Below are 55,470 nucleotides of genomic sequence, written 5' to 3'. Positions count from 1 at the left end.
GAACATCACCGTCACCGAGCAGCGCAAGGAGAAGTACGACTTCGCGTCGTACCGTCAGGACAACCTCGCGTTCCAGGTGCTCGAGTCGGCCTCGTGGACGTTCGACGGTGACCCGTCCGTCCTCGCCGGGAAGACCGTCGCGGTGAGCTCCGGCACCAACCAGGAGAAGATCCTGCTCGAGTGGCAGAAGCAGCTCCAGGCCGAGGGCAAGGACTTCACCGTCAAGTACTACCCCGACGGCAACGCGATCAAGCTCGCGCTCGACTCGGGGAAGATCGACGCGTACTTCGGTCCGAACCCGACCATCGCGTACCAGAACAAGCAGAGCACGGGCGGCGCGAAGCCGACGAAGACCGCGGGCACGTTCTCCGGCGCGGGCTCGTCGTTGCAGGGTCTGATCGCCGCGACCACGAAGAAGGACAGCGGGCTCGCGAAGCCCGTGGCCGCCGCCATCGACGAGCTGATCGCGGACGGCACCTACGCGAAGTGGCTGCAGGCGTACAACCTCTCGAACGAAGCCGTGAAGAACTCGGACGTGAACCCGGAGGGCCTTCCGCTCGCCAACAGCTGACCCGTGCTCCGTCCGACACCCCCGTGGCCGATCCGGCCGCGGGGGTGTCGTCGTGCGTGGCCCACGGATGCGGCACGGACGCGGCCCCGGAACGACAAGGTCGACGTCGTACGACAGCGACTCCGTCGCCCGTTGCGCACGCGCACATCCGCGGACGCGGGTCAGCGACATGGTCGATGTCGGACGATGACGACGACGTCGCATCGAGTCGGTGGCCCCGCTCATCCGACGCCCCCGCGCGCGACGACCCCCGTCCGGAACACCCGGTGGGACAGCAGCTCGAGAGCGAGGTCCGGGCCGTGCGACGGGAAGAACGGTTCTCCCTCGCCGAGGACCACCGGGAACCGCACCAGGTCGAGTTCGTCGACCAGCTCGTGCTCGAGACCAGGTCCTCCGGCTTCGAGCTGATGGCGTCGCCGGACCCGCCGTCACCGACCTGCGCACCCCATCACGGAGCGAACACGTCGTACGTCTTCCAGCCGTGGAGGGTGCGCTGCGTCACACCCTCCTCACGCCTCGGCCTCCATGGTGCTCGCCCGGCGACCCGAAGGGCCCGCCTGCACCGCACGCGTCGAGACGCGCACGCACGGCGGACGGGAGGCGCGGTGCCAGCCGACACCGCGCCTCCCGTTCGTCGATCAGTCGTGTCTCAGGCCGCGACGGCCGGCGCAGGCGCGCTCGAACCGCATCAACGCGCCGCCGCGGCCGGCACGGCGGCCGACACCGCCTGCCCGGCACGTCGCGCCCACTCCGCCGCGAGCAGCTCGTAGGAGCGCACCCGCGCGGCGTGGTCGTGCGTGATCGTCGTGACGAGGAGCTCGTCCGCTCCCGTCACCCGGCGCAGCGTCTCCAGCTGGTCCGCCACCGACGCTGCGTCGCCGACGAACCGGGTGGCGAGGCGGTCGGCGACCGATGCCGCCCGCGCGTCGTCCAGGGGGTGCTCCCGTGCCCAGGCCGGGGTCGGGTACGCGATCGCCCCGACGCCCGAGCGGATCGAGTGCACCCACTGGGCGTAGCCGAGGGCGAGCTCGGACGCCTCGGCGGTGTCCCGGCCCACGACGACGTCGGCCGACACGATGACGTGCGGGGTGTCGAGGACGCCGGGGCGGAACGCGGCGCGGTACGCCTCGACCGACGCCAGGACGGTGCCCGGCGACGTGTGGTAGTTCGCGCCGTAGGGCAGGCCGAGCGCTCCGGCGGCCCGCGCGCTCGCGCCGCCGGTCGAGCCGTGGATCCAGAGCTCGACGGGGGCGCCGGTGGCGGGCGGTGCCTCGACGACCGCGCCGTCACTCGACCAGGTGCCGGCGAACAGCGCCCGGATCAGGTCGAGCTCGCCCTCGAACCGGTCGACGTCCCCGGGGACCCGGCCGAGCAGCTCCCCCTGCAGCGCGAACCGGCTCCGCGGGGCGATCCGGAAGTCGAACGGTGCCGGGACGAGGAGCCCGTCCACGACCTCGTCCCGGCGCGGCGCGAGGGACGGCGGCTTCGGCGCACCGGGCGCGGGGGCACCGGAGCGGCCGAGCCCGAGGTCGATCCGCGGGCCGTGCAGCGCGGCGAGCGTGCCGAATGTCTCGGCGATCTGCAGCCCCCGGACGTTGCCGACGAGGGTCGCGGCGCTGCCGACCCGGATGGTCGAGGTCGCTGCGGCCACCGCACCGATCACGATCGTCGGCGCACTGCCGGCGACCCCGGGGTTGAGGTGGTGCTCGGCGAGCCAGTACCGGGCGTAGCCGGCGCGCTCGGCGTGCTGCGCGAGGTCGATGGTGCGGTGGAGGGCCTCGGCGGGCGTCGACCCGGCGCTGACCGGGACGAGGTCGAGGACCGACAGGGGGACGGTCGTCATGCGAGCACCCCCGACCGCTCGCCAGACCGGACCGTCCCGGGCAGGCCGAGTGTCTCGCGGAGGGTCGCACCGTCCTCGTAGGACTGCCGGTACACCCCGCGCTCCTGCAGCAGCGGGACGACCGTGTCGACGAACTCGTCGAGGCCGTACGGGTTGGTGTGCGGGACCACGACGAAGCCGTCCGTCGCACGTTCCTGGACGTACCGGTCGATCTCGGCGGCGATGTGGGACGGCGTCCCGACGAACCCACCGCGCGTCGACACCGCGATGACGAGCTCGCGGATGGAGAGGTGCTCGGCCTCGGCGCGGTCGCGCCACGACCGCACGAGTGCCGGCACGTCCCGGGTGTGCCGTGCGCGGCCGCGGGTGATCGCGGCGCCCTCGAGGTCCGGCTCGACGTCGGGCAGCGGACCGTCGACGTCGTAGGCGGACAGGTCGCGGTTCCAGACCTGCTCGAGGAACGCGATGGCCGTGGCCGGGCTGACCTGGGCGCGTCGGACGGCCCGTGCCCGCTCGTCCGCCTCGGCCGGGGTGGCTCCGATGACGAAGGTGGCGCCCGGCATGACGAGCAGCTCGTCCTCCGACCGACCGACCCGCTCGAGTCGTCCGGTGACGTCGCGGTAGAAGCCCTGGGCGTCGTGGAACTCGGTGTGCAGCGAGAAGATCACCTCGGCGTGCGCCGCGGCGAGGTCGCGCCCCTCGTCGGAGTCCCCGGCCTGCACGACCACCGGCCGCCCCTGCGGGCTCCGGGGCACCGGGAACGTCCCGGTCACGTCGAACTGCGGCCCGTGGTGGTCGACGTCGCGGATCCGGGAGCGGTCGGCGAACACGGCCGAGGCCACGACGGCGTCGGACTCCCACGAGTCCCAGAGCTCGCGGGACAGCTCGATGAACTCCGCCGCCCGCGTGTACCGGTCGGCGCGGTCCAGGAACCCGCCACGACGGAAGTTCGCGCCGTGGAACGCGTCCGAGCTGGTCACGACGTTCCACCCCGCGCGCCCGTCCGTGAGGTGGTCGAGCGTTGCGAGCTGCTTCGCGAGCTCGACGGGTTCGTTGAACGTGGTCTGCAGCGTGCCGACGAGCCCGATGTGCTCGGTGACCCCGGCGAGGGCGGCGAGGATCGCGAGCGTGTTCGGGCGCCCGACGACGTCGAGGTCGTGGATGCGGCCCTTCTGCTCGCGGAGCCGCAGCCCCTCGGCGAGGAACAGGTAGTCGAACAACCCGCGCTCGACGTTCCGGGCGAAGTGCTCGAAGGACGAGAACGCGATCTGGCTCTCGGCGCGGTCGTCGCTCCAGATCGTGGTGTTGTTGACGCCCGGGAAGTGGGCGGCGAGGTGGACCTGACGCTTGGCGCTCATGCTGAGACCCCCTGGGCAGTCGTCGTGCGGGTGTACCGGCTGACGGCCGGTGCGATGCCGAGCCTCGTGCGGAGGTCGGCGGTCGGGCGGGAGGCGACGTCCGCGCGGAGGCCCGCGGTGACCAACGCCGGCACGAGCTGCCGGGCGATCGCGGTGCTGTCGACCGGGATGCGCAGCGGACGGAGCCGGGCGCCCGCGTACCCGAGCGTGCCCAGGTCAGCGATGAGGGCGACGAGGTCGGCGACCGTCGTCGCGAGGACCGAGGTGTCCGAGCCGGTACCGATCGCGTACGGCGCGCCGGCGGCCGCGTCGAGTGCGGCGAGCTCGTCCTCGGCCTCGGCCGTCGACGACCCGATGAGCACCGCGAGGTCTGCGAGGACCGGACGGCGGACGTCCGACCCTGCCGCCTGCTCGAGGTGACGGACCTCGTCGATCAGGTCCCGCGCCTCCCGGCCGGCGAAGCCGGGGGTGACCAGGACGACGTCCGCGACGTCGACGGCGAAGGCGGCCGCGTCCGCGCGGTGTGCCAGCGAGAAGACCGGCGGACGGCCCTGCGGCGACCGCGGCACGATCGACGCGCCGTGGACCGAGACGAAGGACCCCTCGAACTCGGCGTTGTGGATGCGGTCGCGGTCGATGAAGCGGCCGGTGGTGACGTCGCGGATGATGGCGTCGTCGTCCCAGCTGTCCCAGAGGCGGGAGACGACCTCGGCGACCTCGCGTGCCTCGGCGAAGAGGACGGACGCGTCGTCGCCGCCGGGACGTCGCCCGAAGAGCGCTGCTTCGCGGGGCGTCGGGCTCACCTGGATCCGCCACCCGGCTCGCCCCTGCGAGACGTGGTCGAGGGTCTGGAGGCCCGTGGCGACGTGGAACGGTTCGGTGTGCGTCACCGAGACGGTCGGCACCAACCCGAGGGCGCGGGTCGCTGGTGCGACCGCGTTCGCGACGAGGAGGGCGTCGAGGCGGCCGACGACCGTGCTCGTGTCGAGCTCGCCGGCCGCGTCCACCGGACCGGCGGTGAAGGAGTCCTCGATCGTCACGGCGTCGATGCCGAGCCGGTCCTGCTCGACGACGACGTCGCGCCAGTGCCGGAGGCTGGTGAGTCGCTTGGCAGCCGGACCGGCGGTGCGCCAGGCGGCGGGGTGCCAGCCGGCGCCCTGCAGGGCGGTGACGAGGGTGGTGCGGTCGGGCATGGAGTGCGCTTCCTAGTGAGAGTGGGATTCCGAGGGAGCCGCGGCGTCGGCGCCGAACTTGAAGCCGAGGCGGCCGTGGGCGAACCCGCCGCCGGCGCGGATGGCCGTGGCGACCCAGGCGGCCTCGGCGAGCTCGGCCTCGTTCGCGCCGGCCGTGACCGCGCGCTGGCTGTGGCCGTCGATGCAGTAGACGCACTGCGTGGTGATGCTGACCGCCAGTGCGATGAGCTCCCGGTACTTCAGCGGGATCTCGCGCCCCTCGGCCCGGAACACCGACTCGTCGAACTGCACGAAGGCCGAGAGGATGTCCGGGGTCTGCTGCTTGTAGACCTTCGTGAAGGTCTTGTCGTGCTCGCGGTCGAGGTAGTCGGTCATGTCGGCGACGCTACGTCCGACCGTGCTCCGGGGCGACGGGTGTTGCGGAGCGTGACCGGGCGTTGCCCCGTGTGACGTGGTGTCTGCGAGGTCGGCGCCGCGTGGCGTCACCGGGCGTCATGCGCGGGGTGGGGTGGGGTGGGTGGTGCGGGGGCGGGCGGGGTGGGGAGTGCGGGCAGGCGGGGTGGGGCGGCGGGCCGGAGCGGCGGGCAGGGGTCTGGACGCCGCGCCGCACGGTGCGACCTCCGCCACCCCGTGCGAGCTTGCACGCTGGGTGCGCCGCTACAAGCCAGCACCGAGCGATCAGCCTCGCACCCAGTGAACGAGCCCGCACGGTGCGAACCGCCCCACCGCCGCGCCGCACGGTGCGACGCCCGCCACTCCGTGCGAGCTTGCCCGCCCCGTGCCCCGCTACAACCCCGCACCGAGCGATCAGCCTCGCACCCGGTGAACGAGCACGCACCGTGCGAACCGCCACACCGCCTCGCCGCACGGTGCGACGTCCGCCACTCCGTGCGAGCTTGCCCGCCCCGTGCGCCGCTACAAGCTCGCACCAAGCGGGCAACCCCGCACCCACGGAACAAACTCGCACCGTGCGAGGCACACCCGCGTACGAGCAGCCCGGGGTCACCACACGATGCGGGCGAACTCCTCGCGCAGACGCCGGGCGCGCCCCGGGTGCACCTGCTCGACCCAGCCGATCCGTCCGAGCAGGTGTGCCCGGAAGTCGGGGTGCCCGGCACGGTCCTGCGACGCCGGGCCGTGCTCGGCGGCGTTGTGCAGGATCGCGTGCAGCCGGTCCACCTCGCGCCGACCGGGAGACGTCCGCTCGTTGACGACGACCCCGGTGACCGACTGTCGCGAGCCCCGTCGCCGCACCCGGGTCTTCGACGGGTTCAGCCGGAGTCCCTGCTCGGTGACGATCCGGTCGACGCCGCGCAGGAAGGCGTCCGGTCGTGCAGCGAGTCGGTCGTCCCCGCTGAACGTCAGGTCGTCGGCGTACCGCGTGTAGACCGCGCCGACCGAAGCCGCCCACCCGGCGAGGCGGGCGTCGAGGTGTCGCAGCGCGGTGTTGGCCAGGGCGGGTGAGGTCGGTGCGCCCTGGGGCAGGTGCGCCTCGCGGAGCATGCTGCGGAGCACCTGGCGCTCCTCGGGCGTCCCGCCGTCCGGCATCGCGCTGAGCACGTGCACGGGCACCCGGTTCGTGCAGACCCCGGTGAGCACGTGCGCGAGCGGCTCCGCGAAGCCCGCGGTGCGGAAGACGCCGTACACGGTGGGAGCGGTGACGCTCGCGAAGAACGACGTCAGGTCGGCGGTGACGACGACCTGCTGTCCGGTGTGCAGCGCGGCCCCGGTGACGACGCTGCGACCGCCGACGAAGCCGTGCGCCGCGTCGTGCACGGGCAGGGCGGTGAGGAGCTCGTCGAGGATCGTCCGCTGCGTGCGCCGGAGCAAGTCCATCGGCTTCTCGAGCAGGCGGGGCGTCCGACCCGGGCGACGAACCCACTCGTGCCGGTGGTGGTGCAGCGGGCTCGAGGCACCCGCCCGGCGGTTCCATCCGCGGGTGTCCGCGAGCCAGAGCAGCCTGCCGACGGTCAGGTCGAGCTCCCGTGCCAGCTCCGGGAGGGTGTCGACGAGCAGTCGGCTCGTGGTCTCCGGCCGGGCCCGGACCGCGGTCGCCCGACGCACGAGGACCCGCACCGGACGACGGGCCTCGCGGGCGCGGTGCAGCTCGGCGAGGCGCGGCGACGCCTCGAGCACCGCCGCGAGCTGCCGGGGTGCGTCGACCGGTGGCCGCGGGTAGGCGGCGAAGGCCGCGGCGACAGCGAGTCCGACGTAGGCGCGCTCGACGCCGACCACGGCCCAGCCGGCGGCGGTCAGGTCGTCCGGTCGCCAGTGTTCGGCGGCGAGGAACGCGTCGGCGAGGGCGCCGGCGACGACGGTGAGGGGCGTGGGGTTCCCGGAGGACCCGTCGGTGCCTCCGTGCGGCGTCGCGCGCGGAGCGCGCCGTCCCGCTCGGGGCGTGTCGTCCTGCTGGTCCTGCGTGCCCCGGGGTGACCCCGGAGAGGTCGACGCGTCACGCGCGTCGGCCGCCTCCCCCGGGAACTCCACGCGCTCACCCTACGGCGACCCGCTGACGGACGGGAGGCGCGGGTCGGGCCCGCCCCGCGCCTCCCGTCCGCACGCCGCGGGTGCGTAGGGTCGGGACGTGCCCTCGTTCTTCCTGACCCACGCCGAGGTGGTCGTCGACCCGGCGCGTCCGATCGAGTCGTGGGGGCTGTCCGCCGCGGGTCGGGAGCGCGCCGCCTGTGCCGCCGCGGTGGCCTGGGCCCCGGGGGTCGGTCGCATCGTGTTGAGCACCGAGCAGAAGGCGATCGACACGGCCGGGATCCTCGCGGCGGCGGTGGGGGTCGTCCCCTCGACGGACGCCGCCCTCGGCGAGATCGACCGGAGCGCCACCGGTCACCTGCCGTTCGACGAGTTCGAGGGTGTCGTCGACGCGTTCTTCGCCGCGCCGGAGGTGTCGGTCCGCGGGTGGGAGCGTGCCGTCGACGCCCGGGCGCGCATCGTCCGTGCCGTCCGGGCGCTGGCAGACGACGGCGACGTGACGATCGTGTCGCACGGTGCGGTCGGAGCGCTGCTGCTGGCGGATCTGCGGGGCGTCCCGGTCTCCCGTGCGCTCGACCAGCCGGGCATGGGCAGCGTGTTCTCGTTCGACCCGGTTACGTGGCGTGCCACGAGCGGGTGGGTTCGGGTCGAGGCGCCCTGACGGGTCCGGGGGTCCGGGGGTCCGGGGGCCGGGGGCCGGGGGTCCGCTGCCGCCGACGCGCGTGCTGACGCCGAACGACAACGTCGACGTCGTACGACAGCGGGCTCGTCGCAACCTGGCGTGCGCAACACCCCGCGCACGCAATCAACGACCGCACCGACGTCGTACGACAGCGGGCTCGTCGCAACCTGGCGTGCGCAACACCCCGCGCACGCAATCAACGACTGCACCGACGTCGTACGACACCGACGATGTCGTACGGAGTCCGCGCCCCCGCGCCCCGCGTCAGGCCGGCAGGCGCTCCCCGGCCTCGACGGCGACGTCGAGCCGGTTCTCCGCGGGAGGCAGCGGGCACGTCGCGTGCGGGGTGTAGGCGCACGGCAGGTTCGTCGCCCGGTTGAAGTCGATCGTCGTGCGGCCGGTGGCGTCCGGTGCCGGTACGTCGAGGCTCCGCGTCGCGGCGTACGTCGTCACGCCCGAGGTCCGGTCGGTGAACAGCACGAGCAGCCCGTCGCCGTACCCGTTGAACGCCGTGAGCGCGCGCGGCCCGTCGAGCTCGAACCGCAGCACACCCGGCACGGTGTACACGTGCTGGAGCCCGTCGACGACCGATCCCACCGTGACCTCGCGCGGCTCGTCGAACGGCTCGAACCGTGCCTCGACGGCGAACGCGGGGTCTGGCGCGTACGCCGGTGTGCCCCGGTAGGACACGCGGAGCGGCGCCGAGGGACGCCGCGGCCGGACGATGTCGCTGCCGCCGCGCCGCGCGACCTCGATGACGACGGACTCGTCACCGTCGTGCCACACCACGTCGACGCCGGACCGCTCGGCGAGCGACCCGAACCGGTGGGTGCCGGTCACGACCTGTCCGTCGACCTCGATCGACTGCCCCGGGTCGAGCGCCACCACCGGCCCGTCCTCGGAGGTCGACCAGGCGCCGGGTGCGTCCTCGAACCGTTCGGGCTCGGCCTGCAGCCACCGGATGCTCGTGATCGCGAGGAACCCGTGCTCGCTGGCCCGGGCTGCCTCGTGGGCGTCGTGCCAGGTCGTCCAGGCGGTGGCGAAGTCGGGAGCGGTCGTCGCGGTCGTCATGCAGCGAACCTACGGCGTCCTGGTCGCCGCCGCGACGCGGCCCGTGACGACAGTGCCGTCCTGGAGGCACGCCCCGCCTGCCCGACGCACGTCGCTCACCAGGGATGGCTGATGCTGCGGGCCTGCACCGAGCCTCCCGTCCGCTGCCGCGCCGTCGGGACCGGAGCCGCTGTCGTGAGGCTCCGCGCGATCGCGGAGCACGCCGCGCCGCGTGCGACGGCCACGACGCCGGCGGTGGAGAACGCGACCTCGGCGAACGGCCCACGTGGCAATCGGTCGCGGAGTCGTGAGCGGACCGCGTCGAGGAACCGCTCACCACCGAGGACCGCTGCGCTGCCGCCGATCGTGACCCGCGGCACGTCGAGGAGCTCGACCACGTGTGCGAGCGCCGAGCCGAGCGCCGACCCGCCCTCGGCGACGAGGCCGGCAGCGGCTGGCTCCCGACACATCCGGGCGTAGGCGGCGCGGACGGCCGCGGCGTCGTCGGACGCGACCTCGGCGTCGAGGACCCCCGCGGACACGGCGCGCCGGACCTGCTGCAGCGGTTGGCACGCCTCACACACCGCGGTCCACCGACCGTGGGCGAACACCGGCATGCCGCCGAACTCCCCCGCGTTCCCGGTCGAGCCCCGGACGACCTCGCCCGAGGCCACCGCGGCAGCACTGACCCCGCTGCCGAGGTGCACCGCCACCAGGTCCTCGGGCTCCGGCGTCGTCCAGGCCTCACCGAACGCCCCGGCGATGGCGTCCTTCTCGAGGTGGACCGCGGCGCCCGTGCGTTCGACGAGCTCGAGGGCGAGCGGGTACTCGGACCACGGGCGCAGCTGGGCGGGCGTCCCGAGCCGTTCGGAGACGGTGTCGATCGGACCGGGAACGGCCACCGTGACCCCGTCCACGGTCCGCCCCGGAGCCTCGGCCCGGAGGCGTCCGATCGCGGCGGCCATCGCGTCGACCACCGCTGCAGGAGCCGTGTGCGCCGCGATGTCGTGGTGCTCGGCCGCGAGCACGGTCCCCGTGAGGTCGACGAGCACGACCTCGAACGCGGCGGGATCGAGGTGCACGCCGATCCCCGTCCGCGCCGACGGCACCACGGCGAGCGCCCGCTCCCCGTCCTCGCGCACGAGTCCCTCGGCCACGAGCCGCGCGGCGATGTTCGAGACGGTCTGGGCGCTGAGTCCGGTGCTGCGGGCGAGGGCGACGCGGTGGAGCGGGCCGGAGCGGCGGACGAGGTCGAGCACGAGGGCGCGGTTGCGCGTCCCGACGTCGGCGATGTTCGTCCCGCCGTGGGGCGTTCCACCATGCAGCACGGTGTGCCGAGATGGTTGACGGGGCTGCTCCATGCTCCCTAGCATCCTTGCCCGAGAGGTTTTGTCAATCGATTGGATTGAACCGATCCCGTCGGGCGGACCTCGAGTTCGACCGAGGCCACGACGAGGTGGCCCGGGATCCGAGAGGACGCTCGTGACGACGACGACACGAACTGGGACCGCAGCACCTCCGAGGCCGACGACCCGCAGCATCACCACCGCGGGTTCCGGCCGACGCCACCGCGAGAAGCGCCCGTGGACCGCTGCCGAGAAGCGCCGTCTGCGGATCGGGCTCGCGTTCGTGTCCCCGTGGATCGTCGGCGTGCTCGTGTTCATCGGGTACCCGCTCGTGTACTCGTTCGCGATCAGCCTCACCCGGTACTCGGGCATGCAGGGCGCGACCTGGGTCGGGTTGGGCAACTACGTCGCAGCGTTCATCGACCCGCTGGTCCACACCGCGGTGGGCAACACGGTGTTCTACGCGGTGATCGCGGTGCCGGTCGGCATCGTGGTGGCGATCATCATCGCGATCGCCATGAACCAGGACGTCCGCGAGATCAGCTGGTACCGGACGGCGCTGTACATTCCGTCGCTCATCCCGACGTTCGCGCTCGCGTTCATCTTCGTCGTGCTGGTGAACCCGCAGACCGGGCTCGTGAACCAGGCGCTCAAGCTCGTGGGCGTGCCGGCGACGAACCTGCTCGGCGACCCGACGACGGCGAAGCTCGTCATCATCGCCCTCGCCCAGATGGGTGCCGGCAACGCGGCGCTGATCTTCCTCGCCGGCATGCGGGGCATCCCGAAGACGCTCTACGAGGCCGCGCGCGTGGACGGCGCGGGTCCGGTGCGGCAGTTCTTCGCGCTGACGCTGCCGCTGCTCTCCCCCGTGATCTTGTTCAACCTCATCACCGGGATCAGCAACGGCCTGCAGGTCTTCACCGAGGCGTACGTGATCTCGTCCGGGACGGGAGGCCTCGGGTCGCCGGACAACGGGACGTTGTTCTACATGCTGTACCTCTACAAGAACGCGTTCAGCTACGCGCAGCTCGGGTTCGCGAGCGCGATGGCCGTCCTGCTGTTCCTCGCCGGGATGCTCCTGTCGGGGCTCGTCTACTGGCTGTCCAAGCGGTTCGTGAACTACGACGTGACCGGGGAGTGACGCCATGACCACCGAAGTGACGAAGTCCATCACCACCGCCGCTGCGAAGGGTGACCGCGGGGCGTCCCGCAACGCAGACGGGTCCGTCCGCTCCGTCTGGTCGTCGGTCACGGCGCGCATCGTGCTCATCGCCATGAGCGTGCTGTTCCTCATCCCGATCTACTGGATGGTCATCTCGGCGCTCAAGGGCAACGCCGAGCTCGGCGCCTTCCCCGCGACGTGGTTCCCGCACTGGCTCGACTGGGGCAACTTCGCCCAAGCGGTGCAGGCGATGCCGTTCTTCACGTTCTTCCGGAACACGCTCGTCATCACGGTCCTCGTGACGATGTTCTCGGTCGTGTCGAACCTCGTCATCGCGTACGGGTTCGCGTGCATCGAGTGGCGCGGCCGCGACCGGCTGTTCTACGTCGTGCTCGCGACGCTGTTCATCCCCTTCCCGGTGACCCTCATCCCGATGTTCGACCTGTACGCGCGGCTCGGCTGGATCAACACCTTCCTGCCGCTCGTGGTGCCGGCGCTGTTCGGGTCCGCGTTCTACACCCTCCTGCTCCGACAGTTCCTGCTGCAGATCCCGAAGGACCTCCTCGACGCCGCCCGCATGGACGGGGCGTCCGAGTGGCGCATCCTCTGGACGATCGTGTTCCCGCAGGCGCGTGCGGCCCTCGTGACGGTCGGCATCTTCGCCGCGGTCGGCGCGTGGAACGACTTCCTCGGACCGCTCATCTACCTGCAGGACCAGAGTGTGCAGACGCTGTCGATCGGTCTGCAGGTGTTCCGCCTCAACAACTCGCAGGACTTCCAGTTCAACCAGCTGATGGCGGCCTCGGTGCTCATCATCCTGCCGCTCGTGATCCTGTTCTTCGTGTTCCAGCGGACGTTCCTCAAGGGCGTCCAGATCGGGAGCTTCAAATGACCTCCGCGTTCAGCCGCCGATCCTTCCTGCGGGGGGCGACCGCCACGGCCGGTGCCGGTGCCCTCGCACTGCTCGCCGCGGGGTGCGCGACCGGATCCCGGTCGTCGAACCCGAACCAGGTGTCGCTCTGGGGTGTCACGGGCACGTTCGTCCCGTTCCAGACGAAGGTGATCGACCAGTTCAAGCAGCTGCACCCCGAAGTGGATGTCCGGGTGGACGTCGTCCCGTCACAGGGCACCGGGGACGCGACGAGCATCATCACGGCGGTCCGCGGCGGGAGGGCTCCGGACCTCTGGCTGCTCGACCGGTTCAGTGCCGCGCAGTACGCGGCGATCGGACTCATCGAACCCATCGACGACCTCATCGCCGAGTACGAGGACCAGTCGAAGGAGGAGTTCCTGTCGCAGTGGCTCGGCTTCGCGGTCGGCGAGGTCTCCTACGAGGGCAAGACGTACGGCCTCCCGCACGACACCGATGCCCGCGGCATGTTCGTCAACCGCACGATGCTCAAGGACGCCGGGGTGGACCTCGACGAGTTCGACTGGGAGCAGAACGGCCCCGTGACGATGGACCGGATGTGGGAGGTCAGCCAGCAGGTCACGAAGAAGTCGGCGGGCGACTACACGCACATGGGGCTCTTGCCGTGGTACGGCGAGGGTTGGCCGTTCACCTGGGGCCTCGGACTCGGGGCGTCGTACTACGACCAACAGGACTCCCGGATGACGATGGACTCCGCGAGCGTCCGCGGCATCTACGACTTCTACGCCGAGTGGGCGAAGCGCTACGGGTACCGTGACGCCGACACCTTCATCGCGACCTACGAACCGACCGGCCACCCGCCGGGGCAGACCGCGTTCCTCGCGAACCGCATGGCCTTCATGGTCAGCGTGCCGTCGACCATCCAGACGTTCGACAACTACGGTCCGAAGGACCTCGACTGGACGACCGCGTACCTGCCCGTGCAGCAGGAGGGCGACCCGAAGTACACCTGGTCGGGCGGCTTCGCGCTCTGCCTGCCGAAGGGGTCGAAGAAGACCAAGGCGGTGTGGGAGCTCATGAAGTACTTCACGGGCAAGCGCGGCCAGGAGACCTACATGGTCCCCGCGACGAGCGTCCCGACGAACATCGCCGCGCTCGAGGACCCGAACGGCTCCGCGAAGTCGATCCGGTACTTCGTCGAGTCGATCACCGCGAGCACCTGTCGCCCGCCGCTGCCCGTCGGCGGCGCGTGGTGGGACTCCCTCGCCGACGCGCGCTCCAGCGTGCTCCTCGGCACCGCCACTCCGGAGCAGGCCGTCGAGCGGGCACAGAACCGCGTCGACCCGATGATGCAGACCTACGCACCGTTCGCGCTGCCGAAGGACTACGACAAGGTCCGCGTCTAGCGGACCACGACCCGACCAGCCGGCACACCCTGTGCCTCCAGGACGGACCCACCGACCACCGCGAACCGACAAGGACCCTCCCCATGCCCACCGCCCCGATCCGTGTCGCCGTCCTCGGCTTCTGGCACGTCCACGCCGGCGACTACGCCCAGCAGGCCGTCGACCACCTCGACACTGAACTCGTCGCCGTCTGGGACGACGACGAGCCCCGCGGCCGCGAGGGCGCTGAGCGTTTCGGCGTGCCGTACACCGACGACCTCGACGCGCTCCTCGCCCGGGACGACGTCGACGCCGTGACGATCACCACCTCGACCGACGTGCACCACGACGTCATCACCCGCGCGGCCCGTGCCGGAAAGCACGTCTTCACCGAGAAGCTGCTCGCACCGACCGTCGAGGAGAGCGAGGCGATCGTGCGCGCCTGCGACGACGCCGGCGTCGCTCTCGTCGTGTCGCTCCCCCGGCTGTACCACGGGTACACGCGGGCGATCACGGACGAGATCGCGAGCGGCCGCCTCGGCGAGCTCACCTCGGCCCGAGTGCGGCTGTCGCACGACGGCGCGATCGCCCCGTGGCTGCCCGAGCGGTTCTTCGACCCGGCGACGGCGATCGGCGGAGCCCTGACCGACCTCGGCTGCCACCCGGTGTACCTGACGCAGCTGTTCCTCGGCGCCGCACCGGAGACGGTGGAGGCCGTGTACCGCTCGGTCACCGGCCGCGCGGTCGAGGACCACGCGGTCGTCACGGTCGGCTACGCCTCGCAGGCGATCGGCGTCATCGAGGCCGGTTTCGTCGCCGCGACGCCGTTCACGATCGACCTGTGCGGCACCACCGGACGGGTGTCGTACACCGACGACGGCAACCGCCTCACCGCCGGTGGACCCGCGTACGGCGGCGAGACCGTCGAACTGCCGGTACCGGACGACGCCCCCGACGCCTTCGCACGATGGGTGGCGCACGCCCAGGACGGCACCCGGGCTGACGACAACCTCGCGCGCGCGATCGAACTCACCCGGCTCGTCGCCGCAGCCAACGCCGCGGCCGCGACACCCGTGCCCGCCTGACCCGCACGACACCACCAACCGGAGAACACGCATGACCACGACCCTGCCCACCCCGATCCGCGTCGGCCTCATCGGCGGCGGCGGCATCGCCACGTTCCACATCAACGGCTACCGCGAGCACGCCGAGACCATCACGATCGGCGCCGTCGCCGACGCCGTCCCCGCGACCGCCGAGGCCCGCGGCACCGAACTCGGCGTGCCGTCGTTCACCGACTACCGCGAGATGCTCGACCTGGCGGACATCGACGCCGTGGACATCTGCCTGCCGCACCACCTGCACCGCGACGCGATCGTCGCCGCTGCCCGGGCCGGCAAGCACGTCCTCTGCGAGAAGCCACTCTGCCTCACGCCCGAGGAGGCCGCCGACGTCGAAGCCGCCGTCCGCGAGGCCGGTGTCACACTCATGTGCGCCCACAACCAGCTCTTCATGCCCGCGGTCGCGAAGGCGAAGGAGCTCATCGACGGCGGCGCACTCGGCACCGTGTACGAGGTCCGCACGACCGACTCGTTCCGGAACGAGTTCGACCCGTCGAACATGGGTTGGCGCGCACATGCTTCGACGAGCGGCGGCGGCGAGCTCATCGACACCGGCTACCACCCGAGCTACCTGCTCATGCACCTCGCGGGCGGCGTCCCGGTGTCGGCGACCGCGATGCTCTCCACCCACCGTCTGGCCTTCATGGAGGGCGAGGACTCCGCGCAGTGCCTCTTCCGCTTCGACAACGGCGCGGTCGGACAGCTCGTCACGAGCTGGGCGTACGAACCGGCCGCCGGGACGGAGCGGTTCAGCGTCGTCGGCGAGGCCGGGTCGTTGACCAGCGACGGGACGACGCTCCGGTGGGACCTCCGCGACGGCACCAGCGAGACCGTGACGTTCGACGAGGTCGACACGTTCTCGGCCGAGATCGCCGCGTTCGGCGCGTGCCTCCGCGACGGCACACGTCCGATCCACACCGAGCGTGAGGGGCTCGCCGTGCTCGGCATGATCCTCGCCGCCTACGAGGGCGCTCGCTCCGGCACGATCGAGCCGGTGCGGACGGCCGACCGCCCGGTGTCGGTGTGATCGTCAGCGACGGCGTCTCCGCGCTCGTCCGGGCCGCGGCCGACGCCGTCCGGTCGAGCGTGGGAGAACGCGCCGGGGACGTGGTCGAGGACGCCCTCCACCGGACGCTCGAGCACACCATCACGATCGAGGACGACGGCACCGCGTTCGTCATCACCGGCGACATCCCGGCGATGTGGATGCGTGACTCGACGACGCAGATGCTCCCGTACCTGCGACTCGTCCAGGCGGCAGGCCCGTCGGCGACCGCGCCGCTCGCCACCGGTGCCCGAGAGCTCGCCGACGTCCTCGTCGCGGTGGCCCGTCGGCAGTTCGCCAGCATCGCGCACGACCCGTACGCCAACGCGTTCAACCGTGGTCCGACCGGAGCGCACTACGACGACCGCGACCTCTGCGACGACCCCAGCGTGTGGGAGCAGAAGTACGAGGTCGACAGCCTCGCCTACCCGGTGCAGTTCGCCGCGGCCGTCCACCGCGCCTCCGGCCGCACCGACCACCTCGGCCCCGAGGCCCACGCGGTCGCCCGGACGATCGTCGACCAGCTCCGACTCGAGACCGACCACGAGCGCTCGCCGTACCGGTTCGTCCGGGACGTGCCCGAGCCGACCGAGACGCTCGTCCGCGATGGCCGCGGCACCCCGTCGCGGTGACCGGCATGACATGGTGCGGCTTCCGCCCCTCGGACGATGCCTGCACGTACGGGTACAACGTGCCGGAGAACCTCCACGCCGCGTCGGCGCTGGGCGACCTGGCAACGCTCGCCGCTGACGTCTGGTCGGACGACGCACTGGCTGCGGACGCGACCGCGCTCCGCGAGGGCATCCTCCGCGGGGTGTCGGAGCACGGCGTCGTGCCGCACCCGCGTGACCCCGACGCCCGCATCTACGCATACGAGGTCGACGGCCTCGGCGGCGTGGTCCTGATGGACGACGCGAACACCCCGTCGCTGCTGTCCCTGCCGCTCGACGCGCCGGACGTCCTCGACCCGTCGGTCGCCGCCGCGACCCGGGCGTTCGCACTCGGGCCGGACAACCCCTACTGGTTCAGCGGTGCGGTCGCCGCGGGCATCGGGAGCCCGCACACGGAACCGCACCGGGTGTGGCCGATCGCGCTCGCGGTCGAGGGCCTCACCGGCACGCCGTCACGGAGCCTGGAGCTGCTCGACGTGCTGCTGGGGACGGACGCCGGCACGGGACGCATGCACGAGTCCTTCGACGTGGACGACCCGTCGGCGTTCTCGCGGCCGTGGTTCTCGTGGGCGGACGCGATGTTCTGTGAGCTCGCGTTCGCCGCGGTCGCGGACGCCGGCGCGTCGATCACGAGCGCCCCGTCCGTCGCCAAGGTGACCACCTGACGGACGGGAGGCGCGGGTCGGACCCGCCCCGCGCCTCCCGTCCGTGACGTCGTCGCGCCCGGGGACCGGCTCCCCCGGTCTACCGTCGCGCGCGACCCAGGGCGACGGTCGCGACCGCGGCCACCGCTCCGAGCACGAGGAGGGGGCGGGTGACGCGACGCCGCTTCGCGACCCAGCCGCCGTCCGTCGCGTTGCCGGCGTCCGCCGGGGTCCAGAGGTTGCCGTCGGTCGGCGCGCCGGTCCCGCGGAGCGCGAACAGCTCGACCATCGGCTTCGTGATCTTGTGGAACAGCCCGGGGAAGACGTACTGCAGCGGCACGAGCGAGGCCTGGACCCGCCCGACGTACCGGTAGCGCTTCGGGTGCGCCGCCGCCCGGACGACCGCGCGACCGGCGCGGTCCACCGAGACGGTCGGCGGCAGCGGGTGCGAGTTCTTCCCGGTGTAGTTGGCGCCGTTCTGGTAGATCGGGGTGTCGATCGTGGACGGGAGCAGCGTCGTGAACCGGATGCCGGTGTGCGCGAACTCGTCGCCGAGGACGTCGATCAGGCCGAGCGCGGCGTGCTTGCTCGTGACGTACGCCGACTGGTACGGCGCGGAGAGCAACGACTGGATCGAACCGACGAGCACGTACGTGCCGGAGCCGCGCTGCCGCCAGTGCGGGAGCAGGTGCGTGATCGCGTTGAGGTGGCCGTAGAGGTTCGTGTCGACGACGCGCTTGAACGCCGCCGTCGGGGTCTGCTCGAAGAGGCCGTAGACGAACAGCGCGGCGTTGCCGACGAACACGTCGATGCGGCCGAACCGCGACGTGACCGTGGCGACGAGGTCGGCGACCTGGTGCTCGTCGGCGACGTCGGTCGGGATCGCGACCGCCTCGGCGCCGAGCGCGCGGCACTCCGCGGCCGCAGCCTCGAGCGAGTCGTGGCTCCGGGCGGCGAGGACGAGCGTGGCACCCTGCCGGGCGAAGGCGTGTGCCGCCGACCTCCCGATCCCGCTCGATGCACCGGTGATGACGACGATCTTCCCGCGGAACCGTTGTGACATGGGGTCAGTGCTACGCGGTGGCGGCTCCGTCCCCGTCCAGGGCCGGGTAGCCGTGCGGCGCGACCACGTGCGCTGACCCGGGGCAGCTGTCACGATGGGCGCATGCGCAAGGACGACCTCACCGTCGACGAGGCGACCGTCATCGCCCAGCACGCCCGCGACGGCGTGCTGGAGCTGGACGACCCCGAGGTGCGGAAGGTCGTCGAGCAGGCGAACCGCGTCCTCGTCCGGGCGCAGATGTGGGGCGACGAACCGAGTCCCCGACTCCGGCGGCGGCGGAAGGTCATCGCGATCGGGGCGCTCGTGATGGTGATCGTCTGGGTCGCCGGACTGCTCGTGCCGCTCGCCGTCCGGATCGGGTGACCGCGGCGCGCCGGAGTGTCGAGACTTGCTCCGCTCAGCTGCACCCGGTTGACTCGACACGATGACCAGCACGGCGGGCCCCACCGCGACCCCCAGGACCTGGACCGTCTCCGCGCGTGAGGACACCGGTCCGATCGTGCTCGTCGGACTCCGCTCGTCGTGGGCACCCCTCGCGAAGCAGACCGTCGTCGCCGCGCTCGTCGTCGTCGCCGCGGTCCTGAGCGTGACCACCCCGTGGCTGACGGTCACCGACGCGCCACGGATGTGGACCGGCGTCGCGCTCGCCGTGGGCGGCCTGCTGCTCGCGGGCGTCATGGCGCGCTGGCCCGGCGTGGCACGGGCGGAACTCGTCGTGCCCGCGATCGACTTCGTGGCGATCGGTCTGCTCCGGTACGGCACGGGCGACTCGCGGTCGGTCTTCCTCGCCGTCGTGGTCCTGCCGGTGATCTGGATGGCGGCGCGCCCAGGGCGTCGACACGTGCTCTACCCGCTCCTCGGGACCTGCGCCACGCTGCTGCTGCCGTTCCTGCTGGAGATGACCGAGCCGCGCGCGAGCGAACTCGTCCGACTGGCCTTCGCGGTCATCGTCTACGGGGCGACCGCGGCCGTCACCAACGAGCTGTCCCGGCAGGCGGACCGCCGGCTCAGCACCGCACAGCGTCGGCGACGCGTGGCGGAGGGCGAGATCGACCGGGCCGCGCTCGTGCAACAGTCGCTCCTGCCCGCGTCCACCGACGGGCTGCCGCCGGAGCTCCGTGCGATCGGGGTGTGCATCCCGGCGAAGACCGTCGGCGGCGACTTCTACGACTGGTTCCCGACCCCCGACGGCGCCGCGTTCACGCTCGGTGACGTCATGGGCAAGGGCGTCGGCGCCGGCATGATCGCCGCCGCCGTCCGCTCCCTCGTCCGCAGCACCGTCGACGAGACGGACGCGGCCACCGCGATCCGCCGTGCCGCTGCCGGACTCGCCACCGGCACGTCGGACGTCGAGAGCGCGCAGTTCACGACCTGCTTCCACGTGCGGATCGACCGCGACGGACACGCACGCTGGGTGGACGCCGGGCACGGGCTGACCCTGCTCCGCCGTGCCGACGGGTCCGTCCGGTCACTCCGCTCCGGACACCTGCCGATCGGGGTCGGGACGTCGTGGTCGAGCGAGACGACCGACCTCGCCCCCGGTGACCTCATCGTGAGCGTGAGCGACGGCGTGCTCGACCTCTTCGGTGGCGACCTCGACGCGCTCGACCGCTTCGAGGCGTGGGTCGCGGAGCGGTCGCACCCACAGCAGCTCGTCGACGGGATCGCCGAGCTCGCGCACCGCGGTGAGCACCCGGACGACGTCACGGTGCTCTGCGTCGCCTACCGTCCCTGACACCTCCGACTCGGCGCGGACCGGACGGATCGACCGCGAGGGGTGGCGGCGCCCGCGCAGATGGGGCATGATCCGACGACCGCACACCCACCGCGCCCAGGGAGCACGACATGGACGACACGGTCGACCGTCGCCGGTTCATGACCTCCGGCGTCGCCGTCACGGCCGCCGCGGTGCTCGGCGCGAGCATCCTCGGACGGTCGGCCCCCGCCGCAGCGGCCGCCGGGACGCTGCTCGCCGCAGACGAGTTCGACGGCCCGGCCGGCAGTGCCCCGAACAGCGCCGTCTGGCGGTTCGACCTCGGCGCCGGCGGTTGGGGCAACGGCGAGCTCCAGACGTACACGGACTCGCGGCGCAACGCGGCCCTCGACGGAGCGGGCAACCTCGTGATCACGGCCCGGCGCGAGGCGGACGGCTCGTACACCTCGGCACGGCTCAAGACCGAGGGCACCACGACGGCGCAGTACGGCCGGATCGAGGCACGCATCCGGATCCCCCGCGGACAGGGGATCTGGCCGGCGTTCTGGATGCTCGGCGCCGACATCGGGTCGGTCGGTTGGCCGGCCTGCGGTGAGATCGACGTGATGGAGAACGTCGGGTACGAACCGGCGGTGGTGCACGGCACGGTGCACGGACCGGGGTACTCCGGCGCGCAGGGCGTGTCGGCCGCCTACCGGAACCCGACGGGAGCCGCGTTCGCCGACGGCTTCCACGTGTTCGGTGTCGACTGGCGCCCCGACGCCGTCACCTGGACGGTCGACGGCGCCGCCTACCGGACGGTGACCCGACAGGACGTCGGGGCGAACCCGTGGGTGTTCGACAAGCCGTTCTTCGTCGTGCTGAACGTCGCCGTCGGTGGGTCGTGGCCCGGCTCGCCCGATGCGTCGACCCGCTTCCCGCAGCAGATGACCGTCGACTGGGTGCGGGTTTCCAGCAACGCCTGAGCGCCGTCCGAGGCCGATGGGACCGGGCCACCGCTGGGCGCGTCGCGCGTCAGGGTCGGCCGCGCCCGTTCCGCGCGATGAGCCACAGGTACGTGCTGTGCCCGATCAGCGCGAGGCCGAAGAACACCGCGGCGACGGCGTAGACACGGTCGAGCTTGCCCTGGCCGATCACGAGCATCACGATGCAGAACACGACGGCCACCGCGAGCACGCCGACCTGCACCGTCGACCAGATCCGTCGGAAGCGCGGCATGCCCGTCTCGTTCACGACTCCATGGTGCCAGACGCGGTCAGTGCTGCCGGAGCGCCTCGATGAGCTCGGCCTTCCGCTTCGACGAGTACCCGGTGAGTCCGAGCTCCTTGGCCCGGCGCTCCAGGTCCGCCACGGTCCAGTCGTCGTAGGAGCCGGACTCCCCGCCCTTCTTCGCGACCGCGTGCTCGCCCCGCGCCGCTGCGGCGTTGCTGATCCGCGCCGCCTTCTCCTTCGAGGCGCCCTCCTTGCGGAGCTCCTCGTACATGTCCGGCTTCTTGAGTTGGTTCGGCATGGCGCACACCGTACGCCCGGGCGTCTCAGTGCTTCTCGGGGTCGTTGCCCCAGTTCATGAGCGAGTACCGCCACGGGGTGTCGTGCACGTCGCCCTCGGGCCGCTGCTCGGCGTGCCGGGCGACGTACCCGACGACCTTCCGCATGTGCGCGTAGTCGTCCTTCGTGTAGTCCGCCTGGTGCTTCTCGAGGATCCGGATGATGTGCCGACCGCTGGCGTGCCCGGTCGACTCGCCGCCACCCGGCGGCTTCTGCCCGACGTGCTTCGACTCGTCCGTGTCGAGCCACTTCCGGAGCTCGGACGCCGTCATGTTCACGGCATCGGCGAAGTCCGCGCGGGTCTGCTGGTCGTCATCACTCATCCGACCACCGAACACCGCACTCCTGGAAACGGTTCCAGAGGCCGTCCGGTTCGCTGGGTGGGAACCGATGAGAGGAACCGCACCATGCCCACCGACCAGTACGAGCCCGCCGACCCGCGCACCCGCTACCCCGACGTCCGACCGGAGCCGCAGACGCAAGCCGAGCCGGGCCTCCAGAGCCGCATGGACCCGGTGCCGGACCTCGGCGAGTCGACCTACCGCGGGACCGGCCGGCTCGCCGGCCGGAAGGCGCTCATCACCGGCGCGGACTCGGGGATCGGCGGCGCGGTCGCCATCGCCTTCGCCCGTGAGGGCGCGGACGTCGCACTCGCCTACCTGCCCGAGGAGCAGTCGGACGCGGACCACGTCATCGAGCAGATCCGTGCCGCCGGCCGGACCGCCGTGCCGGTGCCGGGCGACCTGCGCGACCGGGACTACGCCTCAACGCTCGTCGAGCAGGCCGTCGCCGGACTCGGTGGGCTCGACGCCCTCGTCAGCGTCGCCGGCAAGCAGCGGTGGCAGCCGGTCGTGGAGGACCTGACCGACGAGCAGTTCGAGGCGACGTTCGACGTCAACGTCTTCGGGCTGTTCCGCGTCGTCCGCGCGGCGCTCCCCCACCTGCACCCCGGATCGACGATCACCACGACCGCGTCGATGGAGGCCTACAAGCCCGCTCCCGACCGGCTCGACTACGCCGCATCGAAGGGGGCGATCAACAACCTGTCGAAGGGGCTGTCCCAGGCACTCGTCGAGCGCGGCATCCGCGTCAACATCGTGGCACCCGGGCCGACTTGGACGGTCCTGCAGCCGAGCGGTGGCGTGGACCCGGAGTCGCTGCCCGACTTCGGCTCGAGCGAGTCGCCGATGGGCCGCGCCGCACAGCCGGCGGAGCTCGCACCCGCCTACGTCTTCCTCGCCTCGCACGAGTCGAGCTACGTCGCGGGCGAGACCCTCAACGTCAACGGCGGCATGGTCACCCCGTGACGAGACCATCCGGAACCCGCCGGGACCGACACGACCGGGAATGGAACACGTGTCCCCGGCGTACCACCCAGCACCGAACGCGAAGGAGCACCCCATGAGCCACGACCTCCACGAGAGCACGGCCGTCGACGTCCAGCGGACCTGCCTGCCGGCCACGACGCTGTCCGCGCTGCACGACGAGCGCACGCCGTCCTTCGGGCGCTGGCTGGGCCAGATCAACCACCAGGACTGAGCGTCACACCCCCGGAGCGACCGGCGGCCGAGCGGATCCCGACGACGGGGCCTGCTCGGCCGCGCTCGTCCGGGGCGCCCCGTCGGACAGCCCGCCCCCGGCCGCGGTCGCGTCGGCCACCCCGTCGGCCGGTACCCCGGCCGACGGGGACGCTTCCGTCGCGGACGCCGCCACCGCGACCGCGAGGGCGACGGCCGCCGTGGCGTCGCGGGACGGTCGCGCCGAGGACGGTCCGAGCTCACGGATCCGCCGAGCCGGCACCCCCGCGTACACCCCGCGCGCGGTGAGGCGACCCCGCACCACCGCGCCGGCCGCGACGACCACGTCGTCCTCGATGACGGTGCCCGGCAGGACGACGGCCCGCCCGCCGATCCAGACCCGCTCGCCGATGTCGACCGGCCGTCCCGTGGCCTCGTCGCTCCACGTACCGTCCTCGCCGATCTCGTGGTGGCTCGTCATCACGAGCACCTGCATCCCGATCGCGGAGTGCGCGCCGATCCGGACCGGGGCGACCGCCTCGATCGTGACGTTCCGGTTGAAGTAGACGCCGCGGCCGACCGTGAGGTTCCGCGGATCGCCCGTGAGCGCGCACAGCGGCCCCGGGCTCGACCCGAGGTGCGCACCACCGAGGATCCCGATGACCCGCCGCAGGGCCCGGGGCAGGAACGGCGACCCGAGCAGCAGCGTGAAGAGCGTGTACTCGCGTGCGTGGATGACGTCGTCCCGCAGTCGTGAGCCGAACGTGGACGGAGCCTCGCTGTGTGCGGCCATGCCGCCTCCAGGTCTCGCGGGTGGACGTGTGCGTCCTCGCACACAGCCGGAACGCTAGGTCGCGCCCGGCACGACGGACAACGCGGCAGCCGCGGCGTTGCGCGATTCTTGCGGTGTCCGACCGCCGGTTCCCGCACTGCTACCGTGCTCGCATGTCCTGGGGCCGACGCTACTTCGCGGTCCAGTCGATCGCGGGAGCCGCCTGGTGGATCGCGGTGCCGACCGTCGACGGGGTGCGCACCGCGACGCTCGGCTCGCTCGACCCGGCCCTCGTCGCCGTCGTCGACGTGCCGCTCTTCGTCGTCGCGTCCGCCCTCGCGGCCCTCGGTGTCCGTGCGGCAGCCCTCGTCGCCACCGTCTGGACGGCGCTCGTCGCGGTCGCGCTCGCCGCCTGGGCGACCTGGACGACCGAGGCCGGCGTCGGCGTGCTCGTCATGCTCGGCGCGACGGTGGGGTCGGCGCTCGCGCTGGCGCTCGTCACGCTCAGCCGGATCCCCACCGAGTGGTCGACGACCGGTCCGCTCCGGTTCCGCACCGCCGACCCCCGGGCCGGGCGGCGTCGACACGTCCTCGGCACCGTCCTGCAGATCACCGTGTTCTGGGGCCTGTTCCTCGGGGTGCTGCCACTCGTCATCGCCGCAGCGGAGCACCGGTGGCTACTCCACCCGGCGCTCCCCGGCGGGGTCGTGATCGCCGCGGTCGTCACCGGAGCGGTCGTCCTCGTCGCCGCGAGCGCGCTCGGCATCGCGTCCGCCGCGGCCATGTCCACGCAGGGCGCCGGGACCCCGCTGCCGTCCGCGATGCCGAACCGGCTCGTGATCGCCGGCCCCTACCGTTCCGTGCGGAACCCCATGGCGCTCGCCGGCATCGCCCAGGGCGTCGCCGTCGGCCTCCTGCTCACCTCGTGGATGGTCGTCGCGTACGCGCTCGCCGGCGCCGTCGTCTGGAACTGGGTCGTCCGGCCGCTCGAGGAGGCCGACCTCGAGCACCGGTTCGGTGACGACTTCCGTCGCTACGCCGCGCGCGTTCGGTGCTGGGTGCCGCGCCGCCCGGTCCCGGCGAGTGCCCCCGCGGACGCGATCAGCCCGCCGCGCCGCTGATGTTCACGAGCCAGGTGACCCCGAAGCGGTCGGTCACCATGCCGAACGTGTCGCCCCACGGGGCCTTCGTGAGGGGGCTCGATGTCGGTCCGCGCACCGTCGGCGAGACCGTTCCAGTAGCGGGTCAGGGCTTCCTCGTCGTCGCCGCTGAGGGACACCGAGATGTTGCTGACGTCCGGGCCCTCCATGCCGGTCGGAGTGTCGGAGGCCATGAGCAGCAGGCCATTCTCGCCCTCGAGCTGCCCGTGCATGACCTTGTCGGCGTCGGCGGGGTCCTGCGCCATGCCGGCCTCGCCGAACGTCGAGACGGTGAGTTCGCCGCCGAAGACCCCGTGGTAGTAGTCGAGCGCGTCGCGGGCCTGGTCGCGGAGGCCGATGTACGGGTTGAGCCGGACGGACATGGTGGACTCCTCGCAGGTGGTGCACGGGCGCCGTCGTCCGTGTCGCGTCGATCGTCCCAGACCGGCCGTCCGCACGGAACCCCACGGGCGGGTCGTGCAGGATGGTCGGGTGGACGGAGCCGACGCGTACGACGAGCACCTCTCCGCCGAGATGCCGTGGACCGAGGTCGTCACCACGCTCGAGGCCCTCGGTTGGACGCCGTGCGGCACCGGGGACTAGGCGTACGCGTTCCGATCCCCCTCGGGCCGACTCGCGGCGCGGATCAGCCCGTTCGACCCCGCCGGGCCGTACTCGGCGATGCTGTACCGAGCCGCGGCGCACACCCGCCAGGTCCCGGTGCTGGTCGACCACCGCGTGCTCGAGGGCGGCTCCGACCTCACCGTGATGGAGTACCTGCGGCCGGTGTCCGTGGCCGAGGGCGCCGCGTTCCACCGATCGATCGCCGGGCGGGAACCCGCCGTCGCCGCGCTCGCCGCGCACATCGACACCGTCCACGCCCGTGGCGCTCGGGAGCAGCCGTGGTGGGGTCCGCTCGACGACAACCCGGCGAACGTGCTGCGCGGAGCGGACGGTCGCCTCGTCGTCGCGGACCTGTTCTTCGCCGACGGACCGGCGCTGTACGCGACGGTCCGGGACGACCCGGACCGGATCGTACGGGACTACCCGGAGCACCTCCGGCGACACATGACGGAGCTGCCGCTGGGGAGTTCCGGCGGGTGGCCCGACGGCGACGCCGAGCGCATGCGGCACGGGCTCGCAGCGGCCGACCGTCGCCTGCGGGGCTGACACAGCACCCAGCCGCACCCGCCTAGCATCGTGAGGATGCCCGACCCCCGCCCCGACGAGTTCATCCGCGTCCGCGGCGCCCGCGAGCACAACCTGCGGGACGTGGACGTCGACATCCCCCGCGACCGCATCGTCGCCTTCACCGGCGTCTCCGGCTCCGGCAAGTCGAGCCTCGCGTTCGGCACCGTGTTCGCCGAGGCACAGCGCCGCTTCCTCGAGTCCGTCGCCCCGTACGCCCGACGCCTCATCGCGCAGGGCTCCACCCCGCACGTCGAGTCGATCACGGGGCTGCCCCCGGCCGTGGCCCTGCAGCAGCGCCGCGGTGCCCCCAGCGCCCGCTCCACCGTCGGCACGCTCACCACGCTGTCGAACTCGGTGCGCATGCTGTTCTCCCGCGCCGGCACGTACCCGGCGGGTGCCGACCGGCTCGAGTCGGACTCGTTCTCACCGAACACCGCCGCCGGAGCCTGTCCCCGCTGCCACGGCCTCGGCACCGCGCACGAGGTCACCGAGGCGTCCGCCGTGCACGACGACTCGCTCAGCATCCGCGACGGCGCGATCACCGCGTGGCCGGGCGCCTGGCAGGGCAAGAACCTCCGCGACGTGACGGCCGTGCTCGGCTACGACATCGACCGGCCGTGGCGGGAACTCCCCCGCGCCGACCGCGACTGGCTGCTCTTCACCGAGGAGCAGCCGGTGGTCGAGGTGCACCCGAAGCGGGACCGGGTCGCCAAGCCCTACCGCGGCCGGTTCTGGAGCGCGCGGCAGTTCGTGCTGCACACCCTCGCCGACTCGCAGAGCGAGACCCAGCGCACGAAGGCCCTGCAGTACGTCGAGTCCGGGCCCTGCGGCCTGTGCGGCGGCACCGGCCTCACCCGGGCCGCGCTCGCCGTCACGATCGGCGGGCACAGCATCGCCGAGCTGGGCGCGCTGCCGATCACCGCGCTCGCCGACGTGCTGCGTCCGATCGCGGCGATCACGGACCCGTCGGCGGCGACGTCGCGGGCGACGTCGGGCGAGCACTCCGAGGTGGCCGTCGCCATCGCCGGGGACCTCGTCAGGCGTCTCGACGTCCTCGTCGGTCTCGGCCTCGGGTACCTCGCGCTCGCCCGGTCGACGCCGACGCTGTCCCCGGGCGAGACGCAGCGGCTCCGGATCGCAACGCAGCTCCGTTCCGGGCTGTTCGGTGTCGTGTACGTGCTCGACGAACCGAGCGCCGGGCTGCACCCCGCCGACGCCGAGTCCCTCGTGCAGGTGCTCGACGACCTGCGGGCCGGGGGCAACAGCGTCTTCGTGGTCGAGCACGACATGAGCATCGTCCGTCGCGCCGACTGGATCGTCGACGTCGGGCCGGGCGCGGGCTCCGGCGGCGGCACCGTCCTGTACAGCGGCCCCGTGGACGGTCTCCAGCACGTCGACGAGTCGGTGACCAGGCGGTTCCTCCACCCGGCCGGCCCACCTGCGGTCCGCACACCGCGGGAATCGATTGCCACGCTGGCCCTCCGGGACGTGACGCTGCACAACCTGCACGGTCTCGACGTCGACGTCCCGCTCGGGGTCCTCACCGCGGTCACGGGGGTGAGCGGTTCCGGGAAGTCCTCGCTGGTCGGCGGCGTGCTCGCCACGCACGGCGCGGACCACCCGCTCGTGACCCGGGTCGTCCAGGTCGACCAGAAGCCGATCGGCCGCACACCCCGCTCCAACCTCGCCACCTACACGGGCCTGTTCGACGCCGTCCGCCAGGCCTTCGCCGCCACCGATGCCGCACGTGAGCGCGGCTGGGGCGCCGGACGGTTCTCGTTCAACGTCGCCGGTGGTCGCTGCGAGGTGTGCCAGGGCGAGGGCTCCGTCTCGGTCGAGCTGCTCTTCCTGCCCGGCAGCTGGGCGCCGTGCCCGGAGTGCCACGGCGCCCGGTACAACGCCGAGACGCTCGAGGTCCGCTGGGACGGCGCGAGCATCGCCGACGTCCTCGGGATGACGGTCGACGACGCGGCCGACTTCCTCGCGGCGATCCCCGCGGCGTCACGCGGACTCGAGACCCTCCGGCAGGTCGGTCTCGGCTACCTCCGCATCGGGCAGCCCGCGCCGGAGCTCTCCGGCGGCGAGGCGCAGCGCATCAAGCTCGCCACCGAGCTGCAGCGTGCCCGGTCCGGCCACACGCTCTACCTGCTCGACGAACCCACGACCGGGCTGCACCCGGCCGACGTCGAACTGCTGTCCGAGCAGCTGTCCCGGCTCACCGACGCCGGCAACACCGTGGTCGTCGTCGAGCACAGCATGGACGTCGTCGCGGCGGCCGACCACGTCATCGACATGGGTCCCGACGGTGGGGACGCGGGCGGCCTGGTGGTCGCCGCGGGGACGCCGGCGACCGTCGCGGCGTCCGCCGCGAGCCGGACCGCTCCCTACCTGCGGGCGCAGCTGGGGCTCTGAACCGGGCCTGCTCACGGACGGGAGGCGCGGTGCGGGCCTGCACCGAGCCTCCCGTCCGACCCGGTGCGGGTCTCGCACCCCGCACCGGCCACTGAGTGGCCATCAGCTTTTCATCCCTCAGGAGGATGCACCGGCGGCCGGACCGGAGCATGCTGAGCGGTGTGTGGGGAGTCCGGTCGTCCGCGACCGCGGTCGTGGGGGCCGCGGTCGCGACGCGCCGGACCGTCTGATCCGACCCGGTCGGGGCCGATCCGTCCTCAGCGACGCAGCCCGCGCAGCCCGCTGCGGAGCTCGTCGACGAGGAGCTCGGGCTGCTCGAGTGCCGCGAAGTGCCCACCACGCGGCGCCTCGCCGTAGTGGACGAGGTCCGGGTAGGCGGCCTCGATCCACGTGCGCGGCAGGAGCGGGATGTCCCGCGGGAACACGGTCACGGCGACGGGGAGGTGCAGCACCGGTGCCGCCATCGTGACGCTGCGGTTCTCCCAGTAGATCCGGGCGGACGACGCGCCGGAGTTCGTGAACCAGTACAGCGAGATCGTGTCGAGGATGTCGTCGACGTCGATGGCCTGCTCGGCGAGGCCCTGGTTGTCCGTCTTCGACTGGAACTTCTCGTAGATCCACGCTGCTTGCCCCACCGGTGAGTCCGCGAGGGCGAACCCCGGCGTCTGCGGCTTCGTGCCCTGCAGGTGGTTCGACCCGCCGAGCGGTCCCGCATAGCGCGCGAGGGTGTCGACCGCGTGCTGCTCCTCGGGCGTCCGCTCGTCCGGGATCGTCTCGGGGACGGCGTACGGGGTGTTCAGGTGGATGCCCGCCAGCCCCTCCGGGCGCGCCGCCGCGAGTGCGGTCGTCACCACGGATCCCCAGTCCCCGCCGTGTGCCACCCACCGGGTGTACCCGAGTCGCCGCATCAGCTCGGCCCACGCCGTGGCCGTGCGATCGGCGTCCCACCCCGTGGTCGTCGGCTTGCCGGAGAACCCGAACCCGGGCAGCGACGGCACGACCACGTCGAAGGCGTCCGCAGGGTCACCACCGTGTGCGGCCGGGTCGGTCAGCGGACCGATGACGTCGACGAAGTCCAGGACCGACCCCGGCCAGCCGTGGCTGAGGAGGAGCGGCATCGCTCCGGGTTCGGCGGACCGGACGTGCAGGAAGTGGATGTCGATTCCGTCGATCTCGGTACGGAACTGCGGGGTGCGGTTCAGCCGTTCCTGGAACCGCACGGGGTCGTGGTCGTGCAGCCAGTGGTGCACGAGGGCCCGCAGGTTCTCCGACCGGACGCCCTGCGACCAGTCCGGCACGGTCTCCGGGTCGGGCCACCGGGTCCTGGCGAGACGGGCGCGGAGGTCGTCGACATCCGCCTGCGGGACGTCGACGCGGAACGGGCGGACGGCGGTGGATGCGGTCATGGTCTGCGGTCCTCACGATGGGTGTGCGGCAGATCGTTGCACACGGTTGTGCAACGAACAACGGAACCGTAACCCATTGCACAGCAGTGTGCAATGATCGGTGCATGGCTTCCGGATCCGCACGCGACCTCGCGATGGACGAGACACGGAACCGGATCCTCGACGTCGCCCGCGAACTCCTCGGCCGGCGACCGGATGCCGGCATGGGCGAGATCGCACAGGCCGCCGGAGTGGTCCGCCGCACCGTATACGGGCACTTCCCGGCCCGCACCGACCTCGTCCGCACGTTGGCCGAGCGAGCGGGAGCGGAGATCGGTGCCATCCTCGAGCGCGCCGACGTCGACGGATCGCCCGCCGACGCCGCGTGGGCGCAGTTCGTCACCGACCTCTGGCCGCTCGCTCACCGGTACCGGGTGCTGTTGGCGCTCCGCCGCGGGCAGCAGGGCGACGAGATCCACGCCCTGCTCGGGGCGGTGGACCGGCGTCTCGCCGTGCTCGTCCAGCGGGGTCAGGACGACGCGGTCTTCGGGCGGCACCTCCCGGCGATCTCCCTCGGGCAGATCGCCTCCGCGACCGTCTTCGCCATCGCCGACGACAGCCGCTCGACGGCACCGGACGCGCCGGATGCCGGCGACGGAGCGGACGACGGCGATGCAGCGGGTGCCGCCGATGCAGCGGGTGCCGCAGATGCACTCGATCTGCGGGCCGCGCTCACCACCAGCCTCCTCGTCCTCGGCGTCCCGGCAGCACGGGCGCAGGAACTCGCTCCCGCGTCGGACTGACGGGGTCGATCGGGACCACCGTCGCCGCGCAGCACCGCCGCCAGCGACTCCGCCGCGCCCACGCCCCCACGCCCGCGCCAGCGCGCGTTCCCACGTGCACGTCCGGGCCCCGGGCCCTGGGCCCGTTCCCGGCCGGGTCCCGGCCTGGTCAGGACACCGACAGCCCCACCGCGGCGCGCACTGCACGCAGCCCCTCCGGCGTACCCGGCCAGTGCCGATCCAACGCCACCGCACCGGCCCGCCGCGTGACGAACCGGAGCACGAGCGCGACGACGATCGCGTCGTCGAGGTACCCGATGACCGGCAGGAAGTCCGGCACGAGGTCGATCGGCAGCAGCAGGTACCCGAGGAGCGCGACGAGGGCGATGCGCACAGCCCTCGGCACCGTCGGGTCGGCGACGAGCCGCCGGACCAGTCGCACGACGTCGGGGACGAGCCGGAGCGGCTCGACCAGCCGGAGGCCGTCGCCCGATCGACGCGCGGCGACCACCAGGGCGATCACCACGACGCCCCACACGATCACGAACCCGCCCACGATCGCGACGACGACCGACCACCACTCCATGCCCCGAGCATGGCGGACACGGTGTCGCGGGAGCTGAGCGCACGGACAGGTCGCGCTGCGAAGCCGGTGTCGAGCCGGAACGGTGCCGCCCACCCCGGTACTGTTCCCGTTCGTGAGTGTTCGTCGTCGCGCGTCCCGTGTCGTTTCGATCGGGGTCGTCGCAGCCCTCGCCGCGTCGTTGACCGGCTGCGGGGAGGGGTCCGGGGTCGACAGCGACTACGCGAAGATCTGCCGCGACAACTCAACGCAGAAACGTCTGCCGGACGACGACTGCAACAACCACGGCGGGCACGCCGGCTGGTACTACCTCCCGCTCAGCGGCAGCCGCACGACGAAGGTCCCGGCCGTCGGCGACGCCGTGTCCGGCGGCACCGCCAGCCTTCCGTCGGGCAAGACCGCGAAGTCGGGCATCTCGTCCCGCGGCAGCTCGGTGACGAAGGGCGGCTTCGGCGGGTCCGGCGAGCACGGCGGGTTCGGCGGCTGATGGAGCGCGTCGAGTTCACCGAGCGCCCGGACTGGCAGCGACGGATCCAGCAGACCGGCCTCATCTACTCGCGGTCGGTGCGCGAGGACGGCACCGCGGTCGACTACTGGAACGACGGCGCGGCGTACGTGTTCACGCTGCCCGAGGTCGAGGCGCTCGAACGGCAGACCGAGGAGTTGCACCGCATGTGCCTCGAGGCCGCCCGCTACCTCGCCTCCGGCGAACTCGGCACCCTCGGGCTCACCCGCGAGGGGTTCGACCTCGCCGCGTGGTCGCTCGAGCAGGACGAACCGGACGTGTACGCCCGCTTCGACCTGGCGTACGCGGGCGACGGCTCCCCCGCCAAGATGCTCGAGTACAACGGCGACACCTCCACCGGGCTCATCGAGGCCTCGGTCACGCAGTGGCACTGGCTGCAGGACCGCATCGCCGACGGAACGCTCCCCGCGGACATCGACCAGTGGAACGGCATCCACGAGGCGATGGTCGCGCGCTGGCGCACCCTGCTCCACGCATCGCTCCGCGCCGAGGAGGGCGGTCGGCTCTTCGTCGCCCACTCCGACCTCGACACCGCGGGCGAGGACTGGAACACCGTCGCGTACATGCGCGACCTCGCCGGGGGAGGCCGGATGGGAGCACACCGGCATCGAGATGAAGGACATCGGGTGGCACGCGGTCGCCCGGCAGTTCGTGGGCAACGCCGAGCCCGCCGGCTCGTCCCGGAGCGTCTTCACGCTGCCCGGCGACGAGGACGGCACGCAGTACCCGGTCATCCGGAACCTGTTCAAGCTGTACCCGTGGGAGGACCTCGTCTCCGGGGACGACCGCGCCGAGGGCGATCAGGAGTTCGGCGCGTTCCTCGTCAGCGACCGCGGCCGCCTCGGCCGGTGGTACGAGCCCGCGTGGAAGATGTTCCTGTCGAACAAGCTGCTGCTGGTCGCGCTCTGGCGGCTGTTCCCGGGCCACGAGAACCTGCTGCCGGCGTTCGCCGACGGGCCGAACGGCATGACGGACTTCGTCGTGAAGCCGGTGTTCGGGCGCGAGGGCGACGGGATCGCCGTGCACCGCCAGGACGGCTCGGTGACGACGAACGGCTCGGAGTACCGCCGTGCCGGCACCGGCGGCGAACGGGTCTGGCAGCAGTACCACGAGCTGCCGGACTTCCCCGGGTCGCGCGGCCACAACCACCCGGTGCTCGGCTCGTGGGTGGTGGACGGCGAGTCGTTCGGCGTCGGCATCCGCGAGTCGGACGGCCCCATCACCGACTACTGGTGCCGCTTCGCGCCGAACGTGATCACCGCGTCCTGAGCCACGGGGCCGCACGTCCTGCCACGATGGACGGCATGACCTACACCGCCAGCGGCGACCGCTACGACACCATGACCTACCGCCGCACCGGGAACTCCGGCCTCGACCTGCCGCTGCTCTCGCTCGGCTACTGGCACAACTTCGGCGACGACGTCCCCTTCGAGACGCAGCGCGCGATCAGCCGCCGCGCCTTCGACCTCGGCATCACGCACCACGACCTCGCGAACAACTACGGCCCGCCGTACGGTGCCGCCGAGCTCAACTTCGGCCGGCTCATGCGCGAGGACTTCCGTCCGTACCGCGACGAGATGATCGTGTCGACCAAGGCCGGCTGGGACATGTGGCCCGGCCCGTACGGCCAGGGCGGCGGCTCCCGCAAGTACGTGCTCGCCTCGCTCGACCAGTCGCTGCAGCGCACCGGCCTCGACTACGTGGACGTCTTCTACTCGCACCGCCTCGACGCCTCCACCCCGCTCGAGGAGACCATGGGCGCGCTGCACACCGCCGTCCAGCAGGGCAAGGCGCTCTACGTCGGCATCTCCTCGTACGACGCCGAGCGCAGCCGCCAGGCCGCCGCGATCCTGCGCGACCTCGGCACGCCGCTGCTCATCCACCAGCCCTCGTACTCGATGCTGAACCGCTGGATCGAGACCGAGGGGCTGCTCGACGCCGCGAGCGAGCTCGGCTTCGGCGTCATCGGGTTCACCGCACTCGCGCAGGGGCTCCTGACGGGCAAGTACCTCGACGGCGTGCCCGAGGACTCGCGCGCCGCCGCCGGCAAGTCCCTCGACGCGTCGAGCATCACACCGGAGGTCGTCGGCCACCTCCGCGCCCTGAACGACGTCGCCGCCGCCCGCGGCCAGTCCCTCGCGCAGCTCGCGCTCGCCTGGGCGCTCCGCGACGAGCGGGTCACGTCGCTCGTGATCGGCGCCTCGCGCGTGTCCCAGATCGAGGACAACGTCGCGGCGCTGGCGAACACGTCCTTCACCGAGGAGGAGCTCCGCACCATCGACGAGCACTCCGTCGGCATCACCGACGTCGACCTGTGGGCCGGTGCGCGCGCCGGTCAGGTCTCCTGACCCGCGACCGTCACCAGGTGGCGGACGGGAGGCGCGGTGCGGGCCCGCACCGCGCCTCCCGTCCCGTCCCGCAGACGGTCGCGTCCACGATCCGGTGGGCCCTGCCGGGATCGAACCGACGACATCCACGGTGTAAACGTGGCGCTCTACCAGCTGAGCTAAAGGCCCTCGCGTCGAGTCTACGGTGTCGACCAGCCCGACCGATGTTCAGCCACAGCCTTACTTTCGGCGATATGAAGTCGTATCCTTAACACGTGCACGCCGACCCCGTCATCGCGGTGATCGTCGACCTCGTCGACTCCCGCACCCTCGACGACCGCTCTGCGGCCCAGCGCGACGTCGAGCGAGCCTTCGACGGTACCCCAGCGGTCGAAGCGGTCGATCCGCTGCGCGCAACCGTCGGGGACGAGTTCCAGGTGATCTACGCAACGCTGGCCGACGCGCTCGTCGCGACCACCGCGGCGATCCTCGCGCTCCCACCGACCGTGCAGATCCGGTTCGGGATCGGCCGCGGCACGGTGCGGGCGATCGGCACGGGTGCGGTCGGCCCCCTGCAGGACGGCCCCGGGTGGTGGTCCGCGCGCGACGCAATCAACGAGACCCACCGCCGCGAGGACGGCCGGACCGCGTTCCTCCGGGCCTGGTACCACGACGCCGAAGATCGGCACGGAGCGACGGAGCGACTCGTGAACGCCTACTTCCTGAGCCGCGACCACGTCGTCTCGCGCCTGACCCCGCGTGCGCGGCGGATCGCCCTCGGACTGGTCCAGGGCCGGACCCAGGCGCAGATCGCCGCCGACGAGGGCATCACCCCGTCGGCCGTGTCGCAGTCCGTGCAGAAGTCGGGCGTCGCCGCACTCGTCGAGGGCCTCCGGGTCCTCGGGGACGGGGGCCGCTGATGCTCGCCGGGATCCTGCTCGCCCTCATCGGGACGGCCGACGTGGTGCGCGCCCGGACCGGCACCGATGCCGCACCACGCCGCGTCCTGGCGACGGTCGTGGTCGTGCTGCTGTGGATCGGTGTGGCGGTCGTCGCCGTGCTCGGCCTCGGGCTCACGCTCGGGTCGGTGGCCATCGCGATCGTGCTCGCCGCCCTCTGGATCGCCACGACGACGCCCGTGCGACCCGCTGACACCCGGGCGTCCGCCACGCCGCGACCGGTCTGGTGGCGTCGGTCGGGTTCGTGGCCGTCGGTCCTGCTCGCGGTCGCCCTCGCGGTGCTGCTGCTGTCGACCCCGTCCGCCGATCCGTCGGGGTTCGTCGTCGAGTGGCAGCGCGGGTCCGCCCCGGGGTTCGTCGCCGCCGTCCCGCTCGCCGCGATGGTCGGTGGCGTCGGAGCGGCGCTGTTCCTGGTCGACTCGGCGAACGTGGTCGTCGCCCAGGCCCTGCCGCCCGGGCTCTCCCCCGACACCGTCGGCCGGACGGTCGCGGACGACGGCGGGCGACGGCTGTTCGGACGACGTCCCAGACGAGATGCCCCTGCGGCCGAGCGCGCCGGCGACGACGACGGCACCGTGCTGCTCAAGGGCGGCCGGATGATCGGTCCGATCGAGCGCCTGCTGCTGGCCGGCTTCTCGCTGGTCGGGGCCTTCCCCGTCGTCGCGGCCCTGATCGCCGCCAAGGGCATCGTCCGCTTCCCGGAGATCCGCCGCGAGACGACCGGGTACCAGGCGGAGTACTTCCTCATCGGCAGCCTGGTGAGCTGGGCGATGGCGTTCGCCGCGGCCGGCATGTGCTGGCTGCTCGCACAGGGCTGACACGCAGCGCCCAGGTGACGCACGGTGAGCGCACCGTCGTCGCCGGGTACCGTCGTCCCCGTGAACGGAGTCGGAGTCCTCGACGAGGCCGGCCGCCTGCGGCTGCTCGGTGCCGGTGCGACCGGTGCCGCGTTCGCGGTCGTGCTCGTCGTCCTCGTGGCGTCGTCGTGGACGGAACCGACCCCTGCGCTGCTCGTCGGCCTCGGCATCCCGTCGGCCGCCGTCGGCACCACCATCGCGGTGGTGCTGCAGCGCCACTCGTGGCGCGCCGAGGGCGGGTACGAGCGGAGCGTCGTCGTCCGGAACTGGGTGCTCGACGGCGAGGTGCCGTCGACCGTGCCGGCCGCCGAGTGGATCCCACTCGTGCAGGCACAGGCCGAGCGCGAGGTCGCCGGCTGGGGGAAGATCGTCCTGTCGACCATCTGGATCATGATGACCTGGTCGATGCGCGACCAGCACGGACCCGTCATCACGACCATGCTGATCCTGCTCTGGATCGGCCTCGGCACGTGGAGCGCGCTCTGGGTGATCCCCCGCGCGCGGGCCGCCAAGCGACTGCTCCGGCGCGGGGTCGCCACGCCGACCTGATCCCCCGCGGGCCCAGCCTGGGTACGCTCGCCGTCATGCAGAGTCGCACCCTCGGCCGTACCGGCCGCACCGTGTCCGTCGTCGGCCTCGGCACCTGGCAGTTCGGCGGTGACTGGGGTCCCGTGTCGGACGCCGACGCGAACGCCGTGATGGACGCCTCCGTCGAGTCCGGCGTCACCCTGTTCGACACGGCCGACGTCTACGGCGACGGCCGGAGCGAGCAGCTCATCGGCGCGTGGCGCTCGGCGAACCCCGACGTCCCGCTGACCATCACGACGAAGATGGGCCGACGCGCCGAACAGGTGCCGTCCAACTACGTCGCCGCCAACTTCCGCGAGTGGGTCGACCGCTCGCGCCGCAACCTCCAGCAGGACACCCTCGACCTCGTCCAGCTGCACTGCCCGCCCACCGAGGTCTACGCCGACGACGCCGTGTACGACGCCCTCGACGCGCTCGTCGCCGACGGCTCGATCGCCGCCTACGGCGTCAGCGTCGAGACCACCGACCAGGCCCTCACCGCGATCGCCCGTCCCGGCGTCGCGACCGTCCAGATCATCCTCAACGCGTTCCGGCTGAAGCCGCTCGACCGCGTGCTCCCGGCCGCACGGGAGGCAGGGGTCGGCATCCTCGCGCGCGTCCCGCTGGCATCGGGGTTGCTGTCCGGCAAGTACACGGCGGACACGTCCTTCGCCGAGGGCGACCACCGCAACTACAACCGCCACGGCGAGGCGTTCGACCAGGGCGAGACCTTCAGCGGGGTCGACTTCGAGGACGGCGTACGTGCCGCGCAGGTCTTCGCGGCGTCGCTGCCGGACGCCGTCTCGGTCCCGCAGGCCGCGCTCGCCTGGGTCATCGCCCAGGACGGCGTCACCGCGGCGATCCCGGGTGCGCGCAACCCCGAGCAGGCCCGGTCGAACGCCGGCGCCGGCTCGCTCCCCGAGGTGCCCGGCCTCGACGAGACCGTCCGCGAACTGTACGACGAGTGGTTCCGCGCCGCCGTGCACGACCGATGGTGAGGCCGGCGGCCGTCGGCGCGGCGCTCGCGGCCCTCACGGTCCTGGCGCTCATCGCGGGCGGGACGACCCCGGCGGACGGTACCTCGCGGTCCGCTCCCCCGTGGCCCGCGCCGACGACCCTCGCCGAGCACGCGGACGACGCCGGACTGCGGAACGTCTGGGGCGAGCGACTCGCCGAGCACGTCCACACCCACCTGACGATCCTCGACGGCGACGAGCCCGTGACGGTGCCTGCGAACGTCGGGCACTCGGACGCCCGGCGGTTCGCCGCGCAGCTGCACACGCACGACACCTCGGGCATCCTGCACGTCGAGTCGCCCACCCGGCAGACCTTCACGCTCGGGCAGTTCTTCGACGAGTGGGGCGTCTCGCTCGGTCCCGCGCACGTCGGCGGGCTCCGCGGCGAGCTCACGGTGTGGGTCGACGGCCGACGGTACTTCGGCAATCCGCGCTCCATCGCCCTGACGAACCGCCGCGAGGTCGTGCTCGACGTCACGACGATCGGCGAGGTGCCGCGCCTGCCGCAGCCCTTCGACTGGCCACCGCAGTACCGCTGACCCCGGTCAGGCCTCCTTGGGGGCGGTCCAGGACCGGTCGAGGTCCCACTCGTCCACCGCCCCCGCCGGCAGCTGCCACACGTACTCGTTCTTGAGCTTCCGACCGTCCTCGCGGAAGGGCCCGGTGCGGTACGGGTAGAACGCCACCGTCGGCAGGGTCCCGGGCGGCGCGGTCCGGATCGCGTTCGAGAAGTCCTTGTTCAGCCGCCGCAGTTCGGCGACGACGGCAGGGCGGGCACCGTCGGCGTCGAACCCGGACGCGCCGGACGCGAGCTGGAACGCGATGTGCAGCTGCCGGTCGCCGCGGTCGTCCTCGTAGCTGATGAGCCGGTGGTTCTCGACCGCCTCGAGCAGCGCCGGATCGCCGTAGACCACGTCGCGGACGACGTCGGGTGCGACGACCGCGCCGTTGTAGTCGACGGACAGGTCGGACCGGCCGTAGTGGAACAGCAGCGGCAGGTCGAGCTGGGCGGAGTCGGCCAGCGCGTCGAACCCGTGCTCGCGCAGGGTCCGGCGGACCGCGGGCATCCGCACGACGTGCCCACGGTCGTGGATGTTGTACCGGATCCGGGGGCTGATGTTCTCGGAGCGGGCGATCGTCACGACGAGTTCGCCGCGCTCGTTCGTCTCGATGAGGTACCCGAACGGGTTGAACTGGAACACCATCGGCAGGACGCCGTACTCCCCCTGCTTCGTCAGCGCCGCCGACAGCTCCGGTGACGCCGCGATCGCCCGCCGCAGTTCGACGGAGAACGGGGTCTCGATGCCGAGGTTGATCTCGAGGTCGCTCGCACCGTAGGACCCGAGCACCGCCTGCGCGTACTGCTCGATGTGCGCGCGCATGTTCTCGCTGATGCCCTCGCCGCCGAACGCCGCGACGATCGTGTACGCGCTCCAGTCGAGCCGATCGTCCTCGAACAGCGCCTTGAGGAACGGCGGGTAGCTGCAGATGACGTACGTGAAGTCGGTGCCGAACTCCCGCATCGTCTGCACGATCTTGTCGCGGTCCGGCCCGATCGACTTGATCATCGAGGACTCGGTGAGCGACGCCGTCACGTTCATGCCCGTGGCCCACGCCCCGAGCGAGAACGCGTTGAGCACGAACGGCTGCTTCGGCAGGCCCTTCGCGGTCCGCGAGAACCCGAGCTGCAGCAGCTGCCGGGTCGCCTGCCGTTCGTCGGGGCCGCGGACCCAGCTGGTGGGCGTGCCGCTCGACCCGCTCGACTCGTCGACGACCACGCCGCGGCGGGGCAGCCGACCGTCGACGCAGCGCTCGGGGATGCTCCAGCGCTTGACGTAGGAGTCCTTGTCCGTCTCGGGCAGTCCCGAGATCGCTGCGGCGATCCCGCCACGCGTGTCCAGCCGGGAGGCGCGACCCGCCTCCGCCAGGAAGGCCCCGTAGGCGGGCACCCGCCGTGCAGCGCGCTCGGCCGTCCGCCAGGCACGCCAGCGTCCGAGGGTCCAGCGGAGCGGCTCGATGCCCGGCGTGAGCAGGAGCTTGTGCGTGCCGACGCGCGGCATGAAGAGCGCCACGACCGTCTCGACGACCCAGACCACCGAGAACACCGCCGCGCGCTTCACCGGGCACCCCCGATCGTCATAGACGCTGCGGGTCTGCGGTGCGCCAGCGGCGGCGGGGCGCTGTGGCCGAGCCGGAAGAGCATCCACGCCATCCGACCGTCGGACTCGTCGACGCCGGCACGCTGGACGAACGCGGCGTGCGATCGGGGGTTCGTGATCACGGTGCCGAACGGGTGCAGGGCGACGCCGCGCGCCGTGAGCTCGAGCCAGATCCGCATGAACGTCCGGCCGGCCTCGACGTACTCGGCCGGCGACGAGAACGGTCCCTCGAGCCAGCCGAGCTGCCGGACCCCGCGCATCGTCGACAGGTACACGCGCCGGAAGAGCCCGCCGACGCCGGGCGCCTCCCAGAGCCCGCGGTGCTCCATCGCGAACCGGAGCACCGGGCCGGGCATGAGCATCGTCTCGGCCGACAGCCCGTCGCCGGTCTCCGCCGCCTGCCGCTTCGAGAACCGCAGCCAGTGCAGGATCTCCTCGTGCACGGCGTCGTGCCGCAGGTCGTCGAACAGGGTCTCCTGGTTGACCCGGACGATCTCGTCGACGACGGCCCGGTCCGCGGTGGTGCGGAAGCGCTGGCCCGCGGCCGACGCGATGGCGGACACGGCCTCGATCGCGGACTCGTCCACCAGGGTCGCGTCGTAGGGCCTGCGCGACGTGCGCCGCGCGAGGAAGCGGGCCAGCGCCTCCCGGTCGTCCGCCGTCGCGGCGCGCGGGCGCAACGCGACGGTGCCCAGCCGGTGCAGCCGGTCGTCGGACCCGGGGTCGGCGTCGAGCCGCCCGAAGTCCATCTCGGCGTGGTCCAGCCGTTCCTGCACGGCGAACCCGTGCGCCCGTGCGACCACGTCGAGCCCGGCCAGGAACACCCCGGCGCAGACGTGGCCGAACGGGATGCCGAACGACTCGGCCGGCAGGCCCCGCCGCAGGTCGTAGAACACGGTCGCGGTGCGGTCGTCCTCGACGCGCACGACGATCGGTTGCGAGTTGTGCGGCGACGGGTAGTGCCGCGCGTCCTCGATGATGCCCGTCCACGGTGATGCCATCGGTTCCCCCTCGGTGGTCTCTGGCGTCGATCATACGAACGCCCGGTGACGCGCATGCCGCTCGGGGAATGCCCGGGGGCGCGCGCACGCGTACGCTCTCGCCATGACCACGATCCGGACCGGCACCGACCTCGCCGCCGTCGAGGACGTGATCGTCGGCATCACCGCGCACGGCGAGCGGTACCTCGCCCGGGTGTTCACCCCGCGCGAGCGCGCCGACGCGCGCGACGACCCGGAGCGCCTCGCCGCCCGGTTCGCCGGCAAGGAGGCCGTGCTGAAGCTGCTGCGGCCGGCCCGCACGGACGCGGTGCCGCTGACCGATGTCGCCGTGGTGCTCGACCCCGTCGGTGCCCCGGTCGTGGAGCTGTCCGGACGGGCGGCGGAGCTCGCCGCGGACATCGGCTGCGGGGCCATCGCGGTGTCGCTGTCCCACGAACGGGGACTGGCGCTCGCCACCGCCGTCGCGCTGTCCGAGCGCTGATCGCGGCCGCTGGACACTTCCCTGTCAAAGCACTCAGGCTGCTCGCGCCGCGTGCGGTTTCGCGCACCCGCACGGCGGCTTTCCGGGGCGCGGTCCTCCCTATGGTTGCGAGCATGCACCAGGACCCGACCACTGCAGCGACCCCCGTCGCACTCGCCACCCCGACGACCGAGCTGGCCGTCCGGCGCGCCCTCGCCGACCACGGGCGGCTCGTCGTCGACGCCATGGACGTGGCGTCGATCGCCGACCTCTACGCCCTCGGACTGACCTCCCACGCCACCGTGAACGTCATGCTCGCGGTCGAGAACGAACTCGACGTGGAGTTCCCGGACGCAGCGCTGCACCGGTCGACGTTCGCGACCATCGAGTCGATCGCCACGGCAGCGGAGTCGGCAGCGTGATCACCGAGGAGCGCCCGACCAGCGCCGCGCCCGCCACCGCCACCGCCGCCGCGGCGCCGGTGGACCGGTTCGCCGACCGCACCGCGCTCGTCGTCGACATCGCCGCCCGGTTCGCCGACGAGGTCGACCGCGACGCCCGTCCCCCGCGCGAGGCGATCGCCGCGATGAAGGAGCACGGCCTCCTCGCCGCCGCCGTCCCGGTGGAGCTCGGTGGTGAGGGCGCCACCCTCGCCGAGCTCTCCGTCATCGCGACGGAACTCGGTCGCGCGTGCGCCGCCACCGCCATGGTGTTCGCGATGCACCACGGGCAGGCCATGGCGCTCTGGCGGCACGGCGGGGTCGCCCTCGGCGTCACCGCGATGATCGACGCCGTGCGCGACGGCGCGCTCGTCGCCTCGTCCACCACGGAACGCGGCATCGGTGGCGACGCCCGACGGAGCACCTGCGCCATCGAGCCCGACCAGGCCGGACGCATCCGGCTCCGCAAGGACGCCCCGGTCATCTCCTACGCGACCGAGGCCGACGCGATCCTCGTCACCGCCCGGCGCGACCTCGACGCACCGGCGTCCGACCAGCGGCTCGTCATCGCCCTGCCCGACGAGACGACCCTCACGCAGACCTCGACCTGGGACACGCTCGGGCTCCGCGGCACCTGCAGCAACGGATGGGTGCTCGACACCGAGACCCACGAGGACCGCATCCTCCGCGACGACTACGCCACGATCTCCGCCCGCACGGTCCTGCCCGTGTCGCACGTCCTCTGGGCGTCGGTGTGGCTCGGGATCGCGGCGGACGCCGCCGACCGCGCCCGCCGGGCCGTCCGCAAGCAGGCACGCGCGGCCGTGGGCCAGACCCCGCCGGGTGCGCTCCGGCTCGCCGAGCTCCTCGTCGACCTGCAGTCGCTCGCCGACGCCGTGCGGCACGCCGCGAACCGCTTCGACCAGGTCGCGGACGACCCCGAGGTGCTCGAGTCGACGGCGTACGCCCTCGCGGCGAACGCCCTGAAGATCAACGCCTCGGAACAGGTCACCGACCTCGTCACGAAGGCGCTGCGGATCGTCGGCATCGCCGGGTTCGCCGCCAGCGGGGAGCTCAGCATCGCCCGCCACCTCCGAGACTCGCACGGGGCCGCCGTCATGGTGAGCAACGACCGTCTCCTGCAGAACGACGCCGCACTGGCACTCATGACCGGAGCAATCCTGTGACCATCACCGAACCCACCAGCACCCGGGCCGAGCCCGCCACCGACCTCGACACCGCCCGCGCGACGCTGCGTGCGCGACTCCTCGACGACGGCGTCCTGATCGACCTCGGCTCGCCCGGCCTCTACGGCCGCACGGGCGTCTTCGAGCGCGTGTACACCGCGGTCGACGCCGCTGCCGTGGCGAGCCAGCGGGACCTCGGTGCCGACGTCCTGCGCTTCCCGCCGGTCGAGCCGCTCGCCGCGTTCGAGCGCACCGACTACATCGCGTCGTTCCCGGACCTCGCCGCGTCGATCTCCGGGTTCACCGGCGACGACCGGACCCACCGCGCGCTGCTCGCCGCACGCGAGCGCGGTGAGCGGTGGGAGGACTTCCTCGAGCCGGCCGACCTGATGCTCACCCCCGCGGTGTGCCACCCGGTGTACGGCCTCGTGGGCGACACGGTCCCCCAGGAGGGCCGCTTCTTCGACATCGTCGGCGACTCGTTCCGCCGCGAGCCGTCCCTCGACCCGATGCGGCTGCAGGCGTTCCACATGCACGAGTTCGTGCACATCGGGACGCCGGCGTCCGCGCAGGAGCACCGCGACGGCCGCATCCCGAGCATGCGCGCGCTGCTCGAGTCCTTCGGGCTCGAGATCGACGTCGTCCCGGCCAACGACCCGTTCTTCGGGCGGGTCGGGCAGATGCTCGCCCGCAACCAGGTCGAGCAGGCGCTCAAGTTCGAGTTCGTCACGCCCGTCTACGGACCGGAGCACCCGGCCACCGCGATCAGCTCGGCGAACCTGCACGAGGACCACTTCGGCACGTCGTTCGGCATCCGGACCGCCGACGGCGAGGTCGCCCACAGCGCGTGCGTCGCGTTCGGGCTCGAGCGCATCACGATCGCCCTGTTCGCCGCCCACGGCACGGACCCCGACGCGTGGCCGGCTCCGGTCCGCGCGGCCCTGGCCCTGTGAGCACCCACCACGGCTGGTCGGGCCGACCCGCGCTCCGCGTCGCCGTGCAACTGCCGGCCGCCGCGCGAGCGGGGGTCGTGCTCTGCCCGCCGCTCGGCCAGGAGGGCGTGATCGCGTACCGCACGCTGCGCCTGCTGGCCGACCGACTGGAGGCGCGTGGCGTGGCCTCGGTGCGCTACGACCCGTCCGGACGTGGCGACTCCGCCCCCGACGACGACCCCGACGCGCAGGTGCGGTCCGCGCAGCGTGCCGCCGCGCTGCTGCGCTCCACCGGCGTCGACCATGTGGCCTTCGTCGGACTCGCGTCCGCCGCGCCGATCGCCGCGGCCGCCGCGGCCGCGACCGACGGCCTGGTCCTCTGGGACCCGCCGGCCTCGGGACGCGCGTGGCTCCGGAAGCAGCGCGCCCTGGCGACCATCACGATCGGTGCCACCCGCGTCGTCGACGGGCTCGAGAGCCTCGTCGGCATCGACGTCGACCCCGCCGAGGCGACCGCGCTCGGCGCACTGACCTTCCAGCCGCGCACCGGCCCGACCGTGGCGCTCGTCCGCCCGGGCAGCAGCGCCCCCCGCGCCCTCGGTCCGGTGCCGACGACCGAGGTCACCGGGAGCGCCGAGCTCCTCGACGGCACGAGCATGGTCGCCCGGATCCCCGGTTCCGCCGTCGACACCGTCGTGGCGTGGATCGACGCCTGGGCACCGATCGTCGCCGTGCCGACCGTGCCGCCGACGCTCGACGAGGTCCTCGACGTGGACGCCCGCACCTCCGAGCGCATCGTCCGGATCGGTCCCGAGCGGCTCTTCGCCGTCGAGACCGTCGCGTCCGGACAGCACGAGGACGCCCCCGTCGTCGTCCTGCACAACGGTGCCGCCGAGCACCACGTCGGCGCCACCGACTACCAGGTCGCCCTCGCCCGGACGCTGGCGCGGGACGGTGCTCGCGTGGTCCGCGTCGACCGCCGGGGCACCGGCGAGAGCTCTGACGTGTACGAGGACGAGCGGTCCCCGATGTTCGCGCAGGAGTGGATCGACGACCAGCAGGCCGTCGTCGACGCACTGGCGGTGGCCTCCGAGCGGCTGGTCCTCGTCGGGATGTGCGCCGGCGCCTGGCTCGCCGGACGGTCGGCCGACACCGCGCCCCGCATGGTCGTCGAGATCAGCCCCAACGACTACCGACGGAACACCGCCGCCGTCGGCGCCTACGCCGACGCCCTGCGTGCGATCGACGAGCCGTCGCGGCTGCGCCTCGTGCTCCGGCGCTGGTACAACGCCGCCGTGCCGAAGTGGGTGCGGGACCGCGTGGCCCGCCGCGACCGCGTCGGCGGGGTCGTCGGGCACGTCCGACCCCTCGTCGAGCACGGGACCGACGTCGTCCTGATCGCGTCGCCCGTGGACGTCGAGGTCTTCGACCGACTCGGTGGCCAGCGTGCCCTGCGTCGGTGGAGCAGCCGAGGCCGTACCGGCCGGGTGGACCTCGTGCGGGTGCCGGAGGGCGACCACTCGCTGTTCTCCCCGCTGATGCGCCAGGCCGTGCTCAGCGAGGTCCGGTCACGCGTGGCGTCGACGTTCCCCGTGCACGCCTGACCCGGGTCGGTCAGGCGAGGCCGAGCGTGTGCGCGACGGCGTCGGGGTGCTCGACGTGGGCGAAGTGCCCGCAGTCCTCGAGCAGCACGGTCCGGGCGCCGGGCAGCAGCGCGACCAGGGCGTCGAGGTCGGAGACCCGGGCGAAGACGTCGTCCCGCCCGGCGATCGCCGTGACCGGGCAGGTCACGGCACGCCAGCGGTCGAGGTCGTAGGCGGCCGCGGCGCGGGCCGCTCCGGTGAAGCCGGCCGGCCGGAGCTCGTCGACGAAGGCGTCGAGCACGCTCGGGTCGAGCCGGCGCACGTGCGCGAAAACCGGCGCGGCGAGGAGCGGCAGCACCCCGATCGCCGCCAGTGCGCCCAGGAGCGGTCTGGCCGTCTCGCCGGTGATCGCGAGTCCGGCACGCAGCAGCGTGAACGCGGGGAGCGTCCGGAGCGCGCGCACCGGGTGTCGCGCCGCCCAGGCGGTCGCCACGGTCGTGCCGGAGACCAGCGCCACGGAGCGCACGCGTGCCGGGGCGACGACGGCGAGGTGCATCGCGACGAAGGCGCCGAGGGAGTGCCCGACGACGTCGACGTCCGCGACCGACAGGGCGTCGAGCACCGCGGTGAGGACGGCGACCGCACGGTCGACGTCGATCGGCACGTCCGGCGCGGGAGACGATCCCCACCCGGGGAGGTCGACGAGCACGAGCCCGCGGTCACCGACGCCGCCCGCGGCCTCGAGGAGCGGCGTCCAGGTCGTCCACGAGCCGGCGACGCCGTGCACGAAGAGCATCGCGGCGCGTCCCGGCCGGTGGTGCACCACGACGGGACCGGCCTCGGTCGGCACGACCGTACGGCGGAGGCCCCACCGGGCCGCGTCCGCCTTGACCGGGAACGGCGCGTAGGCGTCCGTGGTGACCACCCGGCGGGCCGGGCGGTCGTCGACGGCGTGCACCGTGCCTCCTGTCCGCGACGCGTCGCGCGTCGTCTCAGCAGGTGTTCGGAACGCTAGGCGACGGCGACTGGTGCGGCGCAGGCGGCCAGACGGTCCAGCGCTGCGCGGTACTCGGTGACGTCGCGGGCGACGCCCGGCTCCGAGATGATCGAGGCCTTGATGCGGCCCTGCACGTCGATCACGAAGGTCGCACGGGTGGCGAAGCCCTTCTTGTCGAGGAAGACCCCGTACTCCTTCGACACGGCGCCGTGCGGCCAGAAGTCCGCGAGGAGCTCGAAGTCGTAGCCGTTCGACTCGGCGAACGAGCGGAGCGTCGCCTTCGAGTCGACCGAGATGCCGATGAGCTCGACACGCTGGTCCTGGAACATCGCGATGTTGTCCTGCAGCGTGCAGAGCTCGTTCGTGCAGGTCGACGAGAACGCGAGCGGGAAGAAGACCAGCGCGACCGGGCGGATGCCACGGAAGTCGCTGAGGCGGACGTGCTCCCCGAACTGGTTCGGGAGTTCGAAGTCCGGCGCGAGCGAGCCGATCTCCAGTGCCATCAGTGGTGCTTCTTCCTCGGGCGTGGGGTGTGCCCGGTCCTCGTCGTGCACGCACGGGTCGCGTGTGCACGATCGGCAATCGTACGCCGACGGCACCCGAATGCAAGCACCTGTCCACCCACACGTCACCATCAGCCTCTCGGTCGGTGCGGGGGCCTAGAGTGGTCGGGGCCCCATCCGGTCGTGACCCGACCAACCGGTGGCCCGCCATGTCCACCACCACGAGAACGAACGAGGTCAAGGGTGACGGTGAACGACCAGGACCCGTACAGCCACGGCAGCAGCGACCAGGACCCGGAGGAGACCGCCGAATGGCGTGAGTCCCTCGACGGGCTGGTCCGGACCCACGGCCACCAGCGTGGCCGCGAGATCATGCTGAGCCTGCTCAAGCGGTCCAAGGAACTGCACCTCGGTGTGCCGATGGTCCCGACCACGGACTACGTGAACACCATCGCGCCGGAGAACGAGCCCGAGTTCCCGGGCGACGAGGAGCTCGAGCGCCGCTACCGCCGGTGGATCCGGTGGAACGCCGCGATCACCGTGCACCGCGCCCAGCGTCCGGGCATCGCGGTCGGCGGCCACATCTCGACGTACGCGTCGAGCGCCGCCATGTACGAGGTCGGCTACAACCACTTCTTCCGCGCGCAGGACCACCCGTCCGGTGGCGACCAGGTGTTCTTCCAGGGGCACGCGTCCCCCGGCATGTACGCCCGCGCCTACATGGAAGGGCGCCTCGGCGAGGACCAGCTCGACGGCTTCCGCCAGGAGCAGTCGCATGCCGGCGGCGGACTCTCGTCCTACCCGCACCCGCGTCTCATGCCGCACTTCTGGCAGTTCCCGACCGTGTCGATGGGCATCGGCCCGATCAACGCGATCTACCAGGCGCAGCAGGCCAAGTACCTGTCCAACCGCGGCATCAAGGACGCGTCCGACCAGCAGGTCTGGGCGTTCCTCGGCGACGGCGAGATGGACGAGGTCGAGTCGCGCGGGCAGCTCCAGGTCGCGGCGAACGACGGCCTCGACAACCTGAACTTCGTGATCAACTGCAACCTGCAGCGTCTCGACGGTCCGGTCCGCGGCAACGGCAAGATCATCCAGGAGCTCGAGGCGTTCTTCCGCGGTGCCGGCTGGAACGTCATCAAGGTCGTCTGGGGCCGCGAGTGGGACGACCTGCTCGCCCGCGACACCGAGGGCGCGCTCCTCAACCTGATGAACCAGACGCCGGACGGCGACTACCAGACGTACAAGGCCGAGAACGGCGCGTACGTGCGCGAGAACTTCTTCGGGCGCGACCCGAAGGCGCTCGACCTGGTCAAGGACTACACCGACGACCAGATCTGGAACCTCAAGCGCGGTGGGCACGACTACCGCAAGGTCTACGCCGCGTTCAAGGCCGCGACCGAGCACAAGGGCCAGCCGACCGTCATCCTCGCGAAGACGGTCAAGGGCTACGGCCTCGGCCCGAGCTTCGAGGGGCGCAACGCGACGCACCAGATGAAGAAGCTGACGCTCGACAACCTCAAGCAGTTCCGCGACGAGATGCGCATCCCGATCACGGACGCGCAGCTCGAGGAGAACCCCTACACGCCGCCGTACTACCACCCGGGCAACGACGACGAGGCGATCCAGTACATGCACGAGCGCCGGCGCGAGCTGGGCGGCTACGTGCCGGAACGTCGCACGAAGTACACGTCGATCACCCTCCCCGAGGACGCGAAGTACCAGGTCGTCAAGAAGGGCTCCGGCAAGCAGGAGATCGCCACCACCATGGCGTTCGCCCGACTGCTGAAGGACCTGCTCCGGTCCCCCGACTTCGGCAACCGTGTGGTGCCGATCATCCCCGACGAGGCGCGCACGTTCGGCATGGACGCGTACTTCCCGACGGCGAAGATCTACAACCCGAACGGGCAGCACTACACGTCCGTCGACCGCGAGCTCCTCCTGGCCTACAAGGAGAGCCCGCAGGGCCAGATCATCCACGTCGGGATCAACGAGGCCGGCGCGATGGCGGCGTTCACCGCGGTCGGCACCTCGTACTCGACGCAGGGCGAACCGCTCATCCCGGTCTACGTCTTCTACTCGATGTTCGGGTTCCAGCGCACCGGCGACGCCATCTGGGCAGCCGGCGACCAGATGACCCGCGGCTTCATGATCGGCGCCACCGCCGGTCGCACGACGCTGACGGGCGAGGGCCTGCAGCACGCCGACGGCCACTCGCTGCTCCTCGCGACGACGAACCCGGCCGTGGTGTCCTACGACCCCGCGTACGGCTACGAGATCGGGCACATCGTGCAGGCCGGCCTCGACCGGATGTACGGCACGAACGAGGACGGCTCGCCGAAGCACGCCGACCCGAACGTCATGTACTACCTGACGGTCTACAACGAGCCGATCGTCCAGCCGGCGGAGCCCGAGGGCGTCGACGTCGACGGGATCGTCAAGGGCATGTACCTGCTCAACCGCAGCGAGCACGACGGCCCCAAGGCCCAGCTGCTCGCCTCGGGCGTGGCCGTGCCGTGGATCCTCGAGGCGCAGCAGCTGCTCGCCGAGGACTGGGGCGTGTCGGCCGACGTGTGGAGCGTCACGAGCTGGGGTGAGCTGTACCGCGACGGTCTCGCCGCGGAGCAGCACGCGTTCCTCAACCCGAACGAGGCGCCCCGCACCCCGTACGTGACCGAGCGTCTGCTCGGCACCGAGGGCCCGGTCGTCGCGGTGAGCGACTTCATGCATGCCGTGCAGGAGCAGATCCGTCCGTTCGTCCCGACCGACTACGCCACCCTGGGTGCCGACGGCTTCGGTTTCTCGGACACCCGTCCGGCCGCCCGCCGCTTCTTCCACATCGACGGCCCGTCGGTCGTCGTGCGGACGCTGCAGCAGCTCGCGAAGCAGGGCAAGGTCGACGGTGCACTCGTGCAGCAGGCGATCGACAAGTACCGTCTGCACGACGTGACCGCCGGCACCACGGGCAGCGCGGGCGGCGAGAGCTGATCAGCAGGTGACGACGGTCCGACCGGACTCCGAGAGCCAGGAGAGCGCGCGCGAGCGGGCGCTCTCCTGGCTCCGTCAGGTGTCCGGGGAACTCTCCACCGCCACGATCAAGCGGCTCGAGGACACCCTCCCCTGGTACAGCGAGATGCCACCGGGGCGGCGCTCCGCCGTGGGACTCGTGGCCCAGGCGGGCATCACCTCGTTCATCAGCTGGCTCGAGGGCACCGCGTCGACCCCGTGGATCGCCGCGGCGGACGTCTTCGGCTCGGCGCCCCGCGAGCTCCTGCGATCGGTGAGCCTGCAGCAGACGCTCCAGCTCATCCGCGTGGTCGTCACCGTGGTCGAGGAACGCGCCAAGGACGACGAGATGCTGCAGGAGGCGATCCTCAAGTACTCGCGGGACATCGCGTTCGCGGCGGCCGACGTCTACGCCCGTGCGGCCGAGGCCCGCGGGCTGTGGGACGCCCGGCTCGAGGCGCTCGTGGTCGACTCGATCCTGTCGGGTGAGTACGACGACGAGCTGCCCTCGCGCATCGCGGCACTCGGCTGGCACGGTCACGGCGAGGTCGCGGTACTGGTCGGCAACGCGCCGAAGCAGCTCGAGGTCGACCAGATCCGGCGGACCGCGCGGCACATGGACGCCGACGTGCTGATCGGCGTGCAGGGGTCACGCCTCGTCGTGGTGATCGGTCGCGCCACCCCGCGTGACGACGTGCCCGAGGGCGAGGAGCCGGTGTCGTTCACCGCCATCGCGCAGGCGCTCGAACCCTCGTTCGGCGACGGACACCTGGTGCTCGGCAACGAGGTCCCCGGCGTCGTCGACGCGTCCACCAGCGCGAAGGGGGCCCTCGCCGGCTTCGCGGTGGCCCGAGCCTGGCGTGGTGCCCCGCGCCCGGCACTGGCGGACGACCTGCTGCCCGAACGCGCCCTCGCCGGCGACCCGCTCGCCCGGTCGGCGCTCGTCCAGCGGATCTACGTGCCGCTCAAGGACCAGTCGACGGAACTCCTGCAGACGCTCTGGTGCTACCTCGACACCGGCCGCTCGCTCGAGGCCACGGCGCGGGAGCTGTTCGTGCACCCGAACACGGTGCGCTACCGGCTGCGCCGCGTGGCGGACATCATCGGGTGGGACGCCACGCACGCGCGGGACGCCCTCATCGTCCAGTCCGCGCTCATCCTCGGCGCGATGTCCGAGTCGACGGCCGGGCGGCGCCGCATCCCGCACCGTCGGTGAACGCACCGTCGGTGAGCGCACCGTCGGTGAGCGCACCGTCGGTGAGCGCACCGTCGGTCAGCGCACCGTCGGTGCCGGTCGGCGCACCCGGTCCCGTCGGTGGGAAGTCCACAATGTCTCGTGGACATCGCTGTGGGAAGTCCACACGGGTGCGGCGCGGGGCGACCGGCAGGATTGTCCGGTGATCGTCGTCGTCGCGCCCGGACAGGGCTCCCAGACCCCCGGCTTCCTCGCCCCCTGGCTCGAGGACGCCATCGTCCGTGACCGCGTGGGAGCGTGGTCCGAGGCCATCGGCATCGACCTCGCCGCACACGGCACCGAGTCCGACGCCGAGACGATCAAGGACACCGCGCTCGCGCAGCCGCTCATCGTCGCCGCGGGCCTCATCACCGCCGACGCCCTGCTCGCCGACGGCCGCCGTGCCCTCGTGGGCGGTGTCGCCGGACACTCGGTCGGCGAGTTCACCGCCGCCGGGGTCGCCGGCATCCTCGAGCCGACGGACGCCATCGCCCTCGTCGCCGAACGCGGTCGGGCCATGGCGGACGCCGCAGCGCTCGAACCCACCTCGATGGCAGCCGTGCTCGGCGGGGACGCCGACGCGGTCGCCGCCGCGCTCGAGGCGCACGGCCTCGTACCCGCGAACCACAACGGTGGCGGCCAGACGGTCGTCGCCGGTGCGGCAGACGCGATCGCCGCGCTCGTCGCCGACCCGCCGACCAAGGCCCGGGTCATCCCGCTCGCGGTCGCCGGCGCGTTCCACACCCGGTACATGGCCCCGGCCGTCGAGCGCGTCGCCCCCGTGGCGGCCGCCGCGACGGTGCAGGACCCGACGCTGCCGATCTGGACCAACGCCGACGGCTCCCGGGTCGACGACGGCCGACGCTTCGTCGACCTGATGGTGCAGCAGATCCAGAGCCCGGTGCACTGGGACGCCGTGATGGAGTCCTTCGCGGCCGCCGGCGTGACCGGCATCATCGAACTCGCCCCCGCCGGTGCCCTCGTCGGCCTGGCGAAGCGCGGTCTGCGCGGCACGCCGACCGTCGCGATCAAGACCCCCGACGACCTGCCCGCAGCGATCGACCTGCTGCAGAGCGCGGGCCAGGAAGCAGACGCAACCGCATGACCGAGTCCTCCACCCCGTCCGTCGCGAGCGACCAGACGGAGCCGAACCGCGCCTCCCGTCCGCTGCTCCAGCAGCGCCGGGGCCACGAGTTCACCCGCATCCTCGCCTACGGCGCCGCCCGCGGCGAGAACGTCGTGCCGAACGACGACCTCATCGGCCCGATCGACTCGTCCGACGAGTGGATCCGCCAGCGCACCGGCATCGTCACGCGCAAGCGTGCCGGGGCCGACACCGAGGCGGTCGACCTCGCCGAGGCCGCCGCGCGCGAGGCCATCGCGAAGGCCGGCATCGAGCCGTCGCAGATCGGCGTCGTCCTCGTCAGCACCGTGACGCACACCGTCGCGACCCCGTCGATGGCCTCCCTGCTCGCCGAGCGGATCGGCGCGACGCCGGCCGCCGCGTACGACGTCAGCGCGGCGTGCGCCGGCTACGCGTACGGCATCGCCCAGGCCGACTCCTTCATCAAGTCCGGTCTCGCCGACCACGTGCTGGTCATCGGCGCCGAGAAGCTCAGCGACGTCGTCGACCCGACCGACCGCTCCATCTCGTTCCTCCTCGGGGACGGTGCCGGTGCGGCCGTGGTCGGCCCGAGCGACTTCCCCGGGATCGCACCGACGATCTGGGGCTCCGACGGCTCGAAGTGGGACGCGATCGGCATGACCGCGACCTACAACGAGTGGGCCGCCGGAGCGCCGCGTCCGACCATGCGCCAGGCCGGGCAGACGGTCTTCCGCTGGGCGGTCTGGGAGATGGTGAAGGTCGCCCGCGAGGCGATCGAGGCCGCGGGGATCACTCCGTCGGACCTCGCCGCGTTCGTGCCGCACCAGGCGAACATCCGCATCATCGACGAGTTCGCCAAGCAGCTCGGCCTGCCGGACACGGTCGCCATCGCGCGCGACATCACCACGACCGGCAACACCTCCGCCGCGAGCATCCCGCTCGCCACGCACCGCCTGCTCGAAGAGCACCCGGACCTGTCGGGCGGCCTCGCCCTGCAGATCGGGTTCGGCGCCGGACTCGTGTTCGGCGCGCAGGTGGTCGTCCTCCCCTAGCCCACCCGGTCGCGCACCCGCGTGACCACCCCGACGAGCCTCCGGGCGCGCGACCGCCGCGTGCCCTAGGCTGGTCCACGGTCAAACGACACCCCCCTCAAGGAGAATCCCCATGGCCCTGTCCAACGAAGAAGTCCTCGCCGGCCTGGCCGAGCTGATCAACGACGAGACCGGCATCGCGACCGACACCGTCGCCGCCGACAAGTCGTTCACCGACGACCTCGACATCGACTCGATCTCGATGATGACCATCGTCGTGAACGCCGAAGAGAAGTTCGACGTGAAGATCCCCGACGAAGAGGTCAAGAACCTCAAGACCGTGGGCGACGCCGTCGACTACATCGTCAAGGCACAGGCCTGACGCGAGCTTCCTGAGCGCCGCGGCCCCGGCGGACCAGCCGCGGGCCGCGGCGCTCACCTCGTCCACCGGACCGACCCTGGTCGGCCCACACGCGTCCGGCGTCCGTCGGACCACCCCGGCCCGGCGTTCGTCGGTCCGCCCCGGCTCCGTCCGGCTCCGCCACGAGCGGCCGGACGTCCTCACGAAAGAACACGTCGTTCCATGACCAACAAGACCGTCGTCGTCACCGGGATCGGTGCGATCACACCCCTCGCCGCGACCGCACCGGAGACGTGGGACGCGCTGCTCGCCGGCACGTCCGGCATCACCCGCATCGAGGACCCGCGCTACGCCGAGCTCGAGCTCCCCGTCGAGTTCGCCGGCCAGTCGCGCCGGTTCCTCACCGACCAGCTCACCCGCCCCGAGTCGAAGCGCCTCGACCCCTCGTCGCAGCTGTCCCTCGTCGCCGCGCGCGAGGCCTGGGCCGACGCCGGCATCGACGCCGAGACCGTCGTCCCCGAACGCCTCATCGTCGACTGGGCGACCGGCATCGGTGGCGTGAACACGCTGCTCGACGCCTGGGACACCCTGCGTGAGAAGGGCCCGCGTCGCGTCCTGCCGATGACGGTGCCGATGCTCATGGCGAACGGCCCGGCCGCCGCCATCGAGATGGAGTTCGGCGCCCGCGGCGGTGCGCGCACCTACCTGTCGGCGTGCGCGTCCTCGACCGAGTCCCTCGCCGAGGCCTACCGCCACGTCGCGACCGGCGAGGCCGACATCGTCATCACCGGTGGCGCCGAGGCCGCGCTGCACCCGCTGCCCCTCGCGGCGTTCGCCTCGATGCAGGCGCTCTCCCGCCGCAACGACTCCCCCGAGACCGCCTCGCGTCCGTACGACGTCACGCGCGACGGCTTCGTGCTCGCGGACGGCGCCGCGGCGCTCATCCTCGAGACCAAGGAGCACGCCGAGGCCCGCGGCGCCAAGATCTACGCCGAGGTCGCCGGAGCCGGCATCACCTCGGACGCGTTCCACATCACCGCGCCCGACCCCGAGGGCAGCGCCGCCGCCCGCGCCGTCCTGCAGGCGCTCGAGCACGCCGGCGCCTCCCGCGAGGACGTCGTCCACGTCAACGCGCACGCCACCTCGACCCCCGTGGGCGACGTGGCCGAGTACCACGCGATGCGTCGGGTCTTCGGCGACCACCTCGACCAGGTCGTGGTGTCCGCCACGAAGGCGTCGACCGGCCACCTGCTCGGTGGTGCCGGTGCGATCGAGGCCGCGTTCACGGCCCTCGCGCTGCACAACCGGGTCGCGCCGCCGACGATCAACCTCACCGAGCAGGACCCGGAGATCGTGATGGACGTCGCCACGTCGCCGCGCGAGCTGCCGCAGGGCGACCTGCTCGCCGTGAGCAACTCGTTCGGGTTCGGCGGGCACAACGCCGTGGTCGCGTTCCGCAGCGTCTGAGTCCGTCTGTCCGGTCCGTCCGGTCCTGGAGGCCCGTCCCGCGTCGTCGGGGCGGGCTTCCGTCGTTCCCGTGGCCGGTCCGGGCGCGGCGCGCTCCCCGCGGCCGCTGCCCGTGGCCGCTGTCCGTGGCCGCTGCCGTGGCCGCGGCCCGTGGCCGCGGCGGTGCGCCGAGACTCGGCCCCGCGGACAGTTTCGCGGCTCCGGCGCGCGCCGACGCCCG

At 72.5% G+C, this 55,470-nt stretch carries 55 protein-coding genes, 1 tRNA gene and 2 pseudogenes (1 of these 58 only partly in view); 37 read left to right on the top strand and 21 right to left on the bottom strand.

Annotated elements, in window-relative coordinates:
- Positions 1-571: the 3' portion of an ABC transporter substrate-binding protein gene (locus tag ACQXVK_RS15860; RefSeq protein WP_430854212.1), read on the top strand. It extends 446 nt beyond the left edge of the window; only the last 571 of its 1,017 coding nucleotides appear in the window; its start codon lies off the left edge, out of view; its stop codon occupies positions 569-571.
- A 221-nt stretch (positions 572-792) separates the two neighbouring features.
- On the opposite strand, the gene ACQXVK_RS15855 is transcribed toward ACQXVK_RS15860, so the two are convergent.
- From ACQXVK_RS15855 to ACQXVK_RS15830, 6 genes are all read right to left on the bottom strand, one after another.
- Complete coding sequence (locus tag ACQXVK_RS15855) at positions 793-942, bottom strand: hypothetical protein (RefSeq protein WP_430854241.1); 150 nt, start codon at positions 940-942, stop codon at positions 793-795.
- A 317-nt stretch (positions 943-1,259) separates the two neighbouring features.
- Positions 1,260-2,414 carry an LLM class flavin-dependent oxidoreductase gene (locus ACQXVK_RS15850; protein WP_430854211.1) on the bottom strand — a complete coding sequence of 385 codons (1,155 nt, stop codon included), beginning with the start codon at positions 2,412-2,414 and terminating at the stop codon, positions 1,260-1,262.
- A complete protein-coding gene (locus tag ACQXVK_RS15845) occupies positions 2,411-3,772 on the bottom strand; it encodes an NtaA/DmoA family FMN-dependent monooxygenase (protein WP_430854210.1) in 1,362 nt (453 codons plus the stop codon). The genes ACQXVK_RS15850 and ACQXVK_RS15845 overlap by 4 nt, the downstream gene beginning before the upstream one ends.
- Positions 3,769-4,965, bottom strand: coding sequence for an LLM class flavin-dependent oxidoreductase (locus ACQXVK_RS15840; protein WP_430854209.1), 1,197 nt, complete (start codon positions 4,963-4,965; stop codon positions 3,769-3,771). Before ACQXVK_RS15840 ends, ACQXVK_RS15845 begins: the two co-directional genes overlap by 4 nt.
- Before the next feature lie 12 nt (positions 4,966-4,977).
- The gene (locus ACQXVK_RS15835; RefSeq protein ID WP_430854208.1) at positions 4,978-5,340 is read right to left on the bottom strand and encodes a carboxymuconolactone decarboxylase family protein; all 363 of its coding nucleotides are present in this window, start codon (positions 5,338-5,340) and stop codon (positions 4,978-4,980) included.
- A gap of 627 nt (positions 5,341-5,967) precedes the next feature.
- Complete coding sequence (locus ACQXVK_RS15830) at positions 5,968-7,452, bottom strand: reverse transcriptase domain-containing protein (RefSeq protein ID WP_430854207.1); 1,485 nt, start codon at positions 7,450-7,452, stop codon at positions 5,968-5,970.
- A gap of 97 nt (positions 7,453-7,549) precedes the next feature.
- Here ACQXVK_RS15830 and ACQXVK_RS15825 point away from each other — a divergent pair, with 97 nt between their 5' ends.
- Entirely contained in the window at positions 7,550-8,110 is a 561-nt protein-coding gene (locus ACQXVK_RS15825) for a histidine phosphatase family protein (RefSeq protein ID WP_430854206.1), read from the top strand.
- Positions 8,111-8,395: 285 nt separating this feature from the next.
- Here the strand turns inward: ACQXVK_RS15825 and ACQXVK_RS15820 are convergent, their stop codons facing one another.
- Both ACQXVK_RS15820 and ACQXVK_RS15815 read right to left on the bottom strand, forming a co-directional pair.
- Positions 8,396-9,202 carry a DUF1684 domain-containing protein gene (locus ACQXVK_RS15820; protein WP_430854205.1) on the bottom strand — a complete coding sequence of 269 codons (807 nt, stop codon included), beginning with the start codon at positions 9,200-9,202 and terminating at the stop codon, positions 8,396-8,398.
- 95 nt (positions 9,203-9,297) lie between these two features.
- Positions 9,298-10,509, bottom strand: coding sequence for an ROK family transcriptional regulator (locus ACQXVK_RS15815; RefSeq protein ID WP_430854204.1), 1,212 nt, complete (start codon positions 10,507-10,509; stop codon positions 9,298-9,300).
- Positions 10,510-10,663: 154 nt separating this feature from the next.
- Between ACQXVK_RS15815 and ACQXVK_RS15810 the strand changes: the two genes are divergently transcribed.
- From ACQXVK_RS15810 to ACQXVK_RS15785, 6 genes and pseudogenes are all read left to right on the top strand, one after another.
- On the top strand, positions 10,664-11,668 hold the full coding sequence (locus tag ACQXVK_RS15810; protein ID WP_402262399.1) for a carbohydrate ABC transporter permease: 1,005 nt from the start codon (positions 10,664-10,666) through the stop codon (positions 11,666-11,668).
- Positions 11,669-11,672: 4 nt separating this feature from the next.
- Complete coding sequence (locus tag ACQXVK_RS15805) at positions 11,673-12,581, top strand: carbohydrate ABC transporter permease (RefSeq protein WP_430854203.1); 909 nt, start codon at positions 11,673-11,675, stop codon at positions 12,579-12,581.
- Positions 12,578-13,966: an extracellular solute-binding protein gene (locus ACQXVK_RS15800; protein WP_430854202.1), complete on the top strand. Its 1,389-nt coding sequence runs from the start codon at positions 12,578-12,580 to the stop codon at positions 13,964-13,966. The genes ACQXVK_RS15805 and ACQXVK_RS15800 overlap by 4 nt, the downstream gene beginning before the upstream one ends.
- An 83-nt stretch (positions 13,967-14,049) precedes the next feature.
- Positions 14,050-15,030, top strand: a complete 981-nt coding sequence (locus ACQXVK_RS15795; RefSeq protein ID WP_430854201.1) for a Gfo/Idh/MocA family protein — start codon at positions 14,050-14,052, stop codon at positions 15,028-15,030.
- A gap of 31 nt (positions 15,031-15,061) precedes the next feature.
- Complete coding sequence (locus tag ACQXVK_RS15790) at positions 15,062-16,093, top strand: Gfo/Idh/MocA family protein (protein ID WP_430854200.1); 1,032 nt, start codon at positions 15,062-15,064, stop codon at positions 16,091-16,093.
- Positions 16,090-17,447, top strand: a pseudogene (locus ACQXVK_RS15785) (glycoside hydrolase family 125 protein). Before ACQXVK_RS15790 ends, ACQXVK_RS15785 begins: the two are co-directional and overlap by 4 nt.
- A 79-nt stretch (positions 17,448-17,526) precedes the next feature.
- On the opposite strand, the gene ACQXVK_RS15780 reads toward ACQXVK_RS15785, so the two are convergent.
- Positions 17,527-18,489 (bottom strand): SDR family NAD(P)-dependent oxidoreductase, encoded by a 963-nt coding sequence (locus ACQXVK_RS15780; protein WP_430854199.1) that lies wholly within the window; start codon positions 18,487-18,489, stop codon positions 17,527-17,529.
- Between the two features lie 102 nt (positions 18,490-18,591).
- Here ACQXVK_RS15780 and ACQXVK_RS15775 point away from each other — a divergent pair, with 102 nt between their 5' ends.
- The 3 genes from ACQXVK_RS15775 (at position 18,592) to ACQXVK_RS15765 (ending at position 21,168) form a co-directional block, all read left to right on the top strand.
- Positions 18,592-18,852 carry a hypothetical protein gene (locus tag ACQXVK_RS15775; RefSeq protein ID WP_430854198.1) on the top strand — a complete coding sequence of 87 codons (261 nt, stop codon included), beginning with the start codon at positions 18,592-18,594 and terminating at the stop codon, positions 18,850-18,852.
- 61 nt (positions 18,853-18,913) lie between these two features.
- Positions 18,914-20,224 (top strand): PP2C family protein-serine/threonine phosphatase, encoded by a 1,311-nt coding sequence (locus ACQXVK_RS15770; RefSeq protein WP_430854197.1) that lies wholly within the window; start codon positions 18,914-18,916, stop codon positions 20,222-20,224.
- A 110-nt stretch (positions 20,225-20,334) separates the two neighbouring features.
- The gene (locus ACQXVK_RS15765) at positions 20,335-21,168 is read left to right on the top strand and encodes a glycoside hydrolase family 16 protein (protein WP_430854196.1); all 834 of its coding nucleotides are present in this window, start codon (positions 20,335-20,337) and stop codon (positions 21,166-21,168) included.
- A 49-nt stretch (positions 21,169-21,217) separates the two neighbouring features.
- Here ACQXVK_RS15765 and ACQXVK_RS15760 read toward each other — a convergent pair whose 3' ends face one another.
- The 3 genes from ACQXVK_RS15760 to ACQXVK_RS15750 are packed head-to-tail and all read right to left on the bottom strand — an operon-like array spanning position 21,218 to position 22,074.
- Positions 21,218-21,436 carry a hypothetical protein gene (locus ACQXVK_RS15760; protein ID WP_022906489.1) on the bottom strand — a complete coding sequence of 73 codons (219 nt, stop codon included), beginning with the start codon at positions 21,434-21,436 and terminating at the stop codon, positions 21,218-21,220.
- Positions 21,437-21,458: 22 nt separating this feature from the next.
- A complete protein-coding gene (locus ACQXVK_RS15755) occupies positions 21,459-21,713 on the bottom strand; it encodes a DUF7218 family protein (RefSeq protein ID WP_430854195.1) in 255 nt (84 codons plus the stop codon).
- A 25-nt stretch (positions 21,714-21,738) separates the two neighbouring features.
- The gene (locus tag ACQXVK_RS15750; protein WP_031261847.1) at positions 21,739-22,074 is read right to left on the bottom strand and encodes a DUF3140 domain-containing protein; all 336 of its coding nucleotides are present in this window, start codon (positions 22,072-22,074) and stop codon (positions 21,739-21,741) included.
- 84 nt (positions 22,075-22,158) lie between these two features.
- Here ACQXVK_RS15750 and ACQXVK_RS15745 point away from each other — a divergent pair, with 84 nt between their 5' ends.
- The gene (locus ACQXVK_RS15745) at positions 22,159-23,058 is read left to right on the top strand and encodes an SDR family oxidoreductase (protein WP_430854194.1); all 900 of its coding nucleotides are present in this window, start codon (positions 22,159-22,161) and stop codon (positions 23,056-23,058) included.
- 94 nt (positions 23,059-23,152) lie between these two features.
- Complete coding sequence (locus ACQXVK_RS15740) at positions 23,153-23,290, top strand: hypothetical protein (protein WP_187290475.1); 138 nt, start codon at positions 23,153-23,155, stop codon at positions 23,288-23,290.
- Between the two features lie 3 nt (positions 23,291-23,293).
- Here ACQXVK_RS15740 and ACQXVK_RS15735 read toward each other — a convergent pair whose 3' ends face one another.
- On the bottom strand, positions 23,294-24,061 hold the full coding sequence (locus ACQXVK_RS15735) for an acyltransferase (protein ID WP_430854193.1): 768 nt from the start codon (positions 24,059-24,061) through the stop codon (positions 23,294-23,296).
- Between the two features lie 152 nt (positions 24,062-24,213).
- Between ACQXVK_RS15735 and ACQXVK_RS15730 the strand changes: the two genes are divergently transcribed.
- Positions 24,214-25,161, top strand: coding sequence for a methyltransferase family protein (locus tag ACQXVK_RS15730; RefSeq protein ID WP_430854192.1), 948 nt, complete (start codon positions 24,214-24,216; stop codon positions 25,159-25,161).
- On the opposite strand, the gene ACQXVK_RS15725 is transcribed toward ACQXVK_RS15730, so the two are convergent.
- Entirely contained in the window at positions 25,074-25,562 is a 489-nt protein-coding gene (locus tag ACQXVK_RS15725; RefSeq protein ID WP_430854191.1) for a VOC family protein, read from the bottom strand. The genes ACQXVK_RS15730 and ACQXVK_RS15725 overlap by 88 nt on opposite strands.
- A gap of 298 nt (positions 25,563-25,860) precedes the next feature.
- On the opposite strand from ACQXVK_RS15725, the gene ACQXVK_RS15720 reads away from it, so the two are divergent.
- On the top strand, positions 25,861-26,349 hold the full coding sequence (locus tag ACQXVK_RS15720; protein WP_430854190.1) for a hypothetical protein: 489 nt from the start codon (positions 25,861-25,863) through the stop codon (positions 26,347-26,349).
- A gap of 36 nt (positions 26,350-26,385) precedes the next feature.
- A complete protein-coding gene (locus tag ACQXVK_RS15715; RefSeq protein ID WP_430854189.1) occupies positions 26,386-28,782 on the top strand; it encodes an ATP-binding cassette domain-containing protein in 2,397 nt (798 codons plus the stop codon).
- 257 nt (positions 28,783-29,039) lie between these two features.
- Here the strand turns inward: ACQXVK_RS15715 and ACQXVK_RS15710 are convergent, their stop codons facing one another.
- Positions 29,040-30,188, bottom strand: coding sequence for an epoxide hydrolase family protein (locus ACQXVK_RS15710; protein ID WP_430854188.1), 1,149 nt, complete (start codon positions 30,186-30,188; stop codon positions 29,040-29,042).
- Between the two features lie 104 nt (positions 30,189-30,292).
- Here ACQXVK_RS15710 and ACQXVK_RS15705 point away from each other — a divergent pair, with 104 nt between their 5' ends.
- A complete protein-coding gene (locus tag ACQXVK_RS15705) occupies positions 30,293-30,970 on the top strand; it encodes a TetR/AcrR family transcriptional regulator (protein ID WP_430854187.1) in 678 nt (225 codons plus the stop codon).
- Positions 30,971-31,118: 148 nt separating this feature from the next.
- On the opposite strand, the gene ACQXVK_RS15700 is transcribed toward ACQXVK_RS15705, so the two are convergent.
- On the bottom strand, positions 31,119-31,535 hold the full coding sequence (locus ACQXVK_RS15700; RefSeq protein ID WP_430854186.1) for a YkvA family protein: 417 nt from the start codon (positions 31,533-31,535) through the stop codon (positions 31,119-31,121).
- 112 nt (positions 31,536-31,647) lie between these two features.
- Between ACQXVK_RS15700 and ACQXVK_RS15695 the strand changes: the two genes are divergently transcribed.
- The 4 genes and pseudogenes from ACQXVK_RS15695 (at position 31,648) to mgrA (ending at position 34,406) form a co-directional block, all read left to right on the top strand.
- On the top strand, positions 31,648-32,019 hold the full coding sequence (locus ACQXVK_RS15695; protein ID WP_430854185.1) for a tRNA-dihydrouridine synthase: 372 nt from the start codon (positions 31,648-31,650) through the stop codon (positions 32,017-32,019).
- Positions 32,019-32,579: pseudogene (locus ACQXVK_RS15690) on the top strand (glutathionylspermidine synthase family protein); the annotation flags it as partial. The gene ACQXVK_RS15695 and the pseudogene ACQXVK_RS15690, both read left to right, overlap by 1 nt.
- Positions 32,580-32,670: 91 nt before the next feature.
- The gene (locus ACQXVK_RS15685) at positions 32,671-33,327 is read left to right on the top strand and encodes a glutathionylspermidine synthase family protein (RefSeq protein WP_430854240.1); all 657 of its coding nucleotides are present in this window, start codon (positions 32,671-32,673) and stop codon (positions 33,325-33,327) included.
- 35 nt (positions 33,328-33,362) lie between these two features.
- Positions 33,363-34,406, top strand: a complete 1,044-nt coding sequence (mgrA, locus tag ACQXVK_RS15680; protein WP_430854239.1) for an L-glyceraldehyde 3-phosphate reductase — start codon at positions 33,363-33,365, stop codon at positions 34,404-34,406.
- A gap of 95 nt (positions 34,407-34,501) precedes the next feature.
- On the opposite strand, the gene ACQXVK_RS15675 is transcribed toward mgrA, so the two are convergent.
- Positions 34,502-34,574: transfer RNA gene (locus ACQXVK_RS15675), tRNA-Val, on the bottom strand.
- 86 nt (positions 34,575-34,660) lie between these two features.
- Here ACQXVK_RS15675 and ACQXVK_RS15670 point away from each other — a divergent pair.
- From ACQXVK_RS15670 to ACQXVK_RS15650, 5 genes are read left to right on the top strand one after another with little or no spacing between them, the layout of a single operon-like run.
- Positions 34,661-35,305, top strand: a complete 645-nt coding sequence (locus ACQXVK_RS15670) for a SatD family protein (protein WP_430854184.1) — start codon at positions 34,661-34,663, stop codon at positions 35,303-35,305.
- Complete coding sequence (locus ACQXVK_RS15665; protein WP_430854183.1) at positions 35,305-36,162, top strand: hypothetical protein; 858 nt, start codon at positions 35,305-35,307, stop codon at positions 36,160-36,162. The genes ACQXVK_RS15670 and ACQXVK_RS15665 overlap by 1 nt, the downstream gene beginning before the upstream one ends.
- 60 nt (positions 36,163-36,222) lie before the next feature.
- Positions 36,223-36,750, top strand: coding sequence for a hypothetical protein (locus tag ACQXVK_RS15660; RefSeq protein ID WP_430854182.1), 528 nt, complete (start codon positions 36,223-36,225; stop codon positions 36,748-36,750).
- A gap of 35 nt (positions 36,751-36,785) precedes the next feature.
- Positions 36,786-37,766, top strand: coding sequence for an aldo/keto reductase (locus ACQXVK_RS15655; protein ID WP_430854181.1), 981 nt, complete (start codon positions 36,786-36,788; stop codon positions 37,764-37,766).
- Positions 37,760-38,323: a hypothetical protein gene (locus tag ACQXVK_RS15650; RefSeq protein ID WP_430854180.1), complete on the top strand. Its 564-nt coding sequence runs from the start codon at positions 37,760-37,762 to the stop codon at positions 38,321-38,323. Before ACQXVK_RS15655 ends, ACQXVK_RS15650 begins: the two co-directional genes overlap by 7 nt.
- 6 nt (positions 38,324-38,329) lie before the next feature.
- On the opposite strand, the gene ACQXVK_RS15645 is transcribed toward ACQXVK_RS15650, so the two are convergent.
- Complete coding sequence (locus tag ACQXVK_RS15645; RefSeq protein WP_430854179.1) at positions 38,330-39,904, bottom strand: phenylacetate--CoA ligase family protein; 1,575 nt, start codon at positions 39,902-39,904, stop codon at positions 38,330-38,332.
- Positions 39,901-40,944: a hypothetical protein gene (locus ACQXVK_RS15640; protein WP_402262338.1), complete on the bottom strand. Its 1,044-nt coding sequence runs from the start codon at positions 40,942-40,944 to the stop codon at positions 39,901-39,903. Before ACQXVK_RS15640 ends, ACQXVK_RS15645 begins: the two co-directional genes overlap by 4 nt.
- A gap of 103 nt (positions 40,945-41,047) precedes the next feature.
- Between ACQXVK_RS15640 and ACQXVK_RS15635 the strand changes: the two genes are divergently transcribed.
- From ACQXVK_RS15635 to ACQXVK_RS15615, 5 genes are all read left to right on the top strand, one after another.
- Positions 41,048-41,425, top strand: coding sequence for a holo-ACP synthase (locus ACQXVK_RS15635; protein ID WP_430854178.1), 378 nt, complete (start codon positions 41,048-41,050; stop codon positions 41,423-41,425).
- A 113-nt stretch (positions 41,426-41,538) separates the two neighbouring features.
- A complete protein-coding gene (locus ACQXVK_RS15630; RefSeq protein WP_042723988.1) occupies positions 41,539-41,826 on the top strand; it encodes an acyl carrier protein in 288 nt (95 codons plus the stop codon).
- Positions 41,823-43,031, top strand: coding sequence for an acyl-CoA dehydrogenase family protein (locus tag ACQXVK_RS15625; protein ID WP_430854177.1), 1,209 nt, complete (start codon positions 41,823-41,825; stop codon positions 43,029-43,031). The genes ACQXVK_RS15630 and ACQXVK_RS15625 overlap by 4 nt, the downstream gene beginning before the upstream one ends.
- Positions 43,028-43,984 (top strand): amino acid--[acyl-carrier-protein] ligase, encoded by a 957-nt coding sequence (locus tag ACQXVK_RS15620; protein WP_022907988.1) that lies wholly within the window; start codon positions 43,028-43,030, stop codon positions 43,982-43,984. The genes ACQXVK_RS15625 and ACQXVK_RS15620 overlap by 4 nt, the downstream gene beginning before the upstream one ends.
- Positions 43,981-45,567 (top strand): alpha/beta hydrolase, encoded by a 1,587-nt coding sequence (locus ACQXVK_RS15615; protein WP_430854176.1) that lies wholly within the window; start codon positions 43,981-43,983, stop codon positions 45,565-45,567. Before ACQXVK_RS15620 ends, ACQXVK_RS15615 begins: the two co-directional genes overlap by 4 nt.
- Before the next feature lie 10 nt (positions 45,568-45,577).
- Here ACQXVK_RS15615 and ACQXVK_RS15610 read toward each other — a convergent pair whose 3' ends face one another.
- Complete coding sequence (locus ACQXVK_RS15610) at positions 45,578-46,504, bottom strand: alpha/beta fold hydrolase (RefSeq protein ID WP_430854175.1); 927 nt, start codon at positions 46,502-46,504, stop codon at positions 45,578-45,580.
- Positions 46,505-46,557: 53 nt separating this feature from the next.
- Entirely contained in the window at positions 46,558-47,046 is a 489-nt protein-coding gene (locus ACQXVK_RS15605; protein WP_430854174.1) for a peroxiredoxin, read from the bottom strand.
- 243 nt (positions 47,047-47,289) lie between these two features.
- Here ACQXVK_RS15605 and aceE point away from each other — a divergent pair, with 243 nt between their 5' ends.
- From aceE to ACQXVK_RS15575, 6 genes are all read left to right on the top strand, one after another.
- On the top strand, positions 47,290-50,034 hold the full coding sequence (gene aceE, locus ACQXVK_RS15600) for a pyruvate dehydrogenase (acetyl-transferring), homodimeric type (protein WP_430854173.1): 2,745 nt from the start codon (positions 47,290-47,292) through the stop codon (positions 50,032-50,034).
- A 7-nt stretch (positions 50,035-50,041) separates the two neighbouring features.
- Positions 50,042-51,268, top strand: coding sequence for a PucR family transcriptional regulator (locus ACQXVK_RS15595; RefSeq protein ID WP_022906374.1), 1,227 nt, complete (start codon positions 50,042-50,044; stop codon positions 51,266-51,268).
- Between the two features lie 181 nt (positions 51,269-51,449).
- Positions 51,450-52,391: an ACP S-malonyltransferase gene (locus ACQXVK_RS15590; protein ID WP_430854172.1), complete on the top strand. Its 942-nt coding sequence runs from the start codon at positions 51,450-51,452 to the stop codon at positions 52,389-52,391.
- On the top strand, positions 52,388-53,443 hold the full coding sequence (locus ACQXVK_RS15585) for a beta-ketoacyl-ACP synthase III (RefSeq protein WP_430854171.1): 1,056 nt from the start codon (positions 52,388-52,390) through the stop codon (positions 53,441-53,443). Before ACQXVK_RS15590 ends, ACQXVK_RS15585 begins: the two co-directional genes overlap by 4 nt.
- A gap of 112 nt (positions 53,444-53,555) precedes the next feature.
- Entirely contained in the window at positions 53,556-53,804 is a 249-nt protein-coding gene (locus ACQXVK_RS15580; RefSeq protein ID WP_022903951.1) for an acyl carrier protein, read from the top strand.
- Positions 53,805-54,005: 201 nt separating this feature from the next.
- A complete protein-coding gene (locus ACQXVK_RS15575; protein ID WP_022906377.1) occupies positions 54,006-55,250 on the top strand; it encodes a beta-ketoacyl-[acyl-carrier-protein] synthase family protein in 1,245 nt (414 codons plus the stop codon).
- Positions 55,251-55,470: the final 220 nt, after the last annotated feature.

Source organism: Curtobacterium sp. AB451 (assembly GCF_050585845.1).
Classification (GTDB): Bacteria; Actinomycetota; Actinomycetes; order Actinomycetales; family Microbacteriaceae; genus Curtobacterium.
This window is presented reverse-complemented; position numbering and strand designations above follow the sequence as displayed.

Bases quoted from the DNA above. Each gene is read 5' to 3' on its own strand.
- ACQXVK_RS15850 (WP_430854211.1), bottom strand. From the start codon at position 2,414: ATGACGACCGTCCCCCTGTCGGTCCTCGACCTCGTCCCGGTCAGCGCC.
- ACQXVK_RS15845 (WP_430854210.1), bottom strand. From the start codon at position 3,772: ATGAGCGCCAAGCGTCAGGTCCACCTCGCCGCCCACTTCCCGGGCGTC.
- ACQXVK_RS15840 (WP_430854209.1), bottom strand. From the start codon at position 4,965: ATGCCCGACCGCACCACCCTCGTCACCGCCCTGCAGGGCGCCGGCTGG.
- ACQXVK_RS15835 (WP_430854208.1), bottom strand. From the start codon at position 5,340: ATGACCGACTACCTCGACCGCGAGCACGACAAGACCTTCACGAAGGTC.
- ACQXVK_RS15820 (WP_430854205.1), bottom strand. From the start codon at position 9,202: ATGACGACCGCGACGACCGCTCCCGACTTCGCCACCGCCTGGACGACC.
- ACQXVK_RS15805 (WP_430854203.1), top strand. From the start codon at position 11,673: ATGACCACCGAAGTGACGAAGTCCATCACCACCGCCGCTGCGAAGGGT.
- ACQXVK_RS15800 (WP_430854202.1), top strand. From the start codon at position 12,578: ATGACCTCCGCGTTCAGCCGCCGATCCTTCCTGCGGGGGGCGACCGCC.
- ACQXVK_RS15795 (WP_430854201.1), top strand. From the start codon at position 14,050: ATGCCCACCGCCCCGATCCGTGTCGCCGTCCTCGGCTTCTGGCACGTC.
- ACQXVK_RS15790 (WP_430854200.1), top strand. From the start codon at position 15,062: ATGACCACGACCCTGCCCACCCCGATCCGCGTCGGCCTCATCGGCGGC.
- ACQXVK_RS15780 (WP_430854199.1), bottom strand. From the start codon at position 18,489: ATGTCACAACGGTTCCGCGGGAAGATCGTCGTCATCACCGGTGCATCG.
- ACQXVK_RS15775 (WP_430854198.1), top strand. From the start codon at position 18,592: ATGCGCAAGGACGACCTCACCGTCGACGAGGCGACCGTCATCGCCCAG.
- ACQXVK_RS15770 (WP_430854197.1), top strand. From the start codon at position 18,914: ATGACCAGCACGGCGGGCCCCACCGCGACCCCCAGGACCTGGACCGTC.
- ACQXVK_RS15765 (WP_430854196.1), top strand. From the start codon at position 20,335: ATGGACGACACGGTCGACCGTCGCCGGTTCATGACCTCCGGCGTCGCC.
- ACQXVK_RS15755 (WP_430854195.1), bottom strand. From the start codon at position 21,713: ATGCCGAACCAACTCAAGAAGCCGGACATGTACGAGGAGCTCCGCAAG.
- ACQXVK_RS15750 (WP_031261847.1), bottom strand. From the start codon at position 22,074: ATGAGTGATGACGACCAGCAGACCCGCGCGGACTTCGCCGATGCCGTG.
- ACQXVK_RS15745 (WP_430854194.1), top strand. From the start codon at position 22,159: ATGCCCACCGACCAGTACGAGCCCGCCGACCCGCGCACCCGCTACCCC.
- ACQXVK_RS15740 (WP_187290475.1), top strand. From the start codon at position 23,153: ATGAGCCACGACCTCCACGAGAGCACGGCCGTCGACGTCCAGCGGACC.
- ACQXVK_RS15735 (WP_430854193.1), bottom strand. From the start codon at position 24,061: ATGGCCGCACACAGCGAGGCTCCGTCCACGTTCGGCTCACGACTGCGG.
- ACQXVK_RS15730 (WP_430854192.1), top strand. From the start codon at position 24,214: ATGTCCTGGGGCCGACGCTACTTCGCGGTCCAGTCGATCGCGGGAGCC.
- ACQXVK_RS15725 (WP_430854191.1), bottom strand. From the start codon at position 25,562: ATGTCCGTCCGGCTCAACCCGTACATCGGCCTCCGCGACCAGGCCCGC.
- ACQXVK_RS15720 (WP_430854190.1), top strand. From the start codon at position 25,861: ATGCTGTACCGAGCCGCGGCGCACACCCGCCAGGTCCCGGTGCTGGTC.
- ACQXVK_RS15715 (WP_430854189.1), top strand. From the start codon at position 26,386: ATGCCCGACCCCCGCCCCGACGAGTTCATCCGCGTCCGCGGCGCCCGC.
- ACQXVK_RS15710 (WP_430854188.1), bottom strand. From the start codon at position 30,188: ATGACCGCATCCACCGCCGTCCGCCCGTTCCGCGTCGACGTCCCGCAG.
- ACQXVK_RS15705 (WP_430854187.1), top strand. From the start codon at position 30,293: ATGGCTTCCGGATCCGCACGCGACCTCGCGATGGACGAGACACGGAAC.
- ACQXVK_RS15700 (WP_430854186.1), bottom strand. From the start codon at position 31,535: ATGGAGTGGTGGTCGGTCGTCGTCGCGATCGTGGGCGGGTTCGTGATC.
- ACQXVK_RS15685 (WP_430854240.1), top strand. From the start codon at position 32,671: ATGAAGGACATCGGGTGGCACGCGGTCGCCCGGCAGTTCGTGGGCAAC.
- mgrA (WP_430854239.1), top strand. From the start codon at position 33,363: ATGACCTACACCGCCAGCGGCGACCGCTACGACACCATGACCTACCGC.
- ACQXVK_RS15665 (WP_430854183.1), top strand. From the start codon at position 35,305: ATGCTCGCCGGGATCCTGCTCGCCCTCATCGGGACGGCCGACGTGGTG.
- ACQXVK_RS15655 (WP_430854181.1), top strand. From the start codon at position 36,786: ATGCAGAGTCGCACCCTCGGCCGTACCGGCCGCACCGTGTCCGTCGTC.
- ACQXVK_RS15650 (WP_430854180.1), top strand. From the start codon at position 37,760: ATGGTGAGGCCGGCGGCCGTCGGCGCGGCGCTCGCGGCCCTCACGGTC.
- ACQXVK_RS15640 (WP_402262338.1), bottom strand. From the start codon at position 40,944: ATGGCATCACCGTGGACGGGCATCATCGAGGACGCGCGGCACTACCCG.
- ACQXVK_RS15635 (WP_430854178.1), top strand. From the start codon at position 41,048: ATGACCACGATCCGGACCGGCACCGACCTCGCCGCCGTCGAGGACGTG.
- ACQXVK_RS15630 (WP_042723988.1), top strand. From the start codon at position 41,539: ATGCACCAGGACCCGACCACTGCAGCGACCCCCGTCGCACTCGCCACC.
- ACQXVK_RS15605 (WP_430854174.1), bottom strand. From the start codon at position 47,046: ATGGCACTGGAGATCGGCTCGCTCGCGCCGGACTTCGAACTCCCGAAC.
- ACQXVK_RS15585 (WP_430854171.1), top strand. From the start codon at position 52,388: ATGACCGAGTCCTCCACCCCGTCCGTCGCGAGCGACCAGACGGAGCCG.
- ACQXVK_RS15580 (WP_022903951.1), top strand. From the start codon at position 53,556: ATGGCCCTGTCCAACGAAGAAGTCCTCGCCGGCCTGGCCGAGCTGATC.
- ACQXVK_RS15575 (WP_022906377.1), top strand. From the start codon at position 54,006: ATGACCAACAAGACCGTCGTCGTCACCGGGATCGGTGCGATCACACCC.